Origin of the sequence: Micromonospora sp. SL1-18 (assembly GCF_047921505.1) — a bacterium.
In the GTDB taxonomy this organism is placed as follows: Bacteria; Actinomycetota; Actinomycetes; order Mycobacteriales; family Micromonosporaceae; genus Micromonospora.
The window spans coordinates 1-43,107 of sequence record NZ_JBLROA010000052.1 but is presented as its reverse complement, the minus strand read 5'-3'; the positions used below and the strand labels follow the sequence as shown (position 1 = coordinate 43,107).

General features: G+C 68.4%; 33 protein-coding genes and 3 pseudogenes. 21 read left to right on the top strand and 15 right to left on the bottom strand.

Going from position 1 to position 43,107, the window contains the following annotated elements:
- Window positions 1-171: 171 nt before the first annotated feature.
- Both ACNAW0_RS22295 and ACNAW0_RS22290 read right to left on the bottom strand, forming a co-directional pair.
- Entirely contained in the window at window positions 172-687 is a 516-nt protein-coding gene (locus ACNAW0_RS22295) for a putative immunity protein (RefSeq protein WP_416289891.1), read from the bottom strand.
- 372 nt (window positions 688-1,059) lie between these two features.
- A complete protein-coding gene (locus ACNAW0_RS22290; protein ID WP_416289890.1) occupies window positions 1,060-2,295 on the bottom strand; it encodes an IS110 family transposase in 1,236 nt (411 codons plus the stop codon).
- A 418-nt stretch (window positions 2,296-2,713) separates the two neighbouring features.
- Between ACNAW0_RS22290 and ACNAW0_RS22285 the strand changes: the two genes are divergently transcribed.
- The 7 genes and pseudogenes from ACNAW0_RS22285 to ACNAW0_RS22255 form a co-directional block, all read left to right on the top strand.
- The gene (locus ACNAW0_RS22285; protein WP_416289889.1) at window positions 2,714-3,196 is read left to right on the top strand and encodes a hypothetical protein; all 483 of its coding nucleotides are present in this window, start codon (window positions 2,714-2,716) and stop codon (window positions 3,194-3,196) included.
- A gap of 105 nt (window positions 3,197-3,301) precedes the next feature.
- Window positions 3,302-3,562, top strand: a complete 261-nt coding sequence (locus ACNAW0_RS22280) for an integrase core domain-containing protein (protein ID WP_416289888.1) — start codon at window positions 3,302-3,304, stop codon at window positions 3,560-3,562.
- Window positions 3,563-4,010: 448 nt separating this feature from the next.
- Window positions 4,011-4,649, top strand: coding sequence for an IS5 family transposase (locus ACNAW0_RS22275; protein ID WP_416289896.1), 639 nt, complete (start codon window positions 4,011-4,013; stop codon window positions 4,647-4,649).
- A 551-nt stretch (window positions 4,650-5,200) separates the two neighbouring features.
- The gene (locus ACNAW0_RS22270) at window positions 5,201-5,710 is read left to right on the top strand and encodes a hypothetical protein (protein ID WP_416289887.1); all 510 of its coding nucleotides are present in this window, start codon (window positions 5,201-5,203) and stop codon (window positions 5,708-5,710) included.
- 105 nt (window positions 5,711-5,815) lie between these two features.
- Window positions 5,816-7,027: an ISAs1 family transposase gene (locus ACNAW0_RS22265; RefSeq protein ID WP_416289886.1), complete on the top strand. Its 1,212-nt coding sequence runs from the start codon at window positions 5,816-5,818 to the stop codon at window positions 7,025-7,027.
- A 17-nt stretch (window positions 7,028-7,044) separates the two neighbouring features.
- A pseudogene (locus tag ACNAW0_RS22260) lies at window positions 7,045-7,785 on the top strand (reverse transcriptase domain-containing protein); the annotation flags it as partial.
- A gap of 400 nt (window positions 7,786-8,185) precedes the next feature.
- Window positions 8,186-8,368: pseudogene (locus tag ACNAW0_RS22255) on the top strand (transposase); the annotation flags it as partial.
- On the opposite strand, the gene ACNAW0_RS22250 reads toward ACNAW0_RS22255, so the two are convergent.
- Window positions 8,328-9,383, bottom strand: a complete 1,056-nt coding sequence (locus ACNAW0_RS22250) for a LacI family DNA-binding transcriptional regulator (RefSeq protein WP_416289885.1) — start codon at window positions 9,381-9,383, stop codon at window positions 8,328-8,330. The pseudogene ACNAW0_RS22255 and the gene ACNAW0_RS22250 sit on opposite strands and share 41 nt — an antisense overlap.
- Window positions 9,384-9,626: 243 nt before the next feature.
- Between ACNAW0_RS22250 and ACNAW0_RS22245 the strand changes: the two genes are divergently transcribed.
- The 4 genes from ACNAW0_RS22245 (at window position 9,627) to ACNAW0_RS22230 (ending at window position 18,643) form a co-directional block, all read left to right on the top strand.
- A complete protein-coding gene (locus ACNAW0_RS22245) occupies window positions 9,627-14,438 on the top strand; it encodes a glycosyl hydrolase 115 family protein (RefSeq protein WP_416289884.1) in 4,812 nt (1,603 codons plus the stop codon).
- Between the two features lie 427 nt (window positions 14,439-14,865).
- Window positions 14,866-16,470, top strand: a complete 1,605-nt coding sequence (locus ACNAW0_RS22240; protein WP_416289895.1) for a radical SAM protein — start codon at window positions 14,866-14,868, stop codon at window positions 16,468-16,470.
- Complete coding sequence (locus tag ACNAW0_RS22235) at window positions 16,467-17,279, top strand: SAM-dependent methyltransferase (RefSeq protein WP_416289883.1); 813 nt, start codon at window positions 16,467-16,469, stop codon at window positions 17,277-17,279. Before ACNAW0_RS22240 ends, ACNAW0_RS22235 begins: the two co-directional genes overlap by 4 nt.
- Entirely contained in the window at window positions 17,276-18,643 is a 1,368-nt protein-coding gene (locus ACNAW0_RS22230; protein WP_416289882.1) for a dihydrolipoyl dehydrogenase family protein, read from the top strand. The genes ACNAW0_RS22235 and ACNAW0_RS22230 overlap by 4 nt, the downstream gene beginning before the upstream one ends.
- Before the next feature lie 141 nt (window positions 18,644-18,784).
- On the opposite strand, the gene ACNAW0_RS22225 is transcribed toward ACNAW0_RS22230, so the two are convergent.
- The 6 genes from ACNAW0_RS22225 to ACNAW0_RS22200 all read right to left on the bottom strand — a co-directional run bounded on the left by ACNAW0_RS22225 (window position 18,785) and on the right by ACNAW0_RS22200 (window position 22,644).
- Complete coding sequence (locus tag ACNAW0_RS22225; protein WP_416289881.1) at window positions 18,785-20,362, bottom strand: phytoene desaturase family protein; 1,578 nt, start codon at window positions 20,360-20,362, stop codon at window positions 18,785-18,787.
- The gene (locus tag ACNAW0_RS22220; protein ID WP_416289880.1) at window positions 20,359-20,742 is read right to left on the bottom strand and encodes a vitamin K epoxide reductase family protein; all 384 of its coding nucleotides are present in this window, start codon (window positions 20,740-20,742) and stop codon (window positions 20,359-20,361) included. Before ACNAW0_RS22220 ends, ACNAW0_RS22225 begins: the two co-directional genes overlap by 4 nt.
- A 237-nt stretch (window positions 20,743-20,979) precedes the next feature.
- Entirely contained in the window at window positions 20,980-21,243 is a 264-nt protein-coding gene (locus ACNAW0_RS22215; RefSeq protein WP_416289879.1) for a hypothetical protein, read from the bottom strand.
- Entirely contained in the window at window positions 21,240-21,725 is a 486-nt protein-coding gene (locus tag ACNAW0_RS22210) for a MerR family transcriptional regulator (protein ID WP_416289878.1), read from the bottom strand. The genes ACNAW0_RS22215 and ACNAW0_RS22210 overlap by 4 nt, the downstream gene beginning before the upstream one ends.
- The gene (locus ACNAW0_RS22205) at window positions 21,722-22,072 is read right to left on the bottom strand and encodes a hypothetical protein (RefSeq protein ID WP_416289877.1); all 351 of its coding nucleotides are present in this window, start codon (window positions 22,070-22,072) and stop codon (window positions 21,722-21,724) included. Before ACNAW0_RS22205 ends, ACNAW0_RS22210 begins: the two co-directional genes overlap by 4 nt.
- A 209-nt stretch (window positions 22,073-22,281) precedes the next feature.
- Window positions 22,282-22,644, bottom strand: coding sequence for an ArsR/SmtB family transcription factor (locus ACNAW0_RS22200; RefSeq protein ID WP_416289876.1), 363 nt, complete (start codon window positions 22,642-22,644; stop codon window positions 22,282-22,284).
- 446 nt (window positions 22,645-23,090) lie between these two features.
- Here ACNAW0_RS22200 and ACNAW0_RS22195 point away from each other — a divergent pair, with 446 nt between their 5' ends.
- The 4 genes and pseudogenes from ACNAW0_RS22195 (at window position 23,091) to ACNAW0_RS22180 (ending at window position 28,800) form a co-directional block, all read left to right on the top strand.
- On the top strand, window positions 23,091-24,134 hold the full coding sequence (locus ACNAW0_RS22195; protein WP_416289875.1) for a glycoside hydrolase family 97 N-terminal domain-containing protein: 1,044 nt from the start codon (window positions 23,091-23,093) through the stop codon (window positions 24,132-24,134).
- A gap of 30 nt (window positions 24,135-24,164) precedes the next feature.
- Window positions 24,165-24,635 (top strand): annotated as a pseudogene (locus ACNAW0_RS22190) (glycoside hydrolase family 97 catalytic domain-containing protein); the annotation flags it as partial.
- Complete coding sequence (locus ACNAW0_RS22185; RefSeq protein ID WP_416289894.1) at window positions 24,618-25,028, top strand: glycoside hydrolase family 97 C-terminal domain-containing protein; 411 nt, start codon at window positions 24,618-24,620, stop codon at window positions 25,026-25,028. The pseudogene ACNAW0_RS22190 and the gene ACNAW0_RS22185, both read left to right, overlap by 18 nt.
- A 307-nt stretch (window positions 25,029-25,335) precedes the next feature.
- Window positions 25,336-28,800: a glycoside hydrolase family 3 C-terminal domain-containing protein gene (locus ACNAW0_RS22180; protein WP_416289874.1), complete on the top strand. Its 3,465-nt coding sequence runs from the start codon at window positions 25,336-25,338 to the stop codon at window positions 28,798-28,800.
- A gap of 621 nt (window positions 28,801-29,421) precedes the next feature.
- Here ACNAW0_RS22180 and ACNAW0_RS22175 read toward each other — a convergent pair.
- The gene (locus tag ACNAW0_RS22175) at window positions 29,422-30,582 is read right to left on the bottom strand and encodes a UxaA family hydrolase (protein WP_416289873.1); all 1,161 of its coding nucleotides are present in this window, start codon (window positions 30,580-30,582) and stop codon (window positions 29,422-29,424) included.
- Window positions 30,561-30,815 (bottom strand): UxaA family hydrolase, encoded by a 255-nt coding sequence (locus tag ACNAW0_RS22170; RefSeq protein ID WP_416289872.1) that lies wholly within the window; start codon window positions 30,813-30,815, stop codon window positions 30,561-30,563. Before ACNAW0_RS22170 ends, ACNAW0_RS22175 begins: the two co-directional genes overlap by 22 nt.
- 227 nt (window positions 30,816-31,042) lie before the next feature.
- On the opposite strand from ACNAW0_RS22170, the gene ACNAW0_RS22165 reads away from it, so the two are divergent.
- A complete protein-coding gene (locus ACNAW0_RS22165; RefSeq protein ID WP_416289893.1) occupies window positions 31,043-31,279 on the top strand; it encodes a FadR/GntR family transcriptional regulator in 237 nt (78 codons plus the stop codon).
- On the opposite strand, the gene ACNAW0_RS22160 is transcribed toward ACNAW0_RS22165, so the two are convergent.
- The 4 genes from ACNAW0_RS22160 to ACNAW0_RS22145 form a co-directional block, all read right to left on the bottom strand.
- Window positions 31,269-32,084 (bottom strand): carbohydrate ABC transporter permease, encoded by an 816-nt coding sequence (locus tag ACNAW0_RS22160; RefSeq protein ID WP_416289871.1) that lies wholly within the window; start codon window positions 32,082-32,084, stop codon window positions 31,269-31,271. The two genes, ACNAW0_RS22165 and ACNAW0_RS22160, sit on opposite strands and share 11 nt — an antisense overlap.
- Before the next feature lie 10 nt (window positions 32,085-32,094).
- Complete coding sequence (locus ACNAW0_RS22155) at window positions 32,095-33,069, bottom strand: carbohydrate ABC transporter permease (RefSeq protein ID WP_416289870.1); 975 nt, start codon at window positions 33,067-33,069, stop codon at window positions 32,095-32,097.
- A gap of 82 nt (window positions 33,070-33,151) precedes the next feature.
- Complete coding sequence (locus ACNAW0_RS22150; protein ID WP_416289869.1) at window positions 33,152-34,453, bottom strand: ABC transporter substrate-binding protein; 1,302 nt, start codon at window positions 34,451-34,453, stop codon at window positions 33,152-33,154.
- A gap of 28 nt (window positions 34,454-34,481) precedes the next feature.
- Window positions 34,482-35,885, bottom strand: coding sequence for a hypothetical protein (locus tag ACNAW0_RS22145; protein WP_416289868.1), 1,404 nt, complete (start codon window positions 35,883-35,885; stop codon window positions 34,482-34,484).
- 355 nt (window positions 35,886-36,240) lie between these two features.
- Between ACNAW0_RS22145 and ACNAW0_RS22140 the strand changes: the two genes are divergently transcribed.
- From ACNAW0_RS22140 to ACNAW0_RS22120, 5 genes are all read left to right on the top strand, one after another.
- Window positions 36,241-37,044, top strand: coding sequence for a DeoR/GlpR family DNA-binding transcription regulator (locus tag ACNAW0_RS22140; RefSeq protein WP_416289867.1), 804 nt, complete (start codon window positions 36,241-36,243; stop codon window positions 37,042-37,044).
- 237 nt (window positions 37,045-37,281) lie between these two features.
- Window positions 37,282-38,208, top strand: coding sequence for a carbohydrate kinase family protein (locus ACNAW0_RS22135; protein WP_416289866.1), 927 nt, complete (start codon window positions 37,282-37,284; stop codon window positions 38,206-38,208).
- A 5-nt stretch (window positions 38,209-38,213) separates the two neighbouring features.
- On the top strand, window positions 38,214-39,116 hold the full coding sequence (locus ACNAW0_RS22130) for a hypothetical protein (protein WP_416289865.1): 903 nt from the start codon (window positions 38,214-38,216) through the stop codon (window positions 39,114-39,116).
- Window positions 39,117-39,121: 5 nt separating this feature from the next.
- The gene (locus ACNAW0_RS22125) at window positions 39,122-41,413 is read left to right on the top strand and encodes a TIM-barrel domain-containing protein (RefSeq protein ID WP_416289892.1); all 2,292 of its coding nucleotides are present in this window, start codon (window positions 39,122-39,124) and stop codon (window positions 41,411-41,413) included.
- A gap of 82 nt (window positions 41,414-41,495) precedes the next feature.
- A complete protein-coding gene (locus ACNAW0_RS22120) occupies window positions 41,496-42,629 on the top strand; it encodes a M24 family metallopeptidase (protein WP_416289864.1) in 1,134 nt (377 codons plus the stop codon).
- The last annotated feature ends 478 nt before the right edge of the window (window positions 42,630-43,107 follow it).

Genomic DNA, 43,107 nt, shown 5'->3' with positions numbered 1-43,107 from the left:
AACATCGGCCTTGAATGGTGACAGTCGGCCCGACCCATTCCATCCTGGTGTCACAGCGCGTAGCTGGCGTTCCGCCTATCGCTGCGCATGAGATCCTCGATGCCGGTCAGTACGCCCGGTCAGCGGCAGACTCGAATGAGCACTGGGGTGGGCTCGCAGCCCCACGCCCGCTCAGCAGTCAAACACCGACCAGCAGATGTCGTTCCGCAACCGCTGGTCGTCGAGCACGAGCTCGCGAATCGCCTCCGGGAGTTGGTCACGCTGCCATCGGCACTCGAGTCGCCCTGCGGCATCGCTCTCACCTTCCGGTGCGGCAGCACTTGCGGCCTTGATCGCATAGGCGGCGGCACCGAGTTCGTGCGCGGCGACGTGTGCGACGGCCCCCGCCTGGCCAGCAGCGTACGCGGCATGGCGTGCTGCCCCACGCAGGTCTCTGGCCGCGCCCATTGCATGGCCGCCCGCCGCGCGAGCCTGCATCATCTTGACCTCACCACGCACCCAGGCGCGGGCGTGCTCGATCGCTTCACGTGGTCGTGGGTCCTCAGGCTGAACCGACTCGAACAGGTGAAGGACGTGCTCTGCGCACAACGCCGCCCAAAGAGCGAGAAGATGATGATCCGAATCAGTGAGGGTGCCACCGCGACGGAGCGTGATGAAGCGAGGGTCCCGAACCTTCGGGAGGATCATGGTTGGGACGCTCCTTCTAAGGGGATGGACCGCGTCTTCAACCGTAGCGTCGTTCGAGCACCAGAGCGGGCCGGCCGTCGTCCAGCAGGAAGTCCGGCGCGTACGGGGAGGCGCGAGGACGTCACGCGTGCCTGGACCGGCTGCTGCCGGGATTTGAGAATCTGACCGGCTCTCTTGACCGGTTACGCGATACGGCCGAGGTGTTCGTCGCCACGGGCGTAGCCGGAGACCTCTAGAAACGGCTGCCCCGCCGCGGGCCGAGACGTGAAGCTTCACGGCTGCGGCACAGGTCGTGGCTGTCCAGCGAGCGGCCGTGCGAGACCCGCGACGGCTATCGGACTTCGGCTGAGAGACATCCCAGGAGCTTGAATGTCAAGCAGCGGCCTCGTTGAGGTGATGGGACCAGGCGGTCGCCTCGTCGTAGAGGGTGCCGGCTTTGAGGCATCCGTGCAGGATGCCGACGAGCCGGTTGGCGAGCTGGCGCAGTGCGGCGTTGTAGCTGACGCCGCGGGCGCGTTGCCGGTCGTAGTAGGCGCGGGCGCCCGGCGAGGCTTTCAACGCGGAGAACGCCTGGGTCATCAGCGCGTCGATGAGCCGGTCGTTGTGCACGAACCGGGCCGCGACGGTTCTCTTCTTCCCAGACGCGCGGGTGATCGGGCTGGTCGCGGCGTAGTTCTTGCGGGCCTTGGCCGAGGCGTAGCGGTCGTGGTCGTCACCGAACTCGGCGAGCACCCGGGCGCCGAGGACGGCACCCAGTCTGGGCTGGGACAAGATGATCTCAGCGTCCGGGTGCCGACCAAAATGGGCCTCCACCTGCCCATGCAGGGCCTTGACCTGCTCGTTGAGAGTGACCAGCAGCGCGACCAGTGCCCGCACCGACGCGGCGTACGCGGCGGTGACCACGGCGGGCTGGCCGAGGTGCTCGGCGCGCAGCGCGGCCTGGATCGCGGCTGCCTTGGCCGCGATGTCGCGGCGGCGGGCGCGTTTGAGGGCCGCGCTGATCTGCGCCAGGCTCAGCTTCGCGGCGCTCGCCGGGTCCGGGGCCTTCGCGAGCAGTTCCAGGGTGTCGGCGGCGTCGAGGTCCTCGAACGCGGCCAGCGCGGCGGGGAAGTACTCCCGCAGCGCGTGCCGCAGCCGCTGGCCGGCGCGGGTGCGTTCCCAGACCAGTGTCTTGTGCATCCGGGCGACGACCTTGACCGCCTCCGCCTCGGCGGTGTCACCGGCGACCGGGCGCAACTGGTGCGAGTCGGTGCGCACCATGTCGGCCAGCATGTGCGCGTCGGCCGCGTCGCTCTTGGCCCCGGACAGTGCCAGGCGTTCCCGGTAACGGGCCGCCTGCAACGGGTTGACCGCGTACACCGTGTACCCGGCAGCGACCAGCGCCTGGACCCACGGCCCCCGATCGGTCTCGATGCCGATCTTCACCCGGGCGGCGACGTCCTCGCTGTCGTCGACGTGATCGCCGAGCCACTGGCCGAGCATCGCGTGCAACCGCGCGATCCCCGCGACACCCTCGGGCAGCCGGGCCTTGGCCAGCCTGCGGCCGGAAGCGTCCATCACCTCAACGTCGTGGTGGTCCTCGGCCCAGTCATCTCCGACGAACAGCAACGCGTCTCCCGCCTGTCGACCCGATCATCTTCGGTAGCCAGGAGGAGAACCATCAGCGACCTAATGAAGCAGTGCTCACGCCGCAGCCGGGCGGGCACGACATCCCATCAGCGATCAACTCTCCACACCGACCGGCAGCGGCACGATCTCTCAGCAGGACTCAACGTCCAGGTAACAGGAGTGCTCGTCAGCCGGCGGCTACCTACCCATCAGGACTCTGCCGGATGGCTTACTCCCAGAACTCATTAGGTTTCAGGCAATGTCTGACGGCGCCCCGGTGCCGGTCCACCTTGCCGCGATGCTGGATCGCCATGCTGGGAATCCGGCGTTGCCGCTGGAGTTGTTCTAGGTCCATGATGCCGCCACGGTCGCTGTCCAGCCGAGGAAAACCGCTTGGGCGTTGTGCGACACTTCTCCGATGACCCGCGCGCGAAGAAGTGGTTTGATTGTCGGGGTTTTCGTGCTCGTGAGCTGGCTTCTCACCTACCGCTTCCAGATGGGCGCAGACGATTTGGCGATGGTGGGCAAGCCGACATCGGCGTCCGGCGGCGAGGGCGATGGGCAGTGGGGGCCGGCGGTGGGCATCACCACCTATGCGGTGCTCGGCAACGGTCTTCTCGTCGTAGCCATGCTCCTGCGCGAACGAAACCGTGCCGCCGCTTGGGTTTGCGCGGCCGTGGGACTCCTTGCTGGCCTGGCGGCCATCGTGCACGACGCCCTGATAATGGTGCTGCTGTTTCTGCTTTTCGCCCTCAGCCAGGGTCGATCCGCAGGCTCAGTCCTGGTTTTCGGCGCCCTCGCCCTAGTTGCCAACGCCGCCGCAGCAAGCGCGGGGCTGATCGCGATGGCGGCCAAACCGCCTTCCGGGGCTATGGTTCTCGTTCAGGGACGCCAAGACTGAGGAGCTGCGGGCCGAGTTTCCTACCGTGCCGGCCGAGGGCATTCTGGCCTGCGCTTTCCTTCGCGTGGGCACGATCGTCCTGACCGTATCTACATATTGTTCCTCGTGGAGATCGCCACCCGGCGTGTCCACCTGATCGGGGCCGAGGGGGTCGAGGTGCTCCGGACGCCGCCGCAGGCGCCCCGGTGCGAATGCGTTCGCCGAGCGTTGGTACGCGCGGTCCGGCGGGACTGCCTGGACCGGGTCTTGATCTACAAGGCGCGGCATCTGCTCGCCGTGCTCGGCGAGTACCTGGCGTACTACAACGAGCATCGGCGGCATCAGGGCCGCGGGCACCGCAATGACCGCCCATATGCTGAATTGTGATCGCTGTTCCTCAAGGGATATCTCCCGGATCATCCCGGGGATGGGGTACCCGTCGCGAAGCACCGCGGTGACTCCGACCATGAGCATGTCCGGATCGTTGAACCCGCCTGGCCCGGCTTCCCCCGGCGAGCGGGTCCTGACGGTCGATCGACTGGAGTACGCCGTTGCCGGTGGTGCAGTCCCACGGAGCATTTGAAGTGTTGCCTCGGCGGCTGCCTGCTCGTTGACCGCGTCGCGGACCGCGCCGGCTGCTTCTTCCTCTCCAGTGGTATTGGTGGTCTGCAGGCGCTCGTCGCGCTCGCCGCGGCCGGGCCGCTCAGAGGGTGTTGGGTAACTGGGTGGTCACCTGACGTTGTGGCGGCCGGTATCGATTACCAGGTAGGGGATCACGGCGTGTCGCGGTGTCCGAAAGGGTCATCCCCGCCAAGATCGCGTGTTTGTGGACAACATGAATAGTGGCGGCGATGACGCCCGCAGAGACTACCCCTGCGCCCTGACCGACGCGATGTGGCAGGTGGTGTCGGCCCACCTGCCGGCACGAGATCCGTCCAGGGGCGGTCGACCGTTGATCTACGGCCACCGGCTGATCATCGACACGATCCTGTACGTGCTGGTCTCCGGCAGCGCCTGGCGGTTGGTCCCGCACGACCTGGCCCCGTGGGACGCGGCCTACCGGTGGTTTCGTCACTGGAGCAGGAAGGGAGTCTGGGACGACATCCACCACGCCCTACGCGAGGAGGTCCGCCGGGCCGTGGGACGCGATCCCGAGCCCACTGCGGCGGTGCTGGACTCCCAGACGGCCAAGTCCGCCTGCGGGGGCGAGGCGATCGGTTACGACGCGGGTAAGCGGACCCGAGGCCGCAAGCGACATCTGCTGGTCGACACGCTCGGCCTGCTGCTGATCTGTGTGGTGCACTCCGCCTCGGTACAGGACCGGGCTGGAGCGAAGCTGGTGCTGTGCTCCATCACCGATGAACACCCACACATCGGGCTGATCTGGGCCGACGGCGGAGTGCGCCACGAGGCGCTGCATGACCGAGTGGAGGTGAGAGGACTCCACCGCCTGGCTGTCGTGGCAGCCGGGTGAACGCTGAGGGCAGCCTGACCCGGGAGACGCCGGGCAGGGCGGCAAGCAGCCCTGACAACGCCGGGACGTGCTGGTACTGCCAGATGGCACGGGTCCGGCTAGCGGTGACGGAAAGGCGTACGTGAGAAACCAGTGTGTAAAGCCTCTTCAACGGCCCACCAGCTCAAACCTGGCGGATATGGGCTGGGATGCGGTGCGCACCGATCGGAAACGTCCGGTCGGGAACTCCAAGCCGGGATTACCGCTTCCTGGGCAGGAGGCCACGGTGAAGGCCCACGGCGTAGTCGTGGCGATGCCGCAGGGGCAAAGCTGGACGCCGACCCCGTCGATCGGCATGTGGTGAACGTGGGAACCGTCCGGTGTTGCCCTCGTCCCGCACATCCAGCGCGGGAACGGGCAGGCGCGTCGTCCGCTGAGGACGCCGGGCGGGGCGGAGGCCCCGTAGTAGTCGCGGGCGTGACGACCCGCCATGGAGGTCGGGAGAACCGGCCACAGGGCCAAGGGGGCCAGCAAGTTAGCAGTGAAGGAGTTGGAATGTCAGGAGAACGCCGGTGAATAACGACGAACTGGAGTCGGCCCTGCTACGGGCGGAAATCCGGGTACTGAAGATCCAAACCAAGCTGCACCAGTGGGCCCGTGATGATCCTCATCGCAGGTTCGATGATCTGTTCAATCTCGTCGCCGATCCCGCGTTCCTTCTGGTGGCGTGGGATCGGGTGCGGGGCAACAAGGGTGCTCGCACGGCCGGGGTGGACGGGCGCACCGCCGTGTCTATCCAGGTCGGGCAAGGAGTCGAGGACTTCCTCGATCGGCTGCGAACCTCGTTGAAGGACCGCAGCTTCCACCCGCTGCCGGTGCGGGAGCGGATGATCCCCAAGAGCGGTGGCAAACTACGCCGTCTGGGTATCGCCACCATCACCGACCGGGTGGTCCAGGCATCGCTGAAGCTGGTGTTGGAGCCGATCTGGGAGAGCGACTTTCTCCCGTGCAGTTACGGCTTCCGCCCGAACCGCCGGGCACACGACGCAGGGCTGTTGCGTAGTCGCTTGAGGGCGGGTTGAGCTGGAAGTTTGGGTGGGATCGGAGTCCACGTAGGACGGGCGCGGCCCGTAGGTGATCATGAAGTTGCTGAGACACCATGATCCCGAGAAGGACCGCACCCGCCGATGTCATCATCACTCACCGAGATTCTGCTGCCTCACCGGCCCACCGATGCGCCCCTACCGGCTGTGGTCACTGAGGGTGAAAGTCGCAGCCTGTTGGTCGCGTTGGCTGCGGTTCCCGATCCACGTGACTTGCGGGGGCGGCGTTATTCGCTGGTGAGCGTGCTCGCGGTGGCGGTGTGCGCGGTGCTGGCCGGGGCGTGCACGTTCGCCGCGATCGCCGACTGGGTCCGCGATCTGGACCGGCCGGCGTGGGGCCGGCTCGGGTTCACCGACCGAGTGCCCGCGGCGACGACGGTGTGGCGGCTGTTGATCCGGATCGACGCTGAGGTGCTGTCGACGGTGTTGGCCCGGTGGCTGCGCGCCCGGACAGCGCCGGTCGTGGTCGCGGGGCGGCGGTGGCGCCTGGTCATCGCCATCGACGGCAAGGTCGAACGCGGGGCCCGGATTGCCGACGGGCGTCAGGTCCATCTGCTGTCCGCGTACGACACCAGCACCGGCATCGTCCTTGCCCAGGTGCAGATCGCGGCGAAGTCCAACGAAATCCCGGCGTTCACGCCGCTGCTGGACCAGGTGGCCGCCCAGATGGGGTCGCTCAAAGATGTCTTGGTCGTCGCGGACGCGCTCCACGCCCAGACCGGGCACGCGCAGCACCTGGCCGCCGCCGGCGGGCATCTGATGGTCGCGATCAAGGCCAACCAGCCGACTCTGCACGCCCAGCTCAAGGCCCTGCCCTGGGCGCAGGTCCCGGTCGGAGACCAGACCCGCGACAGCGGCCACGGCCGTAAGGAAACCCGTACCGTCAAAGCCGTCACCGTGGCCACCCCGGGTGGCATCAGCTTTCCCCACGCACAGCAGGCCGTCCGGATCACCCGGACCCGCACGATCAAGGGCAAGACCACCCGCGAGACGGCGTACCTGACCGTCACCCTGCCCGCCGACCAGGCCCAACCCGCCGACCTCGGCACCTGGGCACGTTCCGAATGGCATATCGAAAACCGCTTGCACTACGTCCGCGACGTCACGCTACGTGAGGACGCCCACCAGGCCCGCACCGGCAACGGACCCGCCGTCTTCGCCGCACTCCGTAACACCTCCATCGGCTACCACCGCAGCAATGGCGAACCCAACATCGCCCGAGCTACCCGACGCGCCAACCGACGATCTACAGAACTCATCGATGCCGTAACCAGGAGTAACCCGACTATGCAATAGCCCTGGCACACGACGCGGTGGCCGAGGTGCGTTTCTTCACGTCCAAATCGTACGAGTGGATCGTGGAAGGCGACATCAAAGCCTGTTTCGACGAAATCTCGCACTCGGCCCTCATGGATCGGGTGCGCAAGCGCGTCGCAGACAAGCGCGTCCTGGCCCTGGTGAAGGCGTTCCTCAAGGCAGGCATCCTCGGCGAGGACCGCGTCTTGAGGGACAACAACGCCGGCACCCCGCAGGGTTCGATCCTCTCACCGTTGCTGAGCAACGTGGCCCTCTCCGTCCTGGACGAGCACATCGCCCAGGCCCCGGGCGGGCCGACCTTCAGTGACTGGGAACGGCGCAAGAGACGCCGCCAAGGTCTAGCGAACTACCGGCTCATCCGGTTCGCCGACGACTGGTGCTTGGTCGTATCAGGCACCAAGGCGCACGCCGAAGCCCTCCGCGAGGAGATCGCAGGAGTCCTGACCACGATGGGCCTGCGCCTATCGCAGGAGAAGACCCTGATCACCCACATCGATGAAGGTCTCGACTTTCTCGGCTGGCGAATCCACCGCCACCGCAAACGAGGCACAAACCGGCATTACGTCTACACCTACCCATCGCACAAGTCCATCAGGACCGTGTCCGACAAGGTGAAGACGATCTGCCGGCAGAACACCAACCTGCCGCTCGAAGTCCTCCTGCATCGGCTCAACCCGCTGCTGCGAGGCTGGACCACCTACTTCCAGCCGGGAGTCTCAAGCGCCGCCTTCGGCTACCTCCGCGCCCATACCTGGCGGCAGGTGTTCCGATGGCTACGCCGAAACACCCCCGCACCAACTGGAAGGAACTACGCCGACGCTTCTGCGGCGGCGGATGGTGGCCCGCCGACGGGAAAGCGATTCTGTTCAACCCGAGCGCGGTACGGACCACCCGCTACCGCTATCGGGCCGCCAGGATCCCGACCCCATGGCCGAGCACCGCATAAGGACCAACCCACAGGCTCACCGGGACTTGTGGAGAGCCGGATGCGTCGACGAGGCGCACGTCCGGTTCGGGAGGCGGCTCGGGGAAACGGACCAGTGGAAACACCGGCACCGCGCCCCGAGTCGACCTCACTACGCCAACAGCGTCGACGCCAGCCTCATCGACTGGGCCGACCAGGAACTGGGAATCCGGCTGGAGATTGTCAAGCGCACCGACGACGTCAAAGGGTTCCAGGTCCTGCCGCGCCGCTGGGTGGTGGAAAGGACGTTGGGCTGGCTGACCCGTTGCCGGCGCTTGTGCCGCGACTACGAACGCACGCTGGCCAGCAGACCCGCTACCACGGCATCCGCCCCATGGCCGTGTGACCCTTCGTGATCAGCGGGTTACCCCACAACCTCTCAGGCGCTGCGTTCCGCCGAGCCGGACGACTCGCGAAGCACCAGTTCGGTGGGCAGCGGGTCGCCTCGCCCTCGCGTTGTGATCGTGCGGCGAACTGCTCGATCAAGAGCTCTACCGCGAGCCGACCGGCGTGTGAGCCGGGCCCAGCCAGGGTGGTCAACGAGGGATGGACGAAGTCGGCGGCGAAGATGTCGTCGAACCCGATCACGCTGATGTCGGTCGGGACTCGAACACCGCGCTGGGCGAGGCGTCGGATGATGCCGATCGCCAGGAGGTCGTTGTGAGCCACGACCGCCGTCACATCGGTGCGCAGTGCTCCGTCGGCGGCGGCCCCGCCGTTGGCGACGTTGGGGGTGTACGGACCGATCCGGTGTGCCGTCAGACCGCGTGCTTCGGCCCCGGCGCTCAGTGCCGCCCAGCGCGCGGCACCCATCCAGGAGCTGGGTGGCCCGGCGCAGTAGGTGAAGCTCTGGTGCCCGAGCGAGGCCAGGTGTTCCAGGATCTGCTGACAGCCGGCGACGGTGTCGAACGCCACGCTGGTCAACCCGGGCAGCTCTCGGTTGAACAGGACGATCCGGTGCAGTTTGGCGAGCTCGTGCAGGACCTCGTCGTTGAGTCGGCTGGAGGCCAGCACGAACCCGTCCACGCCGGCGGCCAGGTCGCGAATCTGGTTCTCCTCGATGCGCCGGGATTCCTCGGCGTTGACGATCACCAGAGTGACGTCGGATGCCTTCGCGCGCTGCTCCGCGCCGCGGATCAGCTCGAAGAAGTGGGGATTGGTGATGTCGGAGAGCACCATGGCGATGGTGCGGTGGCGTAGACCCGGAAGGGCACGGTTCTGCGGTCTGTGCTGGTAGCCGAGTTGTGCGGCGGCAGCGACTATCCGCTGTCGCGTCGCTTCGTTGACCCGGCCGGGCTTGTTGAACGCTCGGGAGACCGTCGACGCGGCCACGCCGGCAGCTTGCGCGACGTCAAAGATGGTGGGCTCCACGAACGCATCTAGCCACGGGAATGGCAATTCTGGCAACACCTTGCAGAAGTTGCCGCACGGTCCCTACGTTGCGGGCGTGCCGGCCACTCGGGTGACCGGGTCGGACGAGAGGAGCGAGGGATGTCGCAGCCCGGACAGAGAGTTCGAGGTGTGCAGCGCGACAAACGCAGTAGCGCGGGTCGGGCCAGGCGGTGGTCCGCGGCTGTCGCGACCGGCGCTGTGCTGGCCGCGTCCCTGACGTCGGTGGGGGTGACGCCGGCGCACGCATCGTCGGATGACTTCACCATCTTCAACGGTCGCACGACCTCTCCGATCCTGATCGACCCGTCCTACGGCGGCGATCACGCCGACCGGGACTACACGCAGGTGCGCCGCGCGGTCCAGGACCTGCGGCAGGACGTCGCCATGGTGACCGGGGCGATCGATCCCGGTGAGGTGCAGAGCCTGTTCGTCGACGACGAGCCGGCCAAGGAAGCGCGGTTGGCGAAGGCCGACCAGAGCAAGCTGCCGGCCCTGCTGACCGAGGCCGCGGGTCAGAAGACCGCGATCATCGTCGGCCAGATCGGTCAGAGCCGGCTGATCGACGAGATCGTCGGAGCCGGAAAGTTCGACGAGGCCGCCGGGATCGAGGGCAAGTGGGAGGCGTACGCGGCCAAGACCATCAAGAACCCGGTCCCCGGGGTGGACAACGCTCTGGTGATCGCGGGCAGCGATGCCCGCGGGACGATCTACGGGGTCTACTCGATCTCCGAGGAGATCGGCGTCTCGCCGTGGTACTGGTACAGCGACGTGCCGGTCAAGCAGCGCGACGACATCGACGTCAAAGGCAAGAGCCGGGTCGAGGACGGGCCGGACGTCAAGTACCGCGGAATCTTCGTCAATGACGAAGAGCGCACCATCGCGTGGGCGAAGAAGAAGTTCCCCACCGGCAACGGCACGCCCGACGTCAACTACTACCGGCACGTCTTCGAGCTGATGCTGCGGCTCAGGCTGAACACGCTGTGGCCGGCGATGCACCTGGCGTCGAGGGCGTTCAACGCGGTCACCGACACCGGGACGTACGACAAGGGGACACCGATCAACGCTCGCGAGGCGGCAGCGTTCGGCGTGGTCGCATCCTCCTCTCACGCCGAGCTGATGCTGCGGAACAACGAGGGCGAGTGGCGACAGTGGTACGACCGCAACAAGGACGCGCTCGGCATCAAGGGCTCGGACGCCGTGGCGGCCTTCGACCACTCGATCAACAAGCCCGCGATCCTGGAGTACTGGCGCCAGCGAGTGGTCGCCAACGCCGACTTCGAGAACATCCTTGCTCTGGGTATCCGCGGTGTGCACGACAGCGATCCGGTGCTCACACCCGGTAACCCGTACGGGTTCAAGAACAAGGTCGAGATGGAGGCCGACGTCATTCGCGAGCAGCGCAAGCTGATCGCAGAGGTCTACGGCAGCGTCGATGCAGTGCCCCAGGTGTTCATCCCCTACAAGGAGATGAACGATCTTTACAACGCCGGGCTGAAGGACTACATCCCCGACGACGTGACCTTGATGTGGGCCGAGGACAACCAGGGCTATCTGCGCCAGGTGCCCACGCGGACCGAAGCCGCCCGGTCCGGCGGGAACGGCATCTACTACCACATCTCCTACTGGGGCGAGCCGAAGAGCTACCTGTGGCTGAACTCGACGCCGATGTCCCTGATGGTGCAGCAGCTGCATCGGGCGTGGAATTCCGATGCGGGGCGCTACTGGATCCTCAACGTCGGGGACATCAAGCCCGGCGAGGTCAAGCTCGACCTGTTCGCCAAACTCGCGTGGGACGTCGAGGGCTATGACGACGCGAACATCGAGAGCAAGTTCCTCACCGAGCACGTGCGGCGAGACTTCCGGCTGACGGGCAACAACGCTGCCGTGGTCGCCGACGCGCTGGAAAGGTTCGATGCGCTCGAGAACACCAAGCGCGCCGAGTTCTGGGGGGAGATCAACTCGTCCAACGCGAGCTCAGGAAGGATCCACGACGGCCAGGTCTTCCCGTTCAGCGCTACCTCCGACGGGGATGAACTCCAGCGCTACATCAACGAGTCCAACGAGCTGGTGGCGATTCTCGAGGGTGTTTCCGCGAAGCTCGACGCACGCTATCGCTCCGCCTTCTATCAACAGGTGCTCCACCGAGTCCGGTCCTACCGCAACATGGCCGAGCAGATCGGCTACTACTGGAAGAACAAGCTCGCTGCCGCCCAAGGCCGCTACGCCAGCGCGGGAAGCTACGAGCTGCTCTCGAAGCAGGCCCGTGAGCGCATCTTCACCGACGAGGACTACTGGAACACGATCAGCGACGGCAAGTGGGACCACGCCATCGGCCACAGTCATCCCGAAGGCTTCCCGAACGAGGGCACCGTCATGCTCACCAACGACCGGTATGCCCGGGTGGCCACACCGACCGATGCGGTGGGCGCCGCCGTCGAGGGGAGCAAGGAGCCCGGCCGCGGCAAACTGACGTTCAACTCGGCCGGGCCCGACGACAAGCGGTTCTTCGACGTGTTCTCCCGGAACGACGTAGCCAACCCGCAGGAGTGGGTCGCCGAGGCGGATGCTCCGTGGATCACCCTTTCTCAGCGCTCGGGCAGGACCGCGACAGAGCAACGAGTCACGGTGACGGTCGCCAAGGACCACCCAGCCACGACGGGGACGATCCGGGTCTTCAAAGCCGCCGATGGCGCCAAGGCAGGCGACCCGGTCGCGACGTTCACGGTCGACACGGAGCGGGCAGCCGTGGATCTGCGCCGTGTCGCCGAGCCGGCGCACCTGGAGGCCAACGGATACGTGGCCCTCGAGGCCGAGCACTTCTCCGAGAACGTGCCCGGCGCCGACGGGAGCCGGTGGGCCCCCCTTGAGGGCGTGGGTCAGCGCGGGGCATCGATGGGCAGCTTCCCGGAGATCGCGCCCCGGGTCGACTCCGGCTTCGAGACGACCGCCCGCCTGAGATACCGGGTCTACTTCACCTCCACCGGGAAGTTCACCGGGACCTTCTACCGAATTCCGACGCTGAACGAAGGCACAGAGGACGACGGCACGCCGCGAACCGCGCGCACGGCGATCGGGCTCGACGACCAGGTCCCCAGCCTGCTGCGCGGCAACTCTGTCGCCGGTACGAGCACCAGCCCCTGGGGATTCAACATCATGCATGGAATCGAACCCCTGAACTTCACCATCGATGTGACCACACCGGGCTGGCACGACCTGATGGTCTACCGTTCGGACGCAGCGATCCTCTTCGATCGGATCATCATCGGAACTCGCGACGGCGCGGTTGGTGACGGCCTGGTCGGCCCGCCCGAAAGCCCGAACAACATCGCCGCACCCCAGAGGGCGACCGTTGCGCCACTTCCCGGCGTGATGCCGGAGCTTCGCCGGCTGCCGGCGATCGAGACGTCGGTGGGCCGGACGAGCAAGGTCGAGGGTGTGGCGGACGTGGTGGCCGCGGAGTCGGACAACCAGACCGCCGCCTCGGTCGCGGTCAAGGACGGTGAGCTGAGCATCACCGGGCGCAGGGCTGGGAGAGCCGAGGTCTCCATCACCGCCGGTGGCGGTCAGGCCTGGGTGCTGACCGTCACGGTGCGGTGGGCGGACGGTGCGCCGGTCGGCCCGTACCTGGAGCAGGGCGGCCTGGTCGTCCTCGATGCGGCGGACGCGCTGGAGAAGAGCTCTTCCGCCACCGCGACCGACAGTAACAACGGGACGCACGGCTGGGCGCTGGCCCGTAACGGCCTGCAGGTCGTGCCGCCGGCCGACGCGAGCGCGAAGGCACAGTGGCTGGCGACCTCGGCGGCCCAGGCCGAGGCGTTGTTCAAGGCCGGACCGACGCAGAAGGTCAACGGGAGTACCGCGGCGGGCACGCCGCCACGGCTCGACTTCACCGTCGACATCCAGACGGCCGGCACGTATTACCTGTTCGTGAACTCGAGTCACCCGAACGGCGACGCCGACTCCTACCACGTGGTCGTTGACGGGCAGTGGCGGTACCAGTCCGGCAAGAGCGCACCGGAAACCGGGTTCGAGACCTGGTACGGCAGCACGAACATCGCCGGTGCCTCGCTGACGCTCGCCCCAGGCGAGCACAGGATCACGCTCGCGCCTCGTGAGGCCGGGATCGTGCTCAACCAGATCGCCTTGACCAGGAGCAACTCGCCTGGGTTCTCCGGGTTCCTCACGCCCAGTGGCCGGGGCCACCGACTGCCTGCGATCCAGACCTCGGTGGGCCGGACGAGCACGGTCGAGGCTGTGGCGGATGTGGTGGCCGCGGAGTCGGACAACGAGACCGCCCTCACGGTCGCAGTCAAAGACGGTGCGCTGAGCATCACCGGGCACCGGGCTGGGAGAGCCAAGATCTCCGTCATCGCCAGTGGCGGTGAGACCTGGGTAGCGCCTGTCACGGTGGGCAGGGGCGAGGGTGCGCCGGTCGGCCCGTACCTGGAGCAGGACGGCCTGGTCGTCTTTGATGCGGCCGACGCGTTCGAGGGCAGTGCCTCCGCTCACGCGACCGACAGCAACAACGGGACGCACGGCTGGGCGCTGGCTCGTAACGGCCTGCAGGTCGTCCCGCCGGCCGATGCCAGCGCGAAGGCGCAGTGGCTGGCGACCTCGGCGGCCCAGGCCGAGGCGTTGTTCAAGGCCGGCCCGACGCAGAAGGTCAACGGGAGCTCCGCGGCAGGAGCGCCGCCGCGGCTCGACTTCACCGTCGACATCCAGACCGGTGGCACGTACTACCTGTTCGTCAACTCGAGCAACCCGAACGCCGACGCCGACTCGTATCACGTGGTCGTCGACGGGCAGTGGAGGTACCAGTCGAACAAGAGCGGGCCGGAGACCGGGTTCGAGACCTGGTACGGCAGCACGAGCGTCGCTGCGGCCGCGTTGGCGCTCAAGCCGGGCGAGCACACGATCACACTGGCGCCTCGTGAGGCCGGGCTGGTGCTCAACCAGATCGCCTTGACCACGAACGACACACCCGGCCTCACCGGCTTCCAGACCCCCAGCGGCCGGAGAGCGAGCGCTTCATGACGCTCTGACATCGAGCAGAGCACCATCAGATCCTGCCCCCCCGCTACCAACCGAAACGGTCGGACCTCCCAGGTCCGGCCGTTTCGTCATGTGCGGAGTGCTTCTCGGCGCCCGACCTGACCGCCCTGCAACCGATGTCCTAGGACGATTTAGAGGATGTGCGCCAGCGCTGCTGCTGGTCTCGGCCGTGGTGATGTTGCGGACCGCCGCTCGGAAACGGATCGGATCGGCGAGGATTGCCCGAGGGGCCCGGACGGCACGGCGGGCCAATTCCGCGGATCCGGGACGAGTCGATCGAGGATCCGCAGTGGCACCGGGCGGCGGCATCGACCCGGCCAGCCTGGGCGGACCTGATCCGACACCAGAAAACCGCCGTACCCGAGGAGGCCCCATGACCGCCGTCGAACCGACCGCCGCCGCCGCCCGGATGCCGGGCAAGCGTGATCGCGACGAGGTCTTCGTCGAGTACACGAAGTCGATCTGCCCGATGTGCAAGGTGGTGGTCGACGGTCAGGTCAATATCCGTGACGGCAAGGTTTATCTGCGTAAACGCTGCCGAGGGCACGGGCTGTTCGAGGCCCTGGTCTACGGCGACGCGCAGATGTACCTCGACAGCGCCCGCTTCAACAAGCCCGGCACGATCCCGCTGGCCTTCCAGACCGAGGTCCGCGACGGCTGCCCCAGCGACTGCGGGTTGTGCCCGGAGCACAAGCAGCACGCCTGCCTGGGCATCATCGAGGTCAACACCGGATGCAACCTGGACTGCCCGATCTGCTTCGCCGATTCCGGCCACCAACCCGACGGGTACTCGATCAGCCTGGAGCAGTGCGAACGGATGCTCGACACCTTCGTCGCCAGCGAGGGCGAGGCGGAGGTGGTGATGTTCTCCGGCGGCGAGCCCACCATCCACCGGCAGATCCTCGACTTCGTCGACGCCGCGCAGGCCCGGCCGATCAAGGCGGTCAACCTCAACACCAACGGCATCCGCCTGGCCTCCGACAAGCGGTTCGTCGCCGCCCTCGGCGAGCGCAACCGACCAGGCCGAGCGGTGAACGTCTATCTGCAGTTCGACGGCTTCGACGAACGCACCCACCGGGAGATCCGCGGCCGGGATCTGCGCCTGATCAAGCAGCGGGCCCTGGACAACTGCGCGGAGATCGGCCTGACCGTCACCCTGGTCGCCGCCGTCGAGCGCGGCCTCAACGACCACGAGCTCGGTGACATCATCGAGTACGGCCTCGCTCATCCGGCGGTACGGTCCGTGTCGTTCCAGCCGGTGACCCACTCGGGCCGGCACGTTCCGTTCGACCCGCTGACCCGGCTGACCAACTCCGACATCATCCACGGCATCGCGGCGCAGCGCTCGCAGTGGTTCCAGGCCAGCGACTTCTTCCCCGTGCCGTGCTGCTTCCCGACCTGCCGGTCGATCACCTACCTGCTGTCCGAAGGCACCCCGGGCCAGCCCGACTTCGGAGTGGTGCCGATTCCGCGGCTGCTCAACGTCGCCGACTACCTCGACTACGTGTCCAACCGGGTGATACCCGACCACGCGATCCGGGAGGCGCTGGAGAAGCTGTGGTCGGCGTCGGCGTTCATGGGCACCGACACCACCAGCGACCAGCTCGCCGCCGCGGCGGCGGCGCTGGACTGCGCCGACGCCTGCGGGGTCAATCTGCCCGAGGCGATCGCGAACCTCACCGAGCGCGCCTTCATGATCGTCGTTCAGGATTTCCAGGACCCGTACACGCTCAACGTCAAGCAGCTGATGAAGTGCTGCGTCGAGGAGATCACTCCTGACGGCCGGCTGATCCCCTTCTGCGCCTACAACTCCGTCGGCTATCGGGAACAGGTCCGGGAGCAGATGTCCGGGGTACGGGTGGTCGACGTGGTACCCAACGCCCTGTCACTGCAGCCCGTGCTCACCGACTCGCCCTACGGCTCGAAGATCGCTCGCAACGGCAACTGCAACCTCTCGACCACTCCACGGCCGGTGGCGCCGGACACCACCAACGTCGGGCGGCGGGTGCGATGAACGACCGCATGCGGGCTGTCGTGCCGGCGGCCGAGGTGAAGGCGTGCTGCGCCGCCGCGTACGGCTCCGACATCATGGCGCTACTGCTCGGCGACTCCTACCATCCCGGTGGCCTCGCCCTGACCCGGCGGCTGGCCGACCGGCTCGCCCTACGCCCCGGCCAGCGGGTACTCGATTTGGCGAGCGGCCGGGGCACCACCCCCCTGATGCTGGCCGGGGAGTACGGCGTCCAGGTCATCGGGGTAGACCTGTCCGGCGCCAACGTGGCCTTCGCGGCCGGCGCCGCCCGCGCCGCCGACCTTGCCGATCAGGTCCGGTTCGAGGTCGGGGACGCCGAACGGCTGCCCGGCGCCGCGGGCGGGTTCGACGCGGTGGTGTGCGAGTGTGCCTTCTGCACCTTCCCCGACAAGCCCACGGCCGCCGTGCAAATGGCCCGTGTCCTGCGTCCGGGTGGACGGTTGGGCGTCACCGACGTCACCGTCGATCCGGGCCGGCTACCGGCCGAACTCAGCGGGTTGGGCGCGTGGGTCGCCTGCGTCGCCGACGCCCGCCCCCTCGACGAATACGTCGAGATCCTTACCGCCGCCGGCCTGCGGGTGACCCACACCGAGCGGCACGACCGGGCGATCGCCGCAATGCTTGATCAGATCGAGGCTCGGCTGGCGCTGATACGGATGACCGCGCGGGATCGGGCCGAGGCGGCTGGCCTGGACTTCGACCGCGTCCCCGAGGTCCTGGCCGCCGCCCGCGCCGCCATCAGGAACGGCGTCATCGGCTACGCCCTGCTGATCGCCGGGAAGCCGTCATGACCGGCGACTGCGACCTGGTGGTTATTGGCGGTGGTGCTGCCGGGCTGGGCGCGGCCCGTGCCGCCGCCCGGTCCCGGGTGCGGGTGCTGCTGGTTTCGGACGGGCCGCCGGGCGGGGACTGCACGTTCACCGGCTGCGTCCCGTCCAAGGCGCTTATCGAGGCCGCCGTGCGGGGCCGGCCGTTCCCCGCCGCCGCGCAGCAGGTCCGCGACGCGATCGACGCGATCGCCGCCACCGAGAACCCGCAGGCGCTGCGCCGCGAGGGCATCGACGTGATGCTCGGCCGGGCCCGGTTCGTCGCCCCCGGCTGCCTCCACGTCGACGGGCAGCAGGTTTCCAGCCGCCGCTTCGTCATCGCCACCGGCGCCACACCCTTCGTCCCGGCCATCCCCGGGCTTGCCGAGGTGGCGTACCTGACCCACGAAACCGTCTTCGACCTCACCGAGGGCCCGGGCTCTCTCGCTGTGCTCGGCGGTGGCGCCGTCGGATGCGAGTTGGCCCAGGCATTTGCCCGCCTCGGTGCCCGGGTCACCGTCATCGAGGCCGGGGGGCGGCTCCTGGCAAAGGAGGAACCGGAAGCCTCCCGGCTGATCACCGAGGTGTTCACCCAAGAAGGCATCGACGTGCGCGTCGACACCCGCGTCGACGAGGTCGCCACCGACCCGGCCGGTGGGGTGCGGCTGGCGCTGCGCGACGGCGGCACCGTCACCGCGCAGCGGCTGTTGGTGGCGGTCGGCCGTACCCCGGTCACCGACGGCCTGGGCCTGTCTGCCGTCGGTGTGGCCGTCAACGAGCGCGGCTACGTCGTCACCGATGACCATCTTGCCACCACCGCGGCGGGCGTCTATGCCGCCGGGGATGTTACCGGCCGGTTGCCGTTCACCCATGCTGCGTTCCATATGGGCCGCATCGCCGCCGGCAATGCCCTGTCGCGTCGGCGTCGGCGCCGTTACGACCCGTCGGCCACCCCGTGGGTGACCTTCACCGACCCGGAGGTTGCCCGGGTCGGTCTGACCGAAGCCCAAGCCGCCCCGCGCGGCGCACGGGTGGCCTGGCTGCCCATGACCGACATGGACCGGGCTGTCGCCGCCGACCGCACCCAGGGTTTCGTCAAACTGCTCGCCGGCCCTCGCCCACTGCTACGCAACCTTGGCGGCGGGCGGATCCTGGGCGCCACCATCGTCGCCGCCCGCGCCGGAGAGATGATCCACGAACCGGCACTGGCGATGGAGACCCGGATGTTCACCGGTCGGCTCGCCGCCGCCACCCACGCCTACCCCACCTGGTCCTACGGCATCCAACTCACGGCCGCCCAGTTCTTCATGCCGGTCGCTGGCAGGCATGCGCGCCCCGCCCGAGGATAGCCGAACTGCCAAGCGGGTTGGTGGGGGAAAGCGCCGCCCCCCACGTGCGGTGTCGTGCCCTGTAAACCTCTCGGGTGACCGTGGGATCCCGGCCCCTTCAGGACCGGAAGGATGTCAACATCCCGTACTACGCCGGGTAGCTCACCGCCACGCCTTGATCAGGGCGTGGGCGGCGGCCCGGCCGGGGATGCCGGCGATGCCACCCACCGGTGCGGTGCCGGCGCCGGAGATGACCAGGCCGCGGACGGGGGTGAGGTGGGACGCGAGGGCCCGGGTGGGGCGTAGCGGGCCGAGCTGGTCGAGGCTGATGTCCAGGTGCATCGGGTGGGCGCCGGGCCAGCGTAGCTGCCGGGCCATGTCCTCGGGGGTGTGCACGACTCGGTCCAGAATGGTGGCGGTGAAGCCGGGTGCCCGCGCCTCGACCGTGGCGATCATTCGGTCGGCGAACTCGTCCCGCACCCGGCCCCAGCCACCCCGTACCTCGTACGGGGCGCAGGGGCAGGCCAGGTAGACGGTGTGCCGGTCGGGTGGCGCGAGGCTGTCGTCCAGGGCCGTCGGCGTGAATGCGTACGTGGGCACCGGATCGGCCGGCAGCCGGCGGGCCTGTGCTTGGGCGAACCCGTCGGCCAGCGAGCCAATGCTGTCCACGTACGACTGCAGGCCGTTCCAGTCACCCGCTCGAGCATGGGGGTAGGGCGGAGGCGCGGTGGTGGCCAGGAGCACCAGGGACTGCACCGGGTTGCTGCGGGCCGCGGCCCGCAGCCGGTTCGCAGACGGGCCGGACAACGGTGGGTCGAGCAGCTTCAGCAGGGCCATCCGCGGATCGACCGCGGCCACCACCGCGTCGGCGTCGATACGCTCCCCGGACTCCAACTCCACGCCGACGACCCGGTCGACCGGGGCGGTGGTGCGCAGGATCCGGGCCACCGGGGCGTCCACCCGCCACGTCCCACCGTACGAGGCCAACCGCATGGCGAGGGCGTCGGCGAGGGCCTGCGACCCGCCAAGCGGATGCCACTGCCCGATCTGGTGGTAGAACGCCTGCCACAGCGCGAATGTGGCCCCACCCACCTGATCCGGGCCGGCCGAGGCGTGCGCCGCGAACGCCGCGACCGGGCCGCGCACGTACTCGGTGGCGAACCGTTCGGTCAGCAACCGCCCGTACGGCGACAGCAGGGTACTGGCCAGGCCGAGCGGACCGCCGTTGCGCGCGAGGGCCCGGGCAGTGCTAGCCAGTAGCCGCGGCAGTCGCCTCATCCCGCCGGCGTCGATGGCCGCCCGCATCGTGGTGACCAGCGGCATGGCCTGGCGGATCCAGGCCGCGTAGCTGTCCGCCTCGGCCCGGTCGACCTCGGCGATCGAGTCCACGGTCGCCGCCACGCTGCGATGGAACCGTACGATGGCGCCGTCGGTGAACACCGCCACCGAGAACGGATCCATCTCCCGGTAGACCAGCCCCGCCTCGCCCAGCCGCAGGTCGTCCACGATGTCGGTGGCGTTGATGATGTTGTGGGCGGCGGCGTGCGTGTTGAACCGGTAACCCGGCACCAGCTCGTCCGTGCGCGACCCGCCGCCGAGCTTGCCCGACTGCTCCAGCACCAGCACGTGCCAGCCGGCCCGGGCCAGGTAGCAGCCGGCCACCAGCCCGTTGTGCCCGCCACCCACGACCACCACCGTCCCGGTCCGGCGGTGCCGGGTCGCGGGGTCCTGGCCGGTCACGAACCGTGCTGGCGCAGCGCGTGCCACGCCTGCCGCGCCTCGCTCAGCGTGAACGGCAGCGCCGCCAGGTTGGCCACCGCAGCGAGGGTGCACCAGCCGCACAGCCGGCGATGCTTCGTGACCTGTTCGGCGAACAACCACCCGCCGGCGGCAGCGTCCCCGGCGGTCTTGGCGACGGCCAGCAGTGACATCCACGGCCGCCGCCGCAGCCGGTCCGCCGGCCCCACGCCGACCAGCGCGAGGGTGCCGGCCGCGCTGGCCAACCTCAGCGCCGCGTCCGGGGTGTGCCCCAACACGTACGCCTCACCGCTGGCATCCACCCGGTCCGCGTCGAACACCCCCAGCGGCAGCTCCGGCAGATGGCGGACCACGTAGGTCATCGCTGACCCGCTCGGCCGCCCGGCTCGGCGACCGGCCCACCCCACCCGGCCGGCCCCCGGACCTGCCCGGGCAGCCCCCGCTTGCCATCGCCCATCACACACCTCCCAGGCGGGTGATCCCCCGACAACAGGCCCCCTACACACCCCGTCTGGGCCCGGTTCCGGCACGCCCTCGCAGTGTGAGCAGGGGTCAAGGGCCGTTCCCGAGCAGGAACAGCAGGATCGAACGGATAATCGTCATGCGTCGGACCGAATTGTGACTACCTGGCGCTGGTGCTGTGCCTCTTGCCCGCAGGAGCAGTTGCCGCCGGCGCAGCCGGTGGTGTGGCGGCGTTTGCTGGCCCACCACCAGGACAGGCCGGCGAGCACGGCCAGGGCGACGGCGACGCCGGGAAGGAAACGGTTGACGGTGGCCCAGCCGGCGCCACCGAGGACCCCGGCGGCCAGCAGTGGCGGCAGCACGCAGCAGGCGGCACAGGCGGCTCCCGCGAGTCCGGTCATGCCGGAGGGGAGCATGCGGGGCAGCCAGTTAGCAGGTGTCGGCACGCTCGTTCCTTCCTTTCGGCGAGTTCAGCAAACGGCAGGGGGCAGCAGTTGCTGCTGGCACAGGCGACCAGGTCGTCGCAGCCGGCCGAGATGGCGGCGCGCAGGGTGTCGCGGATGACGGTTAGGTCTGCCACCTTCTGTTCCACCTCGGCGAGCTTGGCCTTGGCTCGTGCCTGGAGGCCGGTGTCGGGTCGGCCGCTGTGCTGATGTTGGCCGGCGGCGAGCAGGTCGGCGACCTCGTTGAGGGTGAAGCCGAGGCGTTGTGCGGTCTTGATGATCCGCAGCAGGGTGACGGTGTCGGGCGGGTAGAGCCGATGTCCGCCCGGCGATCGTTGCGGTGAGGTGAGCAGTCCCCGGCGCTCGTAGTAGCGCAGGGTTTGCAGGTTGACCCCGGCCGCGTCGGCGAGCTGGCCGCTGCGTAGCCCGGATCCGCTCATCGCTGAACCCGGACAGCCCGCTGGGCTAGGGCATCAAGCACGTCGATGTGTGCCGCCGGTACCCGAACGTCCAGCGTCAGCGAGTGCACGTCAGGTCGCGCTATGTCGAACGTGAAGAATGAGCAGCACGATGATTCACGGGTCGCCAGATCCCGAGCCGTCTGTTCGACCTGCTCCGCGCCGTCCAGCTGCAACCGCAGATGCTGCGCCGACAAACGCTCGCTACCCCGCACCGCATCCCGGAAGAACTGATCGAACTCGGCGAGCCGCAGAGGCCGTTCGGCGGTCGGCAGGGTGCACGAATCCGGCACCCAGGAGTCATCCGTCGTGACATGTTGGTCGCTCATGCAACGAGGGTAAGCCTGTACCTGGGTATCAGATGCAAGCCCTGGTTCAGGGGAAGGACCCGGGCCGTCGGAGGTCGGACACGGCCAACCAACGATGCCCAATGGGTCATCTATTGCCACGGGTTGAAAAGCGGCTTATTGGGCAGCGACGCCGGCTGGGTGCCCACGGGCGCCATACCGGCGTCGCTGCCCCGCGACCACGGTGTCGCTCAGCGGGCCTTCTTCGTCGCCCGTTTGCGGGGTGGGGTCAACAGGTCGGCGATCGCCGCGATCGCGGATGGCACGAGGCGGTAGTACGCCCAGACGCCACGCTTCTCGCGTTCGAGGAGGCCGGCCTCGGTGAGGATCCGGAGGTGATGACTCACGGTCGGCTGGGAGAGACCGAGCGGCGCGGTGAGGTCACTCACGGACGCCTCGCCTTCGGGAGCGGACTGGATCAGACTGAGCAGTCGCAGCCGGGCGGGGTCGGCGACCGCCTTCAGTACTCCCGCGAGCCGTTCGGCATCGGCACGTCTAATCGGCTCGCCAGCAAGCGGCGAGATGGCAGGTGCAGCAGTTTTCGCAGTTCTCACGCCTCCATCGTTGCACCAAACCGATCGATACGCCGGTCGAATCAGGACCCGATCACCGTCAATTTTCAGGCAGGGAGCCGTGTTGACCTGTCCCGGCCGTGTCCGCGGCCGGATGAGGGAGTGTCGGCCCCCGCACGACGGGGGACCGGGGGACAGGCAGCACTGGCGGGTGGGTCGGCCGGTGGGGAGCAGGTCGGTGAGGAGCTTGGTGGCTTGTGGCAATCCTCCGGGCAGCCAACCACCGTGGAGCTCGGCGAGGAGGGGCGCAGCCTACGTCACACCCACCGCCAGCCCCCGCAGCATCGATGGCATCTGTAGATGTAAACATTTTTTATTAATAAATCTTGCCATCGACGTTTATCTCGCATAGCCTGCGGTGGGCAGACGCTTTCGCTGCGGGTGCTGCAAGCCCGATCGCTACCCATGGCCGTAAGGCAGGAGGAATCGTGCCTGAGCAGATCCGCGGGATATCCCGCCGCACCGTTCTCAAGGCAACCGCCGTCGGTGGAGCCGCCGCCCTCCCGCTGTCGCTGGCAGGTCCCGCCTCAGCCGGCATCGGCGCCCCCCGGGTGGTGAAGTCCCCCGACGGGCGGTTGCTGGTCAAGGTCTTCCACACGCCCGCAGGCCTGTTCTGGTCCGTCGTGCACGACAACGTCGAGGTTGTACTGCGTTCACCACTGGGTCTGCGGATGGTGGGCGAGGGGGAGCCACTCGGCGCGGGCGCTAGGCTGCTCGACGGAGCCCTCACCGCGTCATCCGGCTCGTGGGCGCCACCGTACGGGCGGTTCGCGGAGCTGAGCACCGATCACCGCGAACTCAACCTCGTCTTCTCCGACGAGGAACGCGGGATCGACTTCCAAATCGTCGCCCGTGCCTACAACCAGGGCGCTGCAATCCGGTTCGTATTGCTGCGTGCACCCAAGGCTGCCCTATGGATCGACGGGGAAACCACCGAGTACAGGTTGCAGCCCGGCTCCCTCGTGTGGGCCAGCCGCGATGAAAGCGACTACTCTCGTGTCCCCGCCCACGCGATTCCCCAGACCAGCAACGGCGTGAGCGATGTCGGCCGCCTCGCCGACATACCCGTCACGGTCGAAGTGCCCAGCGGGGCCCGAATCAGCCTCGCCGAATCCGCACGTGAGCACTACCCGCGGTTGCTGCTGTCATCGGTCGTGGGCGCACAGGACACCCTCGGGGCGTACCTTGCCACGTCAGCCCAGCGCGGTGGCGGGCCCTCCAGCTCGTCTTTCCTGGTCGCGTTGCCCTTCGAGACCCCGTGGCGCACGGTCACCGTGGGCGCCAACGCCTCCGAACTGGCGAACAACGCCGACCTCGTTACCCTTCTCGGCCGGCCCAACATCCTCGGCGACACATCGTGGATCCGGCCCGGGAAGGCCTTCCGCACCGGTCTCAGCACGCTGGCCGGCATCCAGGGCGTAGACTTCGCCGTCGCACGCAATCTCCAGTACGTCCACTTTGACGCGGGCTAGTACGGCCCGGAGGGCAGCAGCAACTCCGACGCCACGAAACCCATCGACGCCCTCGACCTGCAGCAGGTCATCGCCTACGGCAAGGAACGTGGTGTAGGCATCACGGTTTATGTCAACCGCATCGCTGCGGAACGGCAGCTCAATCAGATCGTCGAGCTGTACCAGCAATGGGGAATCTCCGGCATCAAGTTCGGCTTCCTGCGCGAAGGCACCCAGCAACAGAACGACTGGATCTTCGAGGCGATCCGCCGGTTCGGCGAGGGTAAACTCCTGGTCAACGCGCACGACAACCTGCGGCCGGCTGGGCTGGAACGCACGCTGCCCAACTACATCACACTGGAAGGTGTACGGGGCAACGAGAATTTCCCGACGGCACGCCACAACGTCGCCCTGGCCCACACCCGCAACCTCAACGGGCCGATGGACGCTACGATCTGCTATCTCCAACCCCGGCTGAAGACGACGTCGGCGCACCAGCTCGCCATGGGTGCTGTCTTCTATTCATCCCTCTCCTGGCTGTACTGGTACGCGCCTCCCACACAGTTCCTCAACGGCCCCTCCGAACTGTCATGGTTCGACGCGTTGCCGACCACATGGGACGAAAGTTGCGCAGTCGGCGGGGACGTCGGCCAGCACGTCGTCATGGCTCGCCGGAAGGGAGATGTCTGGTACACGGGAGCCATGACCGATCAAACGGCACGGGTTGTGGACCTGCCGCTGGATTTCCTCGGAGACGGCACCTGGAGCGCTCATTGTTATGCCGACGGAACACCGAGCGCCGACCCGCGCGCAACGCCGGTCGTGGAAAGCACTAGGCAAGTCACAGCATCGGACGTCCTGCAGCTCACGCTGGCACCGTCCGGTGGGCAGGCGATTCGCTTCGAACGCGCCTGAGACGCCGGGTGGGGCCGGCGTGAGTCGTCATCGATCGGGGCGTGGGGATGCCGTGGGCTCCCGCAGCCGCAGCGACGGACTGATGACTACCCGATGCACGGGACGCCTCGGACGGGGAATTCATCCTCTCCCGGCGGTCCCCGCCGGCTCCGGTGGCCGGATTGTGAGCAGCCCTTGACGCTCGCGTCGCGATCGGAAAGAGTGGCCCGAGGTCATACCACAATGGATTGGGCCTCCGGTGGGGCGGTCTGGCCGAAGGCCACACGTGTTGCATCCCGACGTTCTCGACGTTCACGAGGAGAGCATCATGACCCGCACCCCCCGACTGCTGGCGTTATTCGCCAGCCTCTGCACCCTGCTCGCGTTAACGCTGGCCACACCCACCGCGGCGGGGGCCTCCACCGACGACGACCCCTGCCCCTGGGTCGGCTCGTCGGCCTCACCCGACGAACGGGCGCATCAGGTGCTGGCGCGGATGACGCTGGATGAGAAGATCACCATGCTCGGCCTGACCGCCAGCCCGGACGGCTACCAGAACCATTTCCCCGCCATCCCGCGGCTGTGTATCCCACGGCTCATACTTCAGGACGGTCCCGCCGGCGTCGCCGGCGGCTTCCGCGGCGTGACCCAGCTACCCGCACCCATCGGCGTGGCCGCATCGTGGGACCGCTCGGTCGCGGCACGGTACGGACACATCCAGGGCAGCGAGTCGTGGGGCAAGGGCATCCACGTCGCCCAGGGCCCGAACGTCAACATTGCCCGGGTGCCGCAGAACGGCCGGACGTTCGAGGCGTACGGCGAGGACCCGCACCTCGTCTCGCAGATCGCCGTCGCCAACATCAAGGCGATCCAGGCGACCGGGGCGATGGCCGACATCAAGCACCTGGCCGCCAACAACCAGGAGAGCAATCGCCTGTCGATCAATGAGCACATCGACGAGCGCACGCTGCGGGAGATCTACTTCCCCGCCTTCGAGGCCGGCGTACGCGACGGCGACGTGGCGACCGCGATGTGCGCGTACAACCAGATCAACGGCGACTACTCCTGCGCGAACTCGAACCTCATGAGCGACCTGTTCAAGAACGAGTACGAATTCGCTGGCTTCATCCGGTCGGACTTCGGCGCGGTCCACGACGTGGCCGCCTCCTACAACGCCGGCATGGACCAGGCCAAGCCCCAACACAACGCCGAGCTGAAGGCCGCCGTGCTGGCGGGTACGGTGCCGATGCCGCGCATCGACGACGCCGTGCGGCGGGTGCTCCGGGAGATGTTCCGGTTCCACCTGTTCGACCACCCGCCGACCGGCAACCCGAACACGGTGGTGACCTCACCGGAGCACGCGGCGGTCGCCCGCGACCTTGCCGAGCAGGGAACGGTGCTGCTCAAGAACGCGGACGCCACGCTGCCCCTGCGCACCGAAGCCACCCACTCGATCGCGGTGATCGGGGCGGACGGCGGTGACGGCGCGTACACCGCAGGCGGTGGGAGCTCGCATGTGATCCCGCCCTACGTCGTGACCCCGTACGACGGCATCAAACAACGCGCGGGCGGCGGCACGCAGGTGACGTACACGCCGGGCGGCTCCCAGGGGGCGCCGGCCATCCCGTCCAGCGCGCTCACCCCGCCGTCGGGCAGCGGGAACGGGCTACTCGGTCGGTACTACAACAACGAGAACCGCTCTGGCTCGCCGGTGCTCACCCGTACCGATCCCAATATCGACTTCACCTGGGGGACCGGCAACAACGCCGTGTCGCCCGGGCCCGGTGTGAACGCCACGCACTGGTCGGCGGAGTGGACCGGCACGCTGACCGCGGCGGAGACCGGCGTGTACACCTTCACACTGAACAGTGACGACGGCAGTTGGCTCTACCTGGACGGCAAGCTGGTCATCGACAACGGCGGCAACCATGGGCCCCGGACGCGTAAGGGCACGATCTCCCTGGTCGCCGGGCAGAAGTACCAGCTCAAGGTCGACTACTTCAACGCCATCGGAGGCGAGCAGGTGCACCTCGGCTGGCAGCCGCCGGGCACGGGCCAGTACGCCGAGGCCGAGCAGGCAGCGAAGGACGCCGATGTCGCAATCGTCTTCGCCAACGACGTGGAAAGCGAGGGCACGGATCGACCCAACCTTTCCCTCCCCAATGACCAGGACGGCGTGATCGACGCGGTCGCCGAGGCGAACCCGAACACGATCGTGGTGCTCCACACCGGCAGCGCCGTGACGATGCCGTGGCTGGACAAGGTCAAGGCCGTGGTCGAGGGCTGGTACGCCGGCCAGGAGGACGGCAACGCCATCGCGGCGGTGCTGTTCGGGGACGTGAACCCCTCGGGCAAGCTGCCGTTGACGTTCCCGAAGGACGAGTCGGACACCCCTGCGCACACGCCGCAGCAATGGCCCGGCGTGGATGGCCAGGCGTACTACTCCGAGGGCCTGCACGTTGGGTACCGCTGGTACGACGCCCAGGACATCGAGCCGCTGTTCCCCTTCGGGTACGGCCTGGCGTACACGACCTTCGCGCTCAGCCACCTGGTGGCCGCGCCGAAGCAGCTCTCGGCGGGCGATCACGAGACCGTGAGCATCGACGTCACCAACACCGGCCACCGTGCCGGCGCTGAGGTGGTGCAGCTCTACGTGGAGATGCCGTCCGGCGTTGGTGAGCCGCCCAAGCAGCTCAAGGGTTTCCAGAAGGTGTCGCTCGGGCCAGGGCAGAAGAAGCGGGTCACCTTCCGGCTCACCCCGCGTGATCTTTCCTACTGGGACACCCGGGCGAAGGGCTGGGTAATGGCGGCCGGTGATTACAAGATCATGGTGGGCACGTCGTCGCGGGACATCGCGGCCAGTGACACGATCCGGGTGAAGAAAGCGATCGGGCCGCGCTACCTGACGGCGACGGCGCCGACGATCGCCATGCCCGGCACGACGGCCACGGCGACTACCGCGTTCACCAACGACAGCGCGTACGCGGTGCACGGCGCCGAACTCACGTTGTCGCATCCGGACGGTTGGGCGGTGAAGCCGAGTTCGCCGGCATCGTTCCAGACCGTGTCACCGGGGCAGACGGTGACCACGACGTGGCAGGTCACGGTGCCGCAGGGCACGACAGCGGACGACTACCAACTGTCCGGGACCGCGGTTTACGAGGCGACCCAGGGTACGACGCGAAGTTCTGATGCGGTGACGGTGACGGTGCCGTACGCCTCACTCGCTGCCGCATACGGCAACGTGGCTACTACGAGCAGGGCTGCGGGTGATGCCTCGGGCAACTTCGACGGGGCCAACAATGCCTACTCCGACGAGGCCCTCGCGAGCGTGGGGCACGCGCCCGGCGCGAAGGTGACCCACGACGGGATCTCGTTCACCTGGCCTGATGCGCCTTCGGGTCGCCCGGACAATACGCTCGCCGCAGGCCAGACCATCGAGGTGTCCGGATCGGGCCAGCGTCTCGGCTTCCTCACTGCCAGCGCCTACGGCGCAGGTAGCGGAACGGGCACCATCTACTACAGCGATGGAACCACTCAGGCATTCACCCTCGGTTCGGGGGACTGGACGGGGAACAAGGCGCCGGATGGTGTCGAGATCGCGGTGACCGCTCCCGATTGGAACCCGCGTGCCGGTCACCCGACCCAGCACCGCAACGTGAACGTCTATTACAGCTCCGTCCCGCTCGACCCGCGAAAGACGGTGGCCGCGGTGACGTTGCCGAAGGTGAGCTCCGCGCCGGCGGTGAACGTCACCTCGCTGCATGTCTTCGCGATGTCGATCGGTTCCTGAACGATGCTGGTCTGGCCGCTCAACGAGCAGCTCAGATGTTTCGTCGCCTTTGATCGCTCCCGTGCGAGGAGGGTACGGTGATTCGTACCCGTGGGCATCACGCCGGGCGGGACGGTTACCGCGGGCGGTGCCACGTTCACCTGGCCGGATGTCCCAGCCGGGCAGCCGGACAACGCGGTGGCCAGCGGGCAGACGATCGCGGTGTCCGGGTCGGGCAGCACGCTGGGGTTCTTGGGCACTGGGTGAACGGGGCGTTCAGCGGCATCGGAACGGTCTACTACACCGACGGGACCACGCAGTCGTTCACGATCGGGTTCACTAACTGGACGAACGGGACGCCGCCGGCCGGTGGTGACCTGGTGGCGAAGACTTCATATCTCAATGCCCAGTCCGGGCGGCGTGTCGCGGCGCGGTATCTGTACGCGGTGTTCGTGCCACTGGCGGCGGGCAGGACCGTCCAGGCGGTGCGACTCCCGACGGCTGGCTCAGGAGAGAGACCGGCATCCGCCTCTTCGCCATAGCGACAAGATGAATACCATCCCCGCGCGCGGGCCCTCGATACGGCACGACCGTGCTCAGGCAAGATGTGTCGAGGGCCCGCAGCGGGAGCCGCAATTCTGTTTATGCGCTTCGGTATAGCTTGGTGATGGTGAATTCGCGGTGTCCGAGCGATTCGGCGGCGGTCAGGCGGCCGTTGATCGTACGCTCGACGAGGTCGATGAGCTGGTCACCGGCCTCTTCCACGGACTGGCCACGGGTCAGCAGGCCGGAGCAGTCGACGTCGATGTGGTCGGACATCGACGCGGCGGTCTTCGGGTTTGCGGTGATCTTGATTACGGGTTGGATGGGGTTGCCGATGACGTTGCCCTGTCCGGTGGGGAACAGGTTGAGGACGCCTCCGCCGGCGGCCATCAGGGTGACGCACTCGGCTGCGGCGGAGGAGGTGTCCATGAAGTGGAGTCCGGGTCGTTCCGGAGCTTCGGCGGGTGCCAGTGCGCCCACGATGGGTGCGGTGCCGGTCTTGACGATGTTGCCCAGTGCCTTTTCCTCGATGGTCGACAGGCCGCCGGCGATGTTGCCCTGGGTGGGTTGGGATCCCAGCAGGTTGGCGCCGGTCGCCTCGATCATCGCGATGTAGTCGTCGTAGAACCCTTGGAAGCGGGCGCGGACCTCGTCGTTGATGCAACGTTCGGCGATCAGGTGTTCGCCGCCGGTCAGTTCGCTGGTCTCTCCGAAGATCATTGTGCCGCCGGCGTCGACCCATCGGTCACTCAGGTACGCCGTGATCCGGCATGAGCCCAGTCCGGTGGTCGTGTCGGATTCGCCGTCCTTGGTGGTCAGGAGGATCTCCGAGCGTTCGACCGGTTCCCGGGTCAGTTCGCTGGCGTCCTGGAGGTACTGCTTGGCGAGCCGCGACGCCCGCTCGATGATCTTCAGGTCTCCGGATCCCTCGATGGAGAACCCCTCGACCGGTTTGCGGGTCTTGGCGATGCCCTCCACGATGCGGTTGGTCCAGTTCGGCTCGATGCCGATCACGATCACGGCCGCGACGTTCGGGTTCGCGCCCACGCCGATGAGGGTGCGGAAGGTGAGGTCCAGGTCATCGCCGAACTGCAGGCGTCCGAAGGCGTGCGGCAGGGCCAGCGTTCCCGGGACGAGGGAGGCGATGCCCTCCGCCGCCGCGTTCGACAGGTCGTCCACGGGAAGGATGGCGACGTGGTTGCGGATACCGACCGATCCGTTGGGCCGGCGGTAGCCGGTCAGGCGACGCTGTTCTGCCACCGGGCACTCCTCACGTTGTGGGTGTGAACGTAGTCACCCTTGCTGATGTCGGCGCTCGCGATGCCAATGCGCAGCCCGTACTCGATGACATCGTCGCCGGCGGCGACGGCCCGCAGTGCCACCTTGTGCCCCAACGGGATCGACGCGGTGACGTCGATCGCCGCGGGTGCGCTGTCATCGAGGTAACCCACGTGGGCCTGCCCCGGCTCGACGTCCTTCACGGCTACGGCCACAGCATCACCGTCCAGGTGCGCTAAAAAATCCGGATTCGTGTCTGCCATCCCTGTCCCCATGATCGCGGTAAGTGGTCTGACCTCCGTCAGAATGACCTACACTAGCTTGCATGTCAACGGCGGATTGGAATGCCATGACAGCTACGGATCAGGGGCTGCGTGGCGGCGCCAGCGGCCTGCTTGGCACGCTGTCGGTCAAGGGGGCCTGAACTCGCGTCCGAGGCGAGATTCTTGGCGTACTCAGAGAGCGGCGCCTGAAGCCAGGTGACCAGCTTCCGCCCGAGCGCGAACTCGCGGCCACGCTGCGCGTGAGCCGGCCGTCAGTGCGTGAAGCCGTTCGGTCCCTTGAGGCAGAAGGCGCACTCGTCGTCAAACACGGTGAGGACGTCTTCGTCGCCGAGCCGCCATCGCAGCGCCAGCTGAGAGCAGCCATGGCCGCGCTGGATCACGGCCTCATCCCTTGACCGCGCCGGCGGTCATGCCGCTGACGAAGTAGCGCTGGAGCAGCACGTACGCGATCACCATCGGCGTTGACGAGATGATCACACCGGTGAAGAGCAGCGGGTACTCGGTGAGGAACTCACCGGTGAACGACAGCAGCGCCAGCGGCAGGGTCCGCTTCTCCGGCGACTGGATGAACAGCAGCGGGTACAGCAGTTCATTCCAGTGGATGACGAAGAGGAAGATCGCCGTCGCGGCGATAGACGGCATCGACAGCGGCAGCACCACAGACCGGTAGGTACGCCAGGGCCCGGCCCCGTCGATCGAGGTCGCCTCGTAGATCTCGCGTGGCAGGGTACGCATGAATCCACCGAGGATGAACACCGCTACCGGGAGCCCCGTGACGATGTTGATCAGGACCAGCCCGGTCAGGCTGTCGAGTAGACCCAGACGGTCGAAGAGCACGTACTGCGGGATCATGTTCGCCTGCGCCGGCACCGACATGCCGAGCACCAGGAACCCGAAGATCAGCCAGCCGCGCCAGCCCGGGATCCGGGCCGTGCCGTACGCGGCGAGGCTCGCCAGGAACAGGGTGATGGTGACCGAGCAGGCGGTCACGATCGCGCTGTTGACGAACGCGTGGTCGAGGTGTTTTTCCCCTAGTACCGTCGAGTAGTTGTCGAACGAGAGGTGCGACGGCGGCGTGAACGGGTTGGCGAACAGCTCCGGGGTGCTCTTGAAGGAGCCGAGGAGCACGACCAGGAGTGGCGCCAGGATCAGCACCGCGTAGACGGCGAGGATGGCGCGGCGGCCGAGCTGGTCTCGCATGTCGGTCTCCTTAGACGTCTTTCCGGCTGGTGCGGAGCGCCCAACGTTGCGCCAGGGTGACGACGGCGATCACCGCCATGAACACCACCGACTCCGCGGCGGCGTAGCCGAACTCGGAGTTGGCGAAGGAGGTGTAGATCCGCGTCGAGAGGATGTCGAGCGACTGGCGCGGCGGATTACCGCCGAGACCGACGATCAGGTCGAACGCCTTGAACGACTGGATGGTGGTGTATGCGACCACGATCGCGGTGGCCGGGGCGATCATGGGCCAGGTCAGGTGGCGGAACACCTGCCACTTCGACGCCCCGTCCATCTCCGCCGACTCGTACAGCTCAACGGGGATCGACTGCAGTCCGGCGATGTAGACGACCATCAGCTGCCCGGTGTGGAACCACACCTGGGTGAGCGCTACCCAGTAGATCGCGAACGTCGAGTTGCCGAGGTACGACGACTGCAACCCGTCGAGCCCCACCGCCTCGAGCGTCTTGTTCAGCAGCCCGTAGTTCGGGTCGTACATGAACCGCCACACGAAGGCGACCGAGACCGAGGAGAGGATGGTGGGAAGGAAGTACAGCGCCCGCAGGAAGATCGAGGCGCGGGTGTTCTTCACCAGGAAGATCGCCAGCAGCAGCGACAGGAACGTCTGCAGCATCACCACGACGAGCATGAACCGGAGATTGTTGCCCAGCGCGTTGCTGAACAGGTCGTCGTTGGTCGCCAGCTTGGTCAGGTTCGCGAGCCCCACGTTCTGGTAGTCGAGGCTGAACCCGTCCCAGTCGGTACCCGCGTACTGCAGCGCGTTCACCACCGGCACGACGAAGAAGATCACGTAGAGCACCACAGCCGGCAGCGGGAACAGGTACAGCGCAGCATGTGTCCAGGGCCTACCGCCGCGACGCTTCCGCCCCGACCCGGCGCCGTCCGCACCGATCTGCCGGTTGGCACCGGCCGCATCCGTCGTGACGCCGGATGCGGTGACCGTCATCTCTTTCACCTTTGGGTACCTTCCCGGGAAGGAGCACGGCGGCGGTACGTGCGGGCGCCGGTCCCGCCGCCGTGCGGACAGTTCAGCCGATGCGCTGCTGGACGATACGCTGCGCCTTCTCCGCCGCCTGCGCTGGCGACGCACCGGCGACCACCTCGATGCAGGCGCCTTCGACGGCGTTGCGGATGTCGAGGTCCTTGAACTGGAAGCGCGGCGCCAGCAGCGTCTTCTTCGTCAGCCACGGCGATGTCGCGTCCAGGTCCGGGTTGGTGTACTTGACGTCGTTGAGCGTCAGGTGCTGCACGGTGCCGTTGGCGTAGGTCGACGCCGGGTCGGACTGCGAGAGGAAGTCCAGCCACGCGAGTGCGGTCGCCTTGTTGTCCGAGGCGGTGTTCACGCCCAGGATGAACGTGGCGTTGTGGATGCCCTCGTGCTTCATCTTGTCGGCGCTGACCGTGATCGGTGAGACCAGGTCCACGGGGAACTTGGCGCCCTGCGCGCGTACCGCCACGATGTGGAACGAGCCGGTGGCGAGCATCGCCGCCTTGCCCTGCGCGAACATCTGCTGCGCCGGCTCCACGGCGGTACCGGTCGAGTTCGGCTGGAAGTACGGCCGCATCTGCTCGTACTGCTTCAGGGTCTGCAGGTACCAGTCATCGGTGCACTTGTACTCGCCCTTTTCGATCTTGGCGCACATGTCGTCCGACGGCGCGTTGTTCATCACCATCGAGTTGAACAGGTGCCCCGCGTTGGCGACCTCGCCGCCTGGCCAGGCGAGGGGCGCGAAACCGGCCGTCTTGAGCTTGTCGCACATCGCGAGCCAGCCGTCCCAGTCCTTCGGCAGCTCGGTCACGCCGGCCTTGTCGAGCGCGTCCTTGTTGACCACCGGCATGTTGAACACGAGCTGGTACGGCAGGCCGTATTGCTTGCCGTCGCTGCTGCCCGGCTCGATGAGGTTCTTGTTGTACCGCTTCACGAGGTCCTGGTCGGACAGGTCGGCGTACAGGCCGGCCTTGACCATGTCCACGAACTGCGCGCCGCGGAACGCGACGAACGCGTCGCCGACGTTACCGCTGCGGATCTTCTGCAGAGCCGTGGACTGGTAGTCGTTGGACGGGGCGATGTCCTGCTTCACCGTGACCCCGGAGTGCTGCTTGGCGAAGTCCGCGATCACCTGGTCGAAGACTTTCTGGTCCTCGGCGCGCCAGTGGGCGAAGGAGATGTCGCCCTTGACGGGGCCGGTGGGCAGCTTCTCCTTACCGCCGCCGGCCTTCGAGCCACCGCCGGGACCGCCACAGGCGGCCAGGGGAACAGCGGCGCTGGCGAGCCCGAGCGCCATGAGCAGACCTCGCCGGGTCACCTGGGGTATGGGGTGGTGCGTCATGATTCCTCCTTGAGGGGCGTGGGCGGGGCTACCACTCCACGACGGGGATGCCGACGAGGTCGGCGGCGGTACGCAACTGGGGCCGGACGTCCCGGAAGCCGAGCACGGTGTGGTGCGGGAAACCACCCGTGACCAGGTTGTGCACCGCTTGGCGGGCGGGCACGTCCAGGCGTACGGCGGCGGTGTTGCCCTGGAACCGGTTGGGTTCGGGCAGCGACTCACCGGCGGTGAGGAGGAGCCGGAGGCCGGACGGCTGGTCAGGGTCCTCGGTGAGGCGGGCGACGATCACCGGTCCGGTGCGTAGCGGGAAGTTGCCGGCGACCCCGAGGCGCCGGTTGCAGTGCACGTACTGTCCCGCGTCGCTCGGGTCGGCGGCGAGCGCCGTTGCCGCCGATCCGCAGTGCCAGAACCGGACGATGTCGTTCTCCTCGTCCAGGTCGACGGTGTCGACGAGGTAGCTCATCCCGGCACCGAGGGACTGCAGCAGCAGCATCGTCACGGCGCCGTACACATCCCGCTCGCACGTGGTCGGCGTGCCGAGGTCGGCGACCCGGGACAGCGACGAGCAGGGGCAGGCGCCGAGCTGGGTGGGGAACTCCGGCCAGCAGCGGACCGCGACGGCGGCCAGCGCGGACTTCCCGGTCCACGCCTGTAGCGTGGTGGTGATGCTCGCCGACGTGGTCACCTGCTCGCGGTCCAGCGTCTTCAGGCTGGGCTGCGCCTGCTCTGCGCGGGTCACCTCCTGCTCGGCCTCGGCCGGGTCGACGTCGCGTACGCGGTCGAGGAAGCTCTCGACCGGGAACTCCTCGACGGTGAGGCCGAAGAGCCGGTCCAGCAGGGCCGGGTCGTACTCGCTGGGGGTGAACCCGGCAGGCGCCTCGCCGATCAGCCCGATCCGCTGGCCGCGCAGCGAGGCCAGGGCGGCGCGTACGGCCTCGGTGTCGGCGCGTTCGCCGGGTCGCACAGGCAGCGCCTCGACCTGGGGAAGCTCGCCGCGCAGGGAGGCGCGCAGGGTCTCCCGTACCTCTGGCTGGTCCGGGTGGCCGTACAACAGCCGCACCGCACCGCCCTCTCGGACGAGGGCGTGCCCGAAGAGGTTGGCGCCGCAGAGGGAGTTCAGCCAGAGCCGGTCACCCACGGGGCCGGGCTCGTGGAACGTCCATAGCAGGACGGGCTTGTCCAGGTCGCGGTAGAGCCGCAGCGCCGGGGTCGCGTCCGAGAAGGAGGCGCATACGTTGACCACGAGGTCGGCCGAGGGGTCGATCCAGGCGGTTGCCGCCTCGACGTCCTCGGGCGTCATCACCAGGTCGACCGGGCCGGACACCTCGGCGCCCAGCTCGACCAGTGCGGTACGCGCCGCGTCGGCCAGGCTGCGTGCGACGTCGACCCGGAAGGTCGGGCGTGCCGTCGGGATCATCACCACGCGTGCCATGTCGGGCTCCTCCTTGTTGACGAATGCCTGGACGACCGCAGGTGTGACCGAAGCTCGGGTGGCGGTGTGGTGGCCCGGCGGGCAGCGGGTGCTGTCACGTGGTCTCCCTCTGGCGGCGCGACCGGCTTGGAGGCTCGCCCTACCTGAACGGTTCGGGACGCAGTCGTAGCCGGGGGTGGTGTCGGCCCGTCGTCGCAGGTTCTGCTCATATCGAACGGCCGGTTGTTGTCCGACACGCTCTTCGTGATGCACGTGTTACGTGTTACCCGGGATGCGCTTGTGGCAAGGTTAACAAGAGATTTTGGAAAGTCAACAAACCTTGTGTAGCATCCCGCTTTACGGAAAGGGGACCGAGGTGCTGGAAGACGGCCTGCGGTACAACTCGGCGCCGGCGCGCCGCCAACGGATCGTCAGCGCGTTGCGCACGAGCGGGTTCCTCTCGGTGTCAGAGCTCGCCCAGGCGTTGAGCGTCAGCGACATGACCGTGCGTAGGGACCTCCGGATCCTCGCTGAGCAAGGTGAAGTCCGCATGGTCCACGGTGGCGTCAGCCTGCCGCACGGCACGTTGCAGACCCCCAGCTTCATCGCGAGGGCTGGCGAGCAAGCCGGTCGCAAGCGCCGGATCGCGCTCCGCGCGGTCGAGCTGCTGCAGCCCGACGAGGTGATCGTCGTCGACGCCGGGACGACCACCTACGAGTTCGCGACCTCGCTCCCGGAGACCTTCGGGGGGGCCGTGGTGACCCATTCCGTACCGCTCGTCTCCCACCTGCTGCACCGCCCAGGGATCAGGGTCATCGGGCTCGGCGGTGAACTGCACGCACTGAGCCAGGCGTTCGTCGGCACGATGACGGTGCAGGCGGCCCGGCGGCTTCGGGTTCGAACGGCCTTCATGGGTGCGGCGGCGATCGACTCGGAAGGGATATACGTGCACGCGGACATCGAGCGGGAGACCAAGCTCGCGTTGATGGATATCGCGGACACCGTCGTACTCCTGGCCGACCACGACAAGTTCCAGCGGTTGGCCCCGATCCGCCTCTGCGAACTGGGCCGGGTCGACCGGCTGGTCACGGACGCGTTCCCGGCGCCGAAGGTGGCGGAGCGCCTCGCGTCCCACGGGGTCGAGATCATCGTGGCGGAGGCGAGTAGCGACCGGGAGTAGCGGCCTGGCCCGAGCCGGTGGTTCTGCGGACGGTGGATGGCCCCCGCCGACGGCCACGAGCCGGGTGGATGTACGCCGCGATCCTGCGCCACTACGGGCTGTCCAGCAGGCCGACGATGTGGCCGCGAGAAAGCAGTCTGTTGACTTTCTACAAGCAATGTGTTTGATTTCAAACAGAGAACGTTGTCCTGGATTCCACACCGTCGGAGTCCTGCCGCCGCCGTTGAGGAGGCACTGATGGCGGGCACCGCCTCGCTACCCCGGATCGTCTTCGTCGGGGCCGCCACCTACGACGCCATCACCATCGTCGAGCACTTCCCAGAGCCGAACCAGCGGCAGATCGCCGAGGCGGTCCGATACGCCGGTGGTGGACCGGCGGCCACCGCCGCCGTCGCGGCGTCCCGGCTGGGCGTACCCACCGCGTTCGTCGGCGCGGTCGGCGACGACGAGGAAGGGGAGCGGATCGTCGCGGGCCTGCGCGCCGAAGGCGTCGACGTCTCCGGCTTGCGCGTCGTCGCGGGCCAACCATCGCAGGCGAGCGTGATCGTCATCGACCGTTCCCGCGCGACCCGCGCCATCTGTACCCGCAACGTGCCGCCGCTGGACCCCACCCCCGAGATGGTCGACCAACTGGCCGGAGCCGCGTGGGTCCACGTCGACCACCGCGGCTGGCCGGTGGCCCGCCACCTCCTCGACCGGTTCCCGCCGGACAGCCGGCCTGCCGTCTCCGTCGACGCGGGCAACCCAATCCCCGGCCTCGACCTGCGGGACGTCGAGCTGTACGTGCCCACGGTCGAGGCGCTCGTCGCCCGCTACGGTGAACTGCCCGTCACCGACCTCCTGGGGCGTGCGCTCACGGAGGGCGCACACACCGTGGTGGCCACCCACGGCTCGGCCGGCTCCGTCGCCGCCGGCGACGGTGCGCCGCTGGTGGAGGCACCCGGCCTGCCCGTCGACGTGGTGAGCACCCTGGGCGCCGGGGACGTGTTCCACGGCGCCCTGCTCGCGGCGTGGGTCCGCGACCTACCGCTGCCCGGCTGCCTCCGCTACGCCAACGTGGTCGCCGCACTGTCCTGCCGTGGCGTCGACGGCCGCTCGGCCATCCCGACGCACGACCAGGCACTGTCCGCTCTGGACGGTCTCTTTCCGAATCGACAGGAGTAGCACCTGTGAGTTCAGGCATCCCCACCGCCTCATCGGTACCGGACCTGTCCGTACTGCGCCGTCCGTCTGGTGGATACGCCATGCTCGCCATCGACCAGCGCGAGGCGATGCGCGCCATGTTCGCCGAGCACCAGTCGGAGCCGGTCGGCGACGAACAGGTGACCGCGTTCAAGCTCGCCGCCGCCCGCATCCTCACGCCGTACGCGTCCGCCGTGCTGGTCGACCGGCAGTTCGCGTTCGACCGGGTCGTCGAGGAGCGGGCCGTCGCCCCCGGCTGCGCGCTCATCGCCGCAGCCGACCGGTTCCACCCGGCGCACGGCGAGCTGGTCGGCGAGGTGGACATCGACCCGGACGTGGTGCCTGAGCGGGTACGCCGCCAGGGCGCGGTGGCCGCGAAGCTACTCGTGCTCTACCGGCCCGATACCGACCCCGGTGCGCGGATCGCCATGGTCGAGCAGTTCGCCGACGAGTGCCGCCGGGCCGGGCTGATCAGCATCGTCGAACCGGTGTCCCGCAAGCCGCTCGACGGTCGCGAGTGGGACTGGGACGAGGGCGTACTCGCCGCCGCGAAGGAGCTCGGCGCACGTGGCACCGACCTGTACAAGGCCGAGGTGCCGCTGCGCGGCCAGGGCGACCCGGACGAGATCCGGCGCCGCTGCGCGCAGATCACCGAGGCGGTGGACGGCCCCTGGGTCGTGCTCTCCTCGGGCGTACCCCAGGACGTCTTCCCCGACGCCGTCCGGCTCGCGTGCGCCGAAGGCGCCTCCGGGTTCCTCGCCGGTCGCGCCGTCTGGGCGTCCTGCATCGGCTCGTCGGACGTGGAGGCCGACCTCACCAACAACGCCGCCGCCCGACTGCGCCGCCTGTGCGAGGTGGTGGACACCGCGATGGCGGGCCGGTCGCGGTGACCGACATGCTGCGCCGGGTCCGGCGGGTACGCCGCGACGGTCGGCACGTCCGGCTCACCGTTGACGCCCACCCCGCCGTGCAACTCCCGGGAATCCCCGGTTGGCTGACCGGTGAGTCGCTGCTGGACCAGGGCGTGGAGACGACCATGCCCAACCTGCCCGACCTGGAGTTGCCGGCGTTGACCACGAAACCGTGGCACGTGGTTGTCTCCTTCGCTGGGCCCCGTACCGTCCGCATCGTCGTGGCACCGGCCGGTGCGCGGGTACTCGACGAGGAACCCACCTGGCTCGGGATCGTCACCGACCCGTGGCCCGACCCGGTCGAACCTTCGGTGGCGGACACCGACGACGCGATCGTGGTTACCGGCGGGCAGGTCGGCGTACGGGTCAGCCGGTTCCCGTTCGCCCTGGCGGTGACCGACGCCGAGGGCCGTGTCGTCCTGCGTACCGCCGAACGGCTGCGCCAGGTCGCCGGGTTCCCCATGGCCCCGCCGGTACTCGGTGGCGGCGAGAGCACCCTGCTGCACTGCGAACTCGGGCCGGACGAGGAGATCACCGGCTTCGGCGAACAGTTCGGCCAGCTGCTCAAGAACGGGCAGGAGCTGCGGCTGCGCGTCGAGGACGCGCTCGGCACCGGAACCGGGATGGCGTACAAGCCCGCCCCGGTCTGGCAATCCTCCGCCGGGTACACCGGTTTCCTCAACACCGGGGCGACGGTCACCGCCGACGTCGGGCACACCCGGCCGAGCGTCCTCGCGCTCGAAGCCACCGACGAGGCACTCGACCTGTACGTGTCCGTTGACCCCGACCCGGCCGTCCGACTCGGCGACTACACCGCGCTGACCGGACGGGGGACACGCCCGCCGCTGTGGGCGTTCGGGTACTGGATGGGCCGCTGCCGGTACCACTCCCGCGAGGAGATGGAGCAGGTCGCGCGGGGCATGGTCGAGCACGGCGTGCCCTGCGACGTGCTGCACCTCGATCCGGACTGGCTGGTCGTGGACCGGCTGAACACCGACTTCGTCTGGAACACCGACCGCTTCGGCGACCGGCGCGAGCTGGTGAAGACGCTGGACGGGTACGGCTGCCGCCTATCGGTATGGGAGGTGCCGTACATCGACCCGGTCTCCCCCCGGTACTCGGAGGCGGAGGCGCAGGGCTACCTCGTCCGCGACGCCTCCGGTGCCGTGGCGCACCTCCGGGGCACCCCCACCCCCGATGGTCGGCCCCGTGCCCTGGTGGATTTCACCAATCCCGCCGCCCGGCGGTGGTGGCAGCAACTGCACGGCGACCTCCTCGACGACGGCGTGGCAGTCTTCAAGACCGACTTCGGCGAAGGGCTGCCCGACGACGTGGCGCTCGCCGACGGCACCCCGCAGCGGCACGCCCACAATCTGTACCCGCTGAAGTACAACGCCGCGGTCAGCGAGGCGATCGCCGAACGCACCGGCCGCGCACCGCTGGTCTGGGGGCGCTCTGGCTGGGCCGGGTCGCACCGCTACCCGGGACAGTGGGGCGGCGACGCCGAGTCCACGGTGGCGGGGATGCGGGCGACCGTCCGGGGTGGGCTGTCGTACGCGCTCTCTGCGCCGGGCTTCTGGAGCCACGACATCGGCGGCTTCTTCGGCCCCGAGCTGACCCCTGGCCTGTACGTGCGGTGGACGCAGTTCGGCGCCTTCTCACCGCTGATGCGCGCTCACGGGCTGCGCCCGCGTGAACCGTGGAAGTTCGGGGAGCGTGTGCTGGCGATCAGCCGCGACTGGATCCGGCTGCGGTACTCGCTACTGCCCTACCTGTGGCAGGTCGCCACCGAGTCGGCGGCGCAGGGCTGGCCGGTGATGCGCCCAGTGTCGCTGCACTATCCCGGCGACCCGGTGGCCGGCGGGCTGGACGGGCAGTACCTGCTCGGCGCCGACCTACTGGTGGTACCCGTCTTCGACGACGGCGACGCGCCGGTGACCCGCCGCCTCTACGTTCCCGAGGGGCGGTGGACGGACCTGCTCACCGGCGACGCGTACGCCGGCCCGTCCTGGCACACCGTCACGGTCCCGCTGGAGTGCATGCCGGTACTCGTCCGCGACAGCGCGGTCATTCCCCGCGTCGACCTGCCCACGACGTTCCGGCGTACCGACGACCTCGTCGGGTCGCCCTGGCAGCTGCACGTCTACGGCGCGGGCGACCGCGAGCTGTCCCTCACCGGCTTCGACGGCACGGATACCTCGGTACGGATCAGCGGCGGTACAGCCGAGGCGACCGGCCGGCAGCCCGTCCGGCAGGAAGTGGTCCGACATGGCTGAGGACGGCGGGACGTGGTCCGGCATGACTGACGATGGCAGGCGGCGATTCGGGATGGTCCACAACGACTGGCGGCGGTCGGCTATGACCGACGACCTCGGTGAGAAGCTCGTCCGGCTGGGCGCGCTTGCCGAGCGCCGAGGGCTCGACACCCTGGTGCTGCGCGAGCAGGCGAGCATAAGCTGGCTCACCGGCGCCCGATCACACGTGCCACAGACGCTCGACACGTCCTGCCTGGACCTCGTCGTCCACTTCGGTGGCGCCGGACCGGCGGGCCCCGGGAAACGTGCGGAAGGCGCCGCGTCGACCGGACGTCCGGCTTCGCTGACCGCCGTCGCCAACGCGATCGAGGCGCCCCGGCTCCGGGACACCGAACTCGCGGACCTTCCCTTGGACTGGACCGTGGTGCCCTGGTGGGAAGACCGGTCCGCGTCGCTGCCCACGGGCGCGTCGGTCGGCTCGGACCGGCCCGGCCCCGACATGGTCGACGTCCGCGCCGACCTCGCCGCCGTACGCCGCCAGCTCACCATCCGCCAGGCGGAGACGCTGGCAGCGGTCTGCGCCGACGCCGCCGCGGCCACCACCGCGGCCATCCGTCGCTGCAGTCTGGGCATGACCGAGTACGAAGCGGCCGGGCTGCTCACCGAGGAGCTGCTCGCCCGAGCGCTGGACCCGGTGGTGCTGATGGTCGCCGCCGACCGGCGGGGCGCGGCACACCGGCATCCGCTCCCGACGACCGCCCCCATCACCGACCGCGTGATGCTGGTCTGCTGCGGTCGCCGCGACGGGCTGATCGCCAGCGTCACCCGGTTCCGCTGCTTCCAACCGCCCACCTCTGCGGAGCGCGACACGTACCGCCGTCTGCTGGAGGTCGAGGCGGCGTTCCTCGACGCCACGCGCGTCGGTACCTCCATCGGGCGGGCGTTCGCCGCCGGTACCGCCGCATATGCCGCGAACGGCTTCGACACCGACGAGTGGCACCGCCACCACCAGGGCGGCTTCTCTGGCTGGCAACCGCGCGAGTACCCCGCTCACTCCGGCTCCACCGACCCGATCACCGACAACAGCGTGGTGGCCTGGAACCCCAGCGGGGAGGGTTGGAAGGTCGAGGACGCGTGCCTCGTCACGCCCGCCGGGCCGCGACTCCTTGTCGAGGACGCCGACTGGCCGACGGTGATCGTCGCTGGCCGGCGCCGTCCGGACCTGTTCACCGGCTGAAGGAGGACCCCGATGTGACCGCCCCAGGCAGCATGCTCATCGACGGAACCTGGTACACCCCGAGCGGGCCACGTGGTTCCTCGGCCTTGGCGGTCTCGCCGCGTGCCTCGAGCTGGGCGAGCGCGTCGGCGTAGCGGTCCGGCTCGCGCTCCAGACGCTCCTGCTCGCGGCGGTTCTCGGCGCAGCCGGTGGTACTCGTCGGTGACGGCGATGTTCATGGTCTGGCCGAGCTTGACGATGGTGCGCCGAGTCGTGTCCAGGCGGGCGCGTGGAATCCAGTTTTGGGCGCGCGTATGGCACGTACGGGGGCTTGACATCGACTTCCAGCTCTACGAAAGTGGCCGGAGGTCATACCAGAAGCGGAATCGAATAACGCTTCTTGCAGAGGGTGGCCAGAGGTCATACCCTCCGCGATCCGTTCACGAGGAGGTCTCGGTGTCCCGAACCATCCGCCAACTCGCCTTGTTGACTTCTGCCT

Excerpts from the sequence above, each read along its gene's own strand:
- ACNAW0_RS22295 (WP_416289891.1), bottom strand. The coding sequence starts at position 687 with ATGATCCTCCCGAAGGTTCGGGACCCTCGCTTCATCACGCTCCGTCGC.
- ACNAW0_RS22285 (WP_416289889.1), top strand. The coding sequence starts at position 2,714 with ATGACCCGCGCGCGAAGAAGTGGTTTGATTGTCGGGGTTTTCGTGCTC.
- ACNAW0_RS22275 (WP_416289896.1), top strand. The coding sequence starts at position 4,011 with ATGAATAGTGGCGGCGATGACGCCCGCAGAGACTACCCCTGCGCCCTG.
- ACNAW0_RS22265 (WP_416289886.1), top strand. The coding sequence starts at position 5,816 with ATGTCATCATCACTCACCGAGATTCTGCTGCCTCACCGGCCCACCGAT.
- ACNAW0_RS22240 (WP_416289895.1), top strand. The coding sequence starts at position 14,866 with ATGCCGGGCAAGCGTGATCGCGACGAGGTCTTCGTCGAGTACACGAAG.
- ACNAW0_RS22235 (WP_416289883.1), top strand. The coding sequence starts at position 16,467 with ATGAACGACCGCATGCGGGCTGTCGTGCCGGCGGCCGAGGTGAAGGCG.
- ACNAW0_RS22230 (WP_416289882.1), top strand. The coding sequence starts at position 17,276 with ATGACCGGCGACTGCGACCTGGTGGTTATTGGCGGTGGTGCTGCCGGG.
- ACNAW0_RS22220 (WP_416289880.1), bottom strand. The coding sequence starts at position 20,742 with ATGACCTACGTGGTCCGCCATCTGCCGGAGCTGCCGCTGGGGGTGTTC.
- ACNAW0_RS22215 (WP_416289879.1), bottom strand. The coding sequence starts at position 21,243 with ATGACCGGACTCGCGGGAGCCGCCTGTGCCGCCTGCTGCGTGCTGCCG.
- ACNAW0_RS22210 (WP_416289878.1), bottom strand. The coding sequence starts at position 21,725 with ATGAGCGGATCCGGGCTACGCAGCGGCCAGCTCGCCGACGCGGCCGGG.
- ACNAW0_RS22205 (WP_416289877.1), bottom strand. The coding sequence starts at position 22,072 with ATGAGCGACCAACATGTCACGACGGATGACTCCTGGGTGCCGGATTCG.
- ACNAW0_RS22185 (WP_416289894.1), top strand. The coding sequence starts at position 24,618 with ATGGGTGCTGTCTTCTATTCATCCCTCTCCTGGCTGTACTGGTACGCG.
- ACNAW0_RS22180 (WP_416289874.1), top strand. The coding sequence starts at position 25,336 with ATGACCCGCACCCCCCGACTGCTGGCGTTATTCGCCAGCCTCTGCACC.
- ACNAW0_RS22160 (WP_416289871.1), bottom strand. The coding sequence starts at position 32,084 with ATGCGAGACCAGCTCGGCCGCCGCGCCATCCTCGCCGTCTACGCGGTG.
- ACNAW0_RS22155 (WP_416289870.1), bottom strand. The coding sequence starts at position 33,069 with ATGACGGTCACCGCATCCGGCGTCACGACGGATGCGGCCGGTGCCAAC.
- ACNAW0_RS22150 (WP_416289869.1), bottom strand. The coding sequence starts at position 34,453 with ATGACGCACCACCCCATACCCCAGGTGACCCGGCGAGGTCTGCTCATG.
- ACNAW0_RS22145 (WP_416289868.1), bottom strand. The coding sequence starts at position 35,885 with ATGGCACGCGTGGTGATGATCCCGACGGCACGCCCGACCTTCCGGGTC.
- ACNAW0_RS22135 (WP_416289866.1), top strand. The coding sequence starts at position 37,282 with ATGGCGGGCACCGCCTCGCTACCCCGGATCGTCTTCGTCGGGGCCGCC.
- ACNAW0_RS22125 (WP_416289892.1), top strand. The coding sequence starts at position 39,122 with ATGCTGCGCCGGGTCCGGCGGGTACGCCGCGACGGTCGGCACGTCCGG.
- ACNAW0_RS22120 (WP_416289864.1), top strand. The coding sequence starts at position 41,496 with ATGACCGACGACCTCGGTGAGAAGCTCGTCCGGCTGGGCGCGCTTGCC.